Annotated in this window: 49 protein-coding genes (1 of these 49 running past the window's edge); 20 read left to right on the plus strand and 29 right to left on the minus strand. The window is 73.3% G+C overall.

Translation table 11 applies throughout. From position 1 onward, the window contains the following. On the minus strand, positions 1-2,915 hold the 5' portion of the coding sequence (locus ACZ597_RS02060) for a sensor histidine kinase (RefSeq protein ID WP_471323710.1). It extends 202 nt beyond the left edge of the window; only the first 2,915 of its 3,117 coding nucleotides appear in the window; it begins with the start codon at positions 2,913-2,915; its stop codon lies beyond the left edge, outside the window. Positions 2,916-3,294: 379 nt separating this feature from the next. Between ACZ597_RS02060 and ACZ597_RS02065 the strand changes: the two genes are divergently transcribed. Continuing rightward, positions 3,295-4,068: a protein phosphatase 2C domain-containing protein gene (locus ACZ597_RS02065; protein ID WP_471323713.1), complete on the plus strand. Its 774-nt coding sequence runs from the start codon at positions 3,295-3,297 to the stop codon at positions 4,066-4,068. A 27-nt stretch (positions 4,069-4,095) separates the two neighbouring features. Here the strand turns inward: ACZ597_RS02065 and ACZ597_RS02070 are convergent, their stop codons facing one another. Both ACZ597_RS02070 and lon read right to left on the minus strand, forming a co-directional pair. After that, the gene (locus tag ACZ597_RS02070) at positions 4,096-4,563 is read right to left on the minus strand and encodes a MarR family winged helix-turn-helix transcriptional regulator (RefSeq protein WP_471323716.1); all 468 of its coding nucleotides are present in this window, start codon (positions 4,561-4,563) and stop codon (positions 4,096-4,098) included. Between the two features lie 109 nt (positions 4,564-4,672). Then, positions 4,673-7,069, minus strand: a complete 2,397-nt coding sequence (gene lon / locus ACZ597_RS02075; protein ID WP_471323719.1) for an endopeptidase La — start codon at positions 7,067-7,069, stop codon at positions 4,673-4,675. Positions 7,070-7,218: 149 nt separating this feature from the next. Between lon and ACZ597_RS02080 the strand changes: the two genes are divergently transcribed. Beyond that, positions 7,219-7,614, plus strand: coding sequence for a RidA family protein (locus tag ACZ597_RS02080; RefSeq protein ID WP_471323722.1), 396 nt, complete (start codon positions 7,219-7,221; stop codon positions 7,612-7,614). Here the strand turns inward: ACZ597_RS02080 and ACZ597_RS02085 are convergent. The 3 genes from ACZ597_RS02085 to ACZ597_RS02095 all read right to left on the minus strand — a co-directional run bounded on the left by ACZ597_RS02085 (position 7,611) and on the right by ACZ597_RS02095 (position 10,947). After that, on the minus strand, positions 7,611-8,378 hold the full coding sequence (locus ACZ597_RS02085; RefSeq protein ID WP_471323724.1) for a DUF4097 family beta strand repeat-containing protein: 768 nt from the start codon (positions 8,376-8,378) through the stop codon (positions 7,611-7,613). The two genes, ACZ597_RS02080 and ACZ597_RS02085, sit on opposite strands and share 4 nt — an antisense overlap. An 80-nt stretch (positions 8,379-8,458) precedes the next feature. Beyond that, positions 8,459-9,295 carry a sulfurtransferase gene (locus ACZ597_RS02090; RefSeq protein ID WP_471323727.1) on the minus strand — a complete coding sequence of 279 codons (837 nt, stop codon included), beginning with the start codon at positions 9,293-9,295 and terminating at the stop codon, positions 8,459-8,461. A gap of 266 nt (positions 9,296-9,561) precedes the next feature. Then, entirely contained in the window at positions 9,562-10,947 is a 1,386-nt protein-coding gene (locus tag ACZ597_RS02095) for a glycosyltransferase family 39 protein (protein WP_471323730.1), read from the minus strand. A 36-nt stretch (positions 10,948-10,983) separates the two neighbouring features. Between ACZ597_RS02095 and ACZ597_RS02100 the strand changes: the two genes are divergently transcribed. The 4 genes from ACZ597_RS02100 to ACZ597_RS02115 all read left to right on the plus strand — a co-directional run bounded on the left by ACZ597_RS02100 (position 10,984) and on the right by ACZ597_RS02115 (position 17,598). After that, positions 10,984-11,538 carry a hypothetical protein gene (locus tag ACZ597_RS02100; protein ID WP_471323732.1) on the plus strand — a complete coding sequence of 185 codons (555 nt, stop codon included), beginning with the start codon at positions 10,984-10,986 and terminating at the stop codon, positions 11,536-11,538. Positions 11,539-11,644: 106 nt separating this feature from the next. Then, entirely contained in the window at positions 11,645-12,385 is a 741-nt protein-coding gene (locus tag ACZ597_RS02105) for a response regulator transcription factor (protein ID WP_125816401.1), read from the plus strand. Further along, entirely contained in the window at positions 12,382-13,473 is a 1,092-nt protein-coding gene (locus tag ACZ597_RS02110) for a HAMP domain-containing sensor histidine kinase (protein ID WP_471323735.1), read from the plus strand. Before ACZ597_RS02105 ends, ACZ597_RS02110 begins: the two co-directional genes overlap by 4 nt. A 258-nt stretch (positions 13,474-13,731) precedes the next feature. Further along, positions 13,732-17,598: a multifunctional oxoglutarate decarboxylase/oxoglutarate dehydrogenase thiamine pyrophosphate-binding subunit/dihydrolipoyllysine-residue succinyltransferase subunit gene (locus ACZ597_RS02115; protein WP_471323738.1), complete on the plus strand. Its 3,867-nt coding sequence runs from the start codon at positions 13,732-13,734 to the stop codon at positions 17,596-17,598. A gap of 123 nt (positions 17,599-17,721) precedes the next feature. Here the strand turns inward: ACZ597_RS02115 and fxsT are convergent, their stop codons facing one another. The 7 genes from fxsT to ACZ597_RS02150 form a co-directional block, all read right to left on the minus strand. Further along, positions 17,722-20,727: an FxSxx-COOH system tetratricopeptide repeat protein gene (fxsT, locus tag ACZ597_RS02120; RefSeq protein WP_471323741.1), complete on the minus strand. Its 3,006-nt coding sequence runs from the start codon at positions 20,725-20,727 to the stop codon at positions 17,722-17,724. A gap of 79 nt (positions 20,728-20,806) precedes the next feature. Further along, a complete protein-coding gene (locus ACZ597_RS02125) occupies positions 20,807-22,162 on the minus strand; it encodes an HEXXH motif domain-containing protein (RefSeq protein ID WP_471323743.1) in 1,356 nt (451 codons plus the stop codon). Further along, complete coding sequence (locus ACZ597_RS02130; protein WP_471323746.1) at positions 22,159-23,424, minus strand: FxsB family cyclophane-forming radical SAM/SPASM peptide maturase; 1,266 nt, start codon at positions 23,422-23,424, stop codon at positions 22,159-22,161. Before ACZ597_RS02130 ends, ACZ597_RS02125 begins: the two co-directional genes overlap by 4 nt. A gap of 97 nt (positions 23,425-23,521) precedes the next feature. Next, entirely contained in the window at positions 23,522-23,731 is a 210-nt protein-coding gene (fxsA, locus tag ACZ597_RS02135) for an FxSxx-COOH cyclophane-containing RiPP peptide (protein WP_401250206.1), read from the minus strand. Between the two features lie 67 nt (positions 23,732-23,798). Further along, a complete protein-coding gene (locus ACZ597_RS02140) occupies positions 23,799-27,116 on the minus strand; it encodes an SAV_2336 N-terminal domain-related protein (protein WP_471323749.1) in 3,318 nt (1,105 codons plus the stop codon). 6 nt (positions 27,117-27,122) lie between these two features. Beyond that, complete coding sequence (locus ACZ597_RS02145; protein ID WP_471323752.1) at positions 27,123-28,139, minus strand: AAA family ATPase; 1,017 nt, start codon at positions 28,137-28,139, stop codon at positions 27,123-27,125. A 52-nt stretch (positions 28,140-28,191) separates the two neighbouring features. Next, positions 28,192-30,249 carry a VMAP-C domain-containing protein gene (locus ACZ597_RS02150; RefSeq protein WP_471323754.1) on the minus strand — a complete coding sequence of 686 codons (2,058 nt, stop codon included), beginning with the start codon at positions 30,247-30,249 and terminating at the stop codon, positions 28,192-28,194. A gap of 143 nt (positions 30,250-30,392) precedes the next feature. On the opposite strand from ACZ597_RS02150, the gene ACZ597_RS02155 reads away from it, so the two are divergent. After that, positions 30,393-30,578 (plus strand): DUF6104 family protein, encoded by a 186-nt coding sequence (locus tag ACZ597_RS02155; protein WP_007266501.1) that lies wholly within the window; start codon positions 30,393-30,395, stop codon positions 30,576-30,578. A 269-nt stretch (positions 30,579-30,847) separates the two neighbouring features. Here ACZ597_RS02155 and ACZ597_RS02160 read toward each other — a convergent pair whose 3' ends face one another. After that, entirely contained in the window at positions 30,848-31,261 is a 414-nt protein-coding gene (locus ACZ597_RS02160; RefSeq protein ID WP_471323757.1) for a hypothetical protein, read from the minus strand. A gap of 98 nt (positions 31,262-31,359) precedes the next feature. Between ACZ597_RS02160 and ACZ597_RS02165 the strand changes: the two genes are divergently transcribed. Continuing rightward, positions 31,360-31,881: a GNAT family N-acetyltransferase gene (locus tag ACZ597_RS02165; RefSeq protein ID WP_471323760.1), complete on the plus strand. Its 522-nt coding sequence runs from the start codon at positions 31,360-31,362 to the stop codon at positions 31,879-31,881. 339 nt (positions 31,882-32,220) lie between these two features. Here ACZ597_RS02165 and sodN read toward each other — a convergent pair whose 3' ends face one another. Next, the gene (sodN, locus tag ACZ597_RS02170; RefSeq protein ID WP_007266490.1) at positions 32,221-32,616 is read right to left on the minus strand and encodes a superoxide dismutase, Ni; all 396 of its coding nucleotides are present in this window, start codon (positions 32,614-32,616) and stop codon (positions 32,221-32,223) included. A 174-nt stretch (positions 32,617-32,790) separates the two neighbouring features. On the opposite strand from sodN, the gene sodX reads away from it, so the two are divergent. Then, a complete protein-coding gene (gene sodX, locus ACZ597_RS02175) occupies positions 32,791-33,210 on the plus strand; it encodes a nickel-type superoxide dismutase maturation protease (RefSeq protein ID WP_471323762.1) in 420 nt (139 codons plus the stop codon). Here sodX and ACZ597_RS02180 read toward each other — a convergent pair. Then, positions 33,114-33,743 carry a CGNR zinc finger domain-containing protein gene (locus ACZ597_RS02180; protein WP_471323764.1) on the minus strand — a complete coding sequence of 210 codons (630 nt, stop codon included), beginning with the start codon at positions 33,741-33,743 and terminating at the stop codon, positions 33,114-33,116. The genes sodX and ACZ597_RS02180 overlap by 97 nt on opposite strands. Before the next feature lie 90 nt (positions 33,744-33,833). On the opposite strand from ACZ597_RS02180, the gene ACZ597_RS02185 reads away from it, so the two are divergent. Next, positions 33,834-34,604, plus strand: coding sequence for a class I SAM-dependent methyltransferase (locus ACZ597_RS02185; RefSeq protein WP_471323767.1), 771 nt, complete (start codon positions 33,834-33,836; stop codon positions 34,602-34,604). Positions 34,605-34,737: 133 nt separating this feature from the next. On the opposite strand, the gene ACZ597_RS02190 is transcribed toward ACZ597_RS02185, so the two are convergent. The 4 genes from ACZ597_RS02190 to ACZ597_RS02205 form a co-directional block, all read right to left on the minus strand. Further along, a complete protein-coding gene (locus tag ACZ597_RS02190; RefSeq protein WP_471323770.1) occupies positions 34,738-35,691 on the minus strand; it encodes an IS481 family transposase in 954 nt (317 codons plus the stop codon). Positions 35,692-35,815: 124 nt separating this feature from the next. Then, on the minus strand, positions 35,816-36,568 hold the full coding sequence (locus ACZ597_RS02195; RefSeq protein ID WP_362468031.1) for an amino acid ABC transporter ATP-binding protein: 753 nt from the start codon (positions 36,566-36,568) through the stop codon (positions 35,816-35,818). Positions 36,569-36,579: 11 nt separating this feature from the next. Beyond that, the gene (locus ACZ597_RS02200) at positions 36,580-37,527 is read right to left on the minus strand and encodes an amino acid ABC transporter permease (protein ID WP_007266485.1); all 948 of its coding nucleotides are present in this window, start codon (positions 37,525-37,527) and stop codon (positions 36,580-36,582) included. Positions 37,528-37,556: 29 nt separating this feature from the next. Next, positions 37,557-38,507, minus strand: a complete 951-nt coding sequence (locus ACZ597_RS02205; RefSeq protein ID WP_471323773.1) for an ABC transporter substrate-binding protein — start codon at positions 38,505-38,507, stop codon at positions 37,557-37,559. 524 nt (positions 38,508-39,031) lie between these two features. On the opposite strand from ACZ597_RS02205, the gene ACZ597_RS02210 reads away from it, so the two are divergent. From ACZ597_RS02210 to ACZ597_RS02225, 4 genes are all read left to right on the plus strand, one after another. Beyond that, entirely contained in the window at positions 39,032-40,234 is a 1,203-nt protein-coding gene (locus ACZ597_RS02210) for an NAD(P)-dependent malic enzyme (protein WP_385763485.1), read from the plus strand. Positions 40,235-40,626: 392 nt separating this feature from the next. Further along, complete coding sequence (locus ACZ597_RS02215; RefSeq protein WP_471323775.1) at positions 40,627-41,589, plus strand: zinc-binding dehydrogenase; 963 nt, start codon at positions 40,627-40,629, stop codon at positions 41,587-41,589. A 58-nt stretch (positions 41,590-41,647) separates the two neighbouring features. Then, positions 41,648-41,857 carry a helix-turn-helix domain-containing protein gene (locus ACZ597_RS02220; protein ID WP_173315878.1) on the plus strand — a complete coding sequence of 70 codons (210 nt, stop codon included), beginning with the start codon at positions 41,648-41,650 and terminating at the stop codon, positions 41,855-41,857. Then, positions 41,857-42,417 carry a Clp protease N-terminal domain-containing protein gene (locus tag ACZ597_RS02225; RefSeq protein WP_471323778.1) on the plus strand — a complete coding sequence of 187 codons (561 nt, stop codon included), beginning with the start codon at positions 41,857-41,859 and terminating at the stop codon, positions 42,415-42,417. The genes ACZ597_RS02220 and ACZ597_RS02225 overlap by 1 nt, the downstream gene beginning before the upstream one ends. A gap of 10 nt (positions 42,418-42,427) precedes the next feature. Here the strand turns inward: ACZ597_RS02225 and ACZ597_RS02230 are convergent, their stop codons facing one another. The 3 genes from ACZ597_RS02230 to ACZ597_RS02240 all read right to left on the minus strand — a co-directional run bounded on the left by ACZ597_RS02230 (position 42,428) and on the right by ACZ597_RS02240 (position 45,676). Next, positions 42,428-43,312, minus strand: a complete 885-nt coding sequence (locus ACZ597_RS02230; RefSeq protein ID WP_471323781.1) for a PadR family transcriptional regulator — start codon at positions 43,310-43,312, stop codon at positions 42,428-42,430. Between the two features lies 1 nt (position 43,313). After that, positions 43,314-44,228, minus strand: coding sequence for a DUF4097 family beta strand repeat-containing protein (locus ACZ597_RS02235; RefSeq protein ID WP_471323783.1), 915 nt, complete (start codon positions 44,226-44,228; stop codon positions 43,314-43,316). A gap of 515 nt (positions 44,229-44,743) precedes the next feature. Continuing rightward, on the minus strand, positions 44,744-45,676 hold the full coding sequence (locus ACZ597_RS02240; protein ID WP_471323786.1) for a LysR family transcriptional regulator: 933 nt from the start codon (positions 45,674-45,676) through the stop codon (positions 44,744-44,746). A gap of 224 nt (positions 45,677-45,900) precedes the next feature. Between ACZ597_RS02240 and snpA the strand changes: the two genes are divergently transcribed. Next, on the plus strand, positions 45,901-46,566 hold the full coding sequence (snpA, locus tag ACZ597_RS02245) for a snapalysin (protein ID WP_471323789.1): 666 nt from the start codon (positions 45,901-45,903) through the stop codon (positions 46,564-46,566). Between the two features lie 3 nt (positions 46,567-46,569). Here the strand turns inward: snpA and ACZ597_RS02250 are convergent, their stop codons facing one another. From ACZ597_RS02250 to ACZ597_RS02270, 5 genes are all read right to left on the minus strand, one after another. Then, on the minus strand, positions 46,570-46,773 hold the full coding sequence (locus ACZ597_RS02250) for a hypothetical protein (RefSeq protein WP_471323792.1): 204 nt from the start codon (positions 46,771-46,773) through the stop codon (positions 46,570-46,572). 42 nt (positions 46,774-46,815) lie between these two features. Next, positions 46,816-47,400 (minus strand): dihydrofolate reductase family protein, encoded by a 585-nt coding sequence (locus tag ACZ597_RS02255; RefSeq protein ID WP_471323795.1) that lies wholly within the window; start codon positions 47,398-47,400, stop codon positions 46,816-46,818. Between the two features lie 101 nt (positions 47,401-47,501). Continuing rightward, positions 47,502-48,095 carry a GNAT family N-acetyltransferase gene (locus tag ACZ597_RS02260; protein ID WP_471323798.1) on the minus strand — a complete coding sequence of 198 codons (594 nt, stop codon included), beginning with the start codon at positions 48,093-48,095 and terminating at the stop codon, positions 47,502-47,504. A 148-nt stretch (positions 48,096-48,243) separates the two neighbouring features. Further along, positions 48,244-49,299 carry a family 2 encapsulin nanocompartment cargo protein polyprenyl transferase gene (locus ACZ597_RS02265; RefSeq protein WP_471325092.1) on the minus strand — a complete coding sequence of 352 codons (1,056 nt, stop codon included), beginning with the start codon at positions 49,297-49,299 and terminating at the stop codon, positions 48,244-48,246. Further along, positions 49,287-50,696, minus strand: a complete 1,410-nt coding sequence (locus ACZ597_RS02270; protein ID WP_471323801.1) for a family 2B encapsulin nanocompartment shell protein — start codon at positions 50,694-50,696, stop codon at positions 49,287-49,289. Before ACZ597_RS02270 ends, ACZ597_RS02265 begins: the two co-directional genes overlap by 13 nt. Before the next feature lie 225 nt (positions 50,697-50,921). On the opposite strand from ACZ597_RS02270, the gene ACZ597_RS02275 reads away from it, so the two are divergent. From ACZ597_RS02275 to ACZ597_RS02290, 4 genes are all read left to right on the plus strand, one after another. Next, complete coding sequence (locus ACZ597_RS02275) at positions 50,922-51,371, plus strand: RrF2 family transcriptional regulator (protein ID WP_469111143.1); 450 nt, start codon at positions 50,922-50,924, stop codon at positions 51,369-51,371. A gap of 100 nt (positions 51,372-51,471) precedes the next feature. After that, entirely contained in the window at positions 51,472-52,671 is a 1,200-nt protein-coding gene (locus tag ACZ597_RS02280) for a globin domain-containing protein (protein WP_471323804.1), read from the plus strand. A 92-nt stretch (positions 52,672-52,763) separates the two neighbouring features. Then, a complete protein-coding gene (locus ACZ597_RS02285) occupies positions 52,764-53,354 on the plus strand; it encodes an N-acetylmuramoyl-L-alanine amidase (protein WP_471323807.1) in 591 nt (196 codons plus the stop codon). Between the two features lie 127 nt (positions 53,355-53,481). Then, a complete protein-coding gene (locus tag ACZ597_RS02290) occupies positions 53,482-54,405 on the plus strand; it encodes a 1-aminocyclopropane-1-carboxylate deaminase/D-cysteine desulfhydrase (protein WP_471323811.1) in 924 nt (307 codons plus the stop codon). Here the strand turns inward: ACZ597_RS02290 and ACZ597_RS02295 are convergent. Continuing rightward, on the minus strand, positions 54,384-55,967 hold the full coding sequence (locus ACZ597_RS02295) for a Na+/H+ antiporter (RefSeq protein ID WP_471323813.1): 1,584 nt from the start codon (positions 55,965-55,967) through the stop codon (positions 54,384-54,386). The genes ACZ597_RS02290 and ACZ597_RS02295 overlap by 22 nt on opposite strands. A gap of 65 nt (positions 55,968-56,032) precedes the next feature. Here ACZ597_RS02295 and ACZ597_RS02300 point away from each other — a divergent pair, with 65 nt between their 5' ends. Next, positions 56,033-56,293, plus strand: coding sequence for a UBP-type zinc finger domain-containing protein (locus ACZ597_RS02300; protein WP_405978653.1), 261 nt, complete (start codon positions 56,033-56,035; stop codon positions 56,291-56,293). Positions 56,294-56,313 lie beyond the last annotated feature (20 nt).

A 56,313-nucleotide genomic window follows, 5' to 3' on the forward strand; every position in this document is an offset into this window, starting at 1 on the left:
GAGCGCGGGGTCCGCTTGGGCAGGCCCTTGGCGGTGACGGTCTGGGTGGCGGGCTCGGCCATGGGCTCGGGGTGGCTGCCCTGGCGGGGGACGAAGCCGTCCTCCGCGTCGGCGGCCCGCCGGTGGCTGGACTGTTCGGCGTCGGACACCGGGTCGGGGCGTCCTCCGTCGTGTACGGGTGTTCCGGGCGCGGTCTCCGGTCCCCCGGCGGCGTCCGCGGGGGCGGGGTCGGCCGCCGTGAAGGCGTCCGCGTCCGCTTCGGCCACGACCCGCGCGAGGAGCTCCTGCTCGGGGGCGACCCCGCCCGGGGTCCCGGCCGCGGGGGCCTCCTCGGGGGCCGGCGCGGTGAAGACCTGGTCGGCGGGGGGCAGCGGCGCGTCCTCGAAGGCCTCGGCGAGGGTGACGACCTTGGCGGGCTCGGCGTCCGCGGCGGGCGAACCGGCCGGCTCGGCGTGCTCCGGCTCGGCGGGCTCCCGGTCGGCGGGCGCGGCTTCGCCTGCGGGGGTGAAGGCCCCGGCGCCGAAGGCCTCGGCCACCAGGGACCCGGCGTCGAAGGTGTCGGACTCGTAGACCTCGGCCTCGGGGGACTCCTGCTCGGGGAACTCCTGCTCGGCGGGCTCTGCCCCGGCGGCGTCCTGCTCGGCGGCGTCCGCCGCACCCGTCTCCGCGTCGAAGGCCTCGGCGAGCGTGACCACCTTGGCGGGCTCCGCGTCCGCGGCGGACGGCCCGGCCGGCTCGGCGGGCTCCGCCGCGGCCGACGGCTCCGCCGCGGCCGACGGCTCGGCCGCGGGCTGGCGCAGCCGCGGCGGCAGGGTGTTCTCGTTGGCCTCGGCGATCACGCCGGGCAGCTGGAACGCGGGGGCGCCCGGCGTGGCCAGGGTGTGCACCGGGGAGGTCGGCGGGGCGTCCGGCAGCAGCGCCTCGGGGACGACGACCAGGGCCTCCAGGCCGCCGTGCCGGCCGGCGCGGAGCTCGGCGGTGACGCCGTGGCGCGCCGCGAGGCGGCCGGCGACGTACAGGCCGAGTCCCAGACCGTGTTCGGCCTCGGGTTCCTCGTCGTACGCGTCGGGGGTGGACAGGCGGGTGTTGAGGGAGGCCAGGCGGTCCTCGGTGACGCCGATGCCCTCGTCCACGACGGACAGGACCACGTCGCCGGCGTCGTTCAGCCAGCCGGACACCTTCACCTTGGCCTCGGGCGGGGAGAACGTCGTGGCGTTCTCCAGGAGCTCCGCGAGGACGTGGGAGATGTCGTCGGCGGCGTGCCCGGCGACCTGGGTGTAAGAGGGCATGGCGGCGAGGTCGACGCGCTCGTAGCGCTCGATCTCGCTGACGGCGGCCCGCATGACGTCGACCAGGGGCACGGGCAGGCTCTGGCCGTGGCCGTGCTCCTGTCCGGCGAGGACCAGCAGGTTCTCGTTGTGGCGGCGCATGACCGTCGCCAGGTGGTCCAGCTTGAAGAGGGTGGCGAGCCGGTCCGGGTCGCCTTCCTTGGACTCCAGTTCCTCGATGACGGCGAGCTGGCGCTCGACGAGGCCGAGGGTGCGCAGGGAGAGCGAGACGGAGGTCGTCGACATGATGCGGCGGTGCTCTTCGAGTCCCGCGCGCAGCTTGGCGAGCTCCTCCTCCAGGGCCTCGCGGCCGCCGGAGAGGGCTTCGTTGCGGCCGATGAGGCGGCGGCGGTCGGCGTCGAGCCCGGCGACCTTGGTGTGCAGGGCGACGGTCTGGTCGCGGACCGCGTTGAGGTGGCGTACGACCTCGGCGAACTCGTCGTTGCGGCCGGTGAAGCGGACGGGCTCCTGCGAGCCCTCGGGGGTCGCGAGCCGTTCCGCACCGCGCCGCAGCACCGACAGGGGTCTGGTGAGGGAGCGGGCGACGGCGGTGGAGAAGCCGATGACGAAGAGGAAGAGGACGCCGAGTCCGGCGACGAGCAGCTCCATCCGGGTCACGTCGTCGTCGCGCAGCTTGGTGAAGGCGGTGGCCCGGTCGCCGGCGAGGGTGGACTCCACCGAGCGCATCCGGTCGATGCGGGCGGTGAGGGTGGTGGCGAGGGCGGTGGCGTCGGTGGCCTTGCGCTCGGCCGGGGTCAGGGTGGACCGCTCGGTGAGGCGCTTGAGCTGGTCGTCGGCGGCCTTGACCTCGGGGCCGGTGACGGTGGCGGCGAGGGTCTGGCGTACGGCGGGGCGGGCGGCGCGCGTGAAGTCGTCGAGGGCGGCCTGTTCGCGGACGCGGGAGCGCTGGGCGGCGCCGGTGAGCTCGTCGGCGACGGCGGCGTTCGGGGCCTGCTCGGCGCGCGGGACGGCCAGGGCGGCGAGCAGCAGCCCGCGGGTGGCCGACGCCTGGTCCACGGCCTGGCCCAGGGGGGCCATGGGCCGGGTGACGGCGAGGGCGTCCTCGGCGCGGGGCGGGGTGAGTTCCGCGAGCCGGTCGCCGGGTGCGAGGAGTTCGGTGAGGAGGCCGGCGTAGGCCTGGTGCGCGGCGAGGGCGGTGCCCTTGCCGTCGACGGCTTCGGCGCGGACGGCCTTGACCTTGCCGAGGGCGCGGGCGACTTCCGCGTCGGCCTCCGGGCGGAGTTCGGCGATCTGCCGGTCGGTGCGCGCGGTGCGCTCGTCGACGGGCGCCTTGGCGTTGCCGGGCCGGCCCTTGGCCGCGTACTCGACGACGGCGTCGCGCTCGTCGCCGAGGAGGTGGGCGAGGGTGAGGGCGTGCTGCGTCTGTTCCGCCAGGGTGACCAGGCGCTGGGAGTCGTTCAGTTCCCTCGTGGCGGAAACGACGGCGGGGGTGCCTGCCGCGAGGACGGTGAGTCCGGCGACTGCTACTCCGACCACCAGCCTGCTGCGGACGCGTACGCGCCGTCCTGCGTTGGCGGGTCCGTCGGCGCTGGCGGTGCCGTTCTTCCGAGACCGCTTCTTAGACACCGGTGCTCGCAATCCTGTACGTGTGCTCGTGCTCGTCTACTCGTGTGGCCGAGGTAACGGCCGGTCAACAAGTAAACGCCCCCTGCCCCCTCGTACCGCCTCAGACCTTCGCAGTGTGTTGGGAGGAGAGCCGCACATCGCCCACCCGGCCACTCGAAGGAGTGAACATCACGGAGGAGTGGCCGACCAACTCGGGCACCGCGTGCCAGGGGCCCGGCATGGACGGGCGGTTGAAAGAACGCGGCGGGCTTTGGCAATATGCCCGCCCACGTTTCGCGGGGAGCGGGCGGGCGGGCCCTCCGGGCGGCCGGCCCCGCCATTTCCACCATTGGTACGGACCTTCCGGCCTCCAGGGGGCCCCGACGGGCAGAATGTCCGCATGCGCATCGACCTGGCCTCCGAACCCGGCAACCCGGAACACCCCAACCAGGACTGGGTGTCGGCGTCGGCACCTGCGTCGGGAGGCGGCGTCGTGGTCGTCCTGGACGGGGTCACCCCGCCGCGCGGGGACGACGGATGCGCGCACGGAGTGCCCTGGTTCTCCACCCGGCTCGGCGGCCGATTGACCGAACTGTCCGGATCGCGGCGGGACATGCCCCTGGAGGGGATCCTGGCCCGGGCCATCGCCGACACCGCCGACGCACACCGCGACACGTGTGACCTTTCTCACGTGCGGACCCCGCAGGCGACGGTGGTCATGGTCCGCTGGGACGAGTCGTACGTGGAACACCTCGTGCTCTCGGATTCCGTGCTCCTGCTCCGCGGACCCGGCGGCACGGTCACGCCGGTGCTGGACGACCGGCTGGACCGGGTGCCCGACGGGGTGCGCGGCTCGGTGGCGGCGACCGACGCGCTGCGCAATGCCGAGGGGGGCTTCTTCACGGCGGCCGCGGACCCGGCGGTCGCGGCCCGGGCCGTCACGGGCCGCACCCCCCGCGCGGAGGTGCTGGCGGTGGCCGCGCTCACGGACGGGGCGAGCCGCTGGACGGACACGTTCGGGGAGGGCGACTGGGCGGCCTGCCTGGACGTGCTGCGCAAGGAGGGCGCCCGGGGGCTGATCGGGCGGGTCCGGGCCGTGGAGTCGGATCCGCTGCGCCCGCCGGCCCGCCACAAGCGGCACGACGACGCCTCGGCGGTCTACGCGGAGCTCTGAGCGCCGCCCGCGGCGGCTGCTCCGCGGCTACTCCTCGCCGGAGTTCAGCTGGTTGAGCAGTCTGGCCAGCTCCGCCACCTCGCCCCGGTCCCAGTCGGCCAGCTTGCGCATGTACTGCTCGCGCCGGGCCCCGCGTACGCGCAGGAACCGCTCCCGGCCCTCTTCGGTGAGGCCGACCAGGAAGGCGCGCCCGTCGGCGGGGTCCGGCTCGCGGGCCACCAGGCCGAGCACCTCCAGGGCGCGCAGCTGGCGGCTCATGGTGGCCTTGCCGACGCCGAAGTAGGCGGCCAGCTCGGTGGCCCGCTGGCGGCCGGCGGCCTCCAGCCGGACCAACAGCCCGTACGCGGCCGGCTCCAGCTCGGGGTGCAGGGCGCGGGCCATCTCGCCGGAGGAGGCCCGGGCGCGCCGCAGGAAGACGGACAGCTCCCGCTCCAGGGCGAGGAACTCCTGGTCTTCGCTGCCGTGCACGTGCCGCTCCCATCCGTGGCGGGGCACGCCGTGGCACCCCTGTTCGGCACCAGTATTTCGCAGCGCGTGCGCCGAGGGCCCGGGGCCCCGCCGATGGGGGACTCCGGGCCCTCGGTGGACGTGTGCGCCTTCCGGATCAGGCGGCCTCGGTGAAGGACACCACCGCCGGGGCGAGGGCGAGCTCCAGGACCTGGCGCACGTCGGTCACCGGGTGCACCTCCAGTCCCTCCAGCACCTCGCCCGGGACGTCGTCCAGGTCCGCCTCGTTCCGCTTCGGGATGATCACGGTGGTCAGCCCGGCCCGGTGAGCGGCGAGCAGCTTCTGCTTGACCCCGCCGATCGGGAGCACCCTCCCGGTCAGGGACACCTCGCCGGTCATGGCCACGTCCGTGCGCACCTGGCGGCCCGAGAGCAGGGACGCCAGCGCGGTGGTCATCGTGATGCCGGCGCTCGGGCCGTCCTTGGGGACGGCGCCCGCCGGGAAGTGGATGTGCACGCCCCGGTCCTTCAGGTCGGCGACCGGGAGCTCCAGCTCCGCGCCGTGCGAGCGCAGGAAGCTGAGGGCGATCTGCGCCGACTCCTTCATGACGTCGCCCAGCTGGCCCGTCAGGGTGAGCCCGGCGGCGCCGGTCTCCGGGTCGGCGAGGGAGGCCTCGACGAACAGGACGTCGCCACCCGCCCCGGTCACGGCGAGGCCGGTGGCCACGCCGGGAACCGCGGTACGCCGCTCCGCGGGGTCCTGGGCGGACTCCGGGACGTGGTGCGGCCGGCCGATCAGGCCGCGCAGCTCGCCCGCGCCGATGGCGAAGGGGAACTCGCGCTCGCCCAGTTCGTGCTGGGAGGCCACCTTGCGCAGGAGGCGGGCGATGGACCGCTCCAGGGTCCGCACGCCGGCCTCGCGGGTGTACTCGCCGGCGAGCTTGCGCAGCGCGTCCTCCTCCAGGACCACCTCCCCGGCGGTCAGGCCGGCGCGCTCCAGCTGGCGGGGCAGCAGGTGGTCCCGGGCGATGACGACCTTCTCGTCCTCGGTGTAGCCGTCGAGGCGGACCAGCTCCATGCGGTCGGCGAGCGCCTCGGGGATGGCCTCCAGGACGTTGGCCGTGGCGAGGAAGACCACGTCGCTGAGGTCGAGCTCCACCTCCAGGTAGTGGTCCCGGAAGGTGTGGTTCTGCGCCGGGTCCAGGACCTCCAGCAGGGCCGCCGCCGGGTCGCCCCGGAAGTCGGAGCCGACCTTGTCGATCTCGTCGAGGAGCACGACCGGGTTCATCGACCCGGCCTCCTTGATCGCCCGCACGATGCGGCCGGGCAGGGCGCCGACGTAGGTGCGCCGGTGGCCGCGGATCTCGGCCTCGTCCCGTACGCCGCCGAGGGCGACGCGGACGAACTTCCGGCCCATGGCGTGGGCCACGCTCTCGCCGAGCGAGGTCTTCCCGACGCCGGGCGGGCCCACCAGCGCGAGCACGGCACCCCCGCGCCGTCCCCCGATGACGCCCATCCCGCGCTCGCCGCGCCGCTTGCGCACGGCGAGGTACTCGGTGATGCGGTCCTTCACGTCGTTCAGCCCGGCGTGCTCGGCGTCGAGGACCGCGCGGGCGCCCTGGATGTCGTACTCGTCCTCGGTGCGCTCGGTCCAGGGCAGTTCCAGCACGGTGTCCAGCCAGGTGCGGATCCAGGAACCCTCGGGGCTCTGGTCGCTGGACCGCTCCAGCTTGTCGACCTCCTTGAGCGCGGCCTCCCGCACCTTCTCGGGCAGGTCGGCGGCCTCGACGCGGGCGCGGTAGTCGTCGGACTCCTCGCCCTCCTTCTCCCCGCCCAGCTCGCGCAGTTCCTTGCGGACGGCTTCCAGCTGGCGGCGGAGCAGGAACTCGCGCTGCTGCTTCTCGACGCCGTCCTGGACGTCCTTGGCGATGGACTCGGCGACGTCCTGTTCGGCGAGGTGGTCGGAGAGCGCCTTCACGGCGAGGCGGAGGCGGGCGACGGGGTCGATGGTCTCCAGCAGCTCGACCTTCTGGGCCACGCTCAGGAACGGCGAGTACCCGGAGTTGTCGGCCAGCGCCGACACCCCTTCGATCTGCTGCACCCGGTCCACGACCTGCCACGCGCCGCGCTTCTTCAGCCAGCTGGTGGCGAGAGCCTTGTACTCCTTGACGAGCTCGGCGACCGCCCCGGGCAGCGGTTCGGGCACCTTCTCGTCGACGGTCTCCCCCTCGACCCAGAGCGCCGCCCCGGGCCCGGTGGTCCCGGCGCCGATCCGGACGCGGCCGCGCCCGCGGATCAGCGCCCCGGGATCCCCGTCGGAGAGCCGCCCGACCTGCTCGACGGTCCCGAGCACGCCGATCCCGGCGTACTTACCGTCGACCCGCGGCACGAGCAGCACCCGGGGCTTCCCGCCGCCCACCGCCGCCTGCGCCGCCTCCACGGCTCCGCGCACCTCGGCATCGGACAGGTCCAGGGGAACGACCATCCCGGGCAGCACGACCTCGTCGTCGAGCGGCAGTACGGGCAGGGTGAGCGTTACGGACGTCGAAGCCATGATCTTCCCTCCGGCAGTGAAGTTGAGCTATGCCGACTCAATGCTTCTGCGTCCGGCAATGTTCCCCAACGCCCGTTCGCCGGGGGCGAACACCTCCGGCGGGCCCCTCGTAGCACCATGACGCCATGACGCCATGACGCCATGACGCCATGACAGACATACGACGAACCGTCAGCTCGGGCTCCCCGCTGGAACCCCGGATCGGCTTCTCCCGCGCGGTCCGCACGGGGCCCTACGTGGCCGTCGCGGGCACCGCCCCGATCGGGGACGACGGCTCCACCGCCGGCCCGGGCGACGTCCACGCCCAGACGGTGCGCTGCCTGGACATCGCGGAGCGGGCCCTGGAGGAGGCCGGCGCCTCGCTCGCCGACGTCGTGCGGACCCGGATCATGCTCACCGACATGGCCACCTGGGAGGAGGCCGCGCGGGCCCACGGTGAGCGCTTCGCCGCGATCCGCCCGGTGACGACCTTCGTCGAGGTGTCCCGCTTCATCGACCCGGCCTGGCTGGTGGAGGTGGAGGTCGACGCGGTGATCGGCGGCTAGGCCGCTGAAAGCCGGATGTCGCCGGAGGTGGTGCGGACCGCGATGCGGGAAGGGGCGCCGGGTGCGTCCCCGAGGGTGACGTCCCGTTCGCCGGAGGCGGTGTCGGCCGACACCCGGTACGGGGCCTGCGGCGCCCTCAGGGTGACGTCGCCCGAGCCGGTGGTGACGGACACCGAGGCCGGGGCCTTCGCGAAGCCGACCGTCGAGTCGCCCGAACCGGTACGGAACTCGAACTCCGGGCCGGACAGGTCGGCCGCCGTCAGGTCCCCGGACGAGGTACGGATCTTCAGCGGGCCCGTGATCCGCTCGGCCCGGACGTCGCCGGAGGAGGAGTCCAGCTCGGCGGAGGCCACGCCCGTGACCGTGATGTCTCCGCTGCTGCTGCCCACCTTGAGCTTCACCGAGGCCGGCACCTCCAGCCGGTAGTCCACCCAGCAGCTGTCCCCGTCGCCGCTGCAGCCGTGGGTGAAGCCCAGCACCCCGCCCGAGACCCGCTGCCCCGGCACGGGCGCGGTGTCGCCCCGGTAGTGCACGACCCGGCGGACGGTGACGCCGGAACCGCTGCCCGGGGTGACCACCACCGACCCCCGGCGAAGGCCCGTCAGCTCCACCGCCGTGACGGCCTCGGTCACGGTGGCGTCGGCCCCGGCGGTCTTCAGCCTGGCCTCATCCACGAAGGAGCAGCCCGACAGCAGCAGGGCCGAGGCGGCGACGGTGGCGGCGAGAGCGGTGCGGCCGGTGCGGGTGAGGGCCTGGGATTCCATGCCGACGAGTCTGCCGACCAGGGGGCCGGCGCACCCTGGTGCAGGTACCCGAAACCGGGGTGGGGCTAGCCCCACCCCCCTCAGGGCCCCGTCACCACCGGCCGCAGCTCCGAGGGCAGGCCCCACTCGCTCCACGAGCCGTCGTACACCGCGGTCTCCCCGTACCCGGCCAGCGTCGCCCCCAGCGCGAGCACGCAGGCCGTGACGCCCGAACCGCAGCTGAAGTAGAACCGCTCCCGTTCCCCGGCCAACGCCCCGAAGGCCTCGCGGAGTTCCCCGGCGGGCCGCATCAGGCCGTCCGGCCCCCGCAGTTCGCCGAACGGCAGGTTCAGCGCGCCCGGCATGTGCCCGCCGCGCAGCCCGGGCCGCGGCTCGGGAGCGGCGCCGGCGAACCGCTCGCGGGTCCGGGCGTCGAACACGGCGGCGGCCGGGTCGGCGAGCGCGGCGGCAACGGTGCCGGAGTCCACCAGCAGCCCGCGACGGGGCCGGGCGGTGAAACCGCCGCGCGGCCCCTCGTACGCCGCCGCCTCCGCCTCGACGGGCAGCCCGGCGGCGGCCCACGCGGGCAGGCCCCCGTCCAGCACGGCCGCCCGGTCGAAGCCCATGGCGCGCAGCATCCACCAGGCGCGGGCGCTGGAGTAGATCCCGGCGCCGTCGTACACGACCACGGCGTCGGAGTCGTCGACGCCGAGCCCGCGCAGCGCCTCGGCGAAGTCGTCCGCGGAGGGCATGGTGTGCGGGGCCGCCGCCGCGTGGTCGGAGAGGGCGCCGTCGAGGTCGAAGGGGCGCGCGGTGGGGATCCTCACGGGCGCCCGGCGGTGGGCCCCGACGGAGGCGTCGAACACCACGACGTCACCGAGGTGCTCGGCGAGCCAGGTGCTGCCGACGAGGGGGCCGGGTATCTCGGGTACGGGCATACGAGGGCCTCCGGAGGCGGCATCGGACACGGTCTGCGCCCCATCCTGGCCCATGCGTGCGCGGGGCGGGTCGGGGTGGGTCGGGGGGGTCGGGCGGGGCCAGGAACGGGATTCGCCTGGAGGAACGGGCCGGCCGCCCGGGGCCCCACGACGCCGGAGTCCCAGCGGGCCCGGATCAGAGAGGGTTTGGGGGTTTCCCGTCAGGACCCCGCCCACCGGCCCCCGGCCCGCAGGCAAGGGGGCGGGGTGGGCAATGGCCCCCCGCCTCAGCCGCACGTGCCCGGGCGGGCGTACACCGCCACCCGTGCCCCGCGTACCGACGTCACCGAGCAGCGCTCGAACCCCGCCGCCAGCGCCTCGCGCTTCGCCGCCTCCGCCGGGTACGCGTCCAGCGGCTGGTCCGGCGGGTCCAGCAGGGCGATCACCCTCGGGGAGGCCAGGACCGCCGCCCGGACGGCGTCCGGCGGCTGCTCCGTGCCCTGGAGGGTGCCGGAGGCGGCCGGGCTGCGGGACAGGGCCACGTCGTGGACGGAGCCGTACACCCCGGGCGACGACAGCAGCCACTCCCGCCGCCGTGACGGCATGAACAGCACCGCGTCCCCCGGCCGGGCCCGCTCCCGCACCGCCGCCGCGACGGCGAGGGCGTCGTCCTTGCGCGCCTCCGGGGTCCGCAGCCACGCCGACCACACCCCGACCGGCAGCAGCAGCACCCCCACCAGCACCCACGGCAGCGGCAGCCGCCCCCGCACCCCCGCCAGCACCGCGAGGCCCGCCAGTGCGTAGAGGACGTACCGGTCGACGTACAGGGGGTGCGCCAGCGACACGGCCATCAGCACCCCCGGCGGCAGCAGTGCGAGCGGTACGGCGACCCGTACGGCCTCCCGGTCGGCGGTCCCCCGGGCCAGCAGGGCCACCGCCGCCACCAGGGCCGCGTACGCCGCCCAGTCCTGCCACGACGGCCGGCCGAGCCACCCCAGCTGCGCCTGTGCCTGCCGCGCGCTCACGAGGGCCAGCGGCAGCAGTCCGACGGCGACCGCCCCCGCCGCCCACCGCCAGCCCCGCGCCCGCCACGCGGCGAACGCGTGCGCAGGCACGGCCAGTACGGCGAACTCGTGCAGCCAGCAGCCCAGCAGGAGCACCACGGCGTAGGCCGCCCACCGCTCGCGCAGCATCAGGTACGTCGCCCAGGCCACGGCCGCCGCGACCAGCGCGTACGAGCGCCCCTCCTGCGCGTACGCCTGCACCGGCGGCAGCACGGCGTACGCGGTGCCGGCGATCAGCGCGGCCCGCTCCCCCGCCAGCCGGTGCGCCACCGCGGCCACTCCGGCGGCGGCGAGGGCCGTGCCGGCCACGGACGGCAGCCGCAGCGCCCACAGGCCGCCGTCCCACAGGCCGAAGACCCCGTGCATCAGCAGGTAGTAGAGGCCGTGCACGGCGTCGACCTGCCCGAGCAGCTCCCGGAGCCCGCCGAGGGGACGGTGCGCCACCTGCCAGGTTGTGGACTCGTCGCGCCACATGCTCCCGCCGCCCGCACCGCGCGGCAGGCCCCACAGCCCGAGGAGCACGGCGGTCAGCGGGGGCAGCGCGCGCCATGGGGTGATGCGGCGGATGGCGGCCTCCGGGTGCTTTCGGTTGCGGGGCGGGCACCCCATACTCGGTGTTCGGTCGGAGTACCTGCGGAGGTGGGTGTGCGAGCGATCCGAGCGGCCGGGGCCGCGACGGTGGTGCTGCTGGGCGCGGTGCTGGTCCTGTCCGGCTGCGGCGGCGGGTCCGGCGGGCCCCAGGAGGCGACGGCGGCGCCGACGCCCACGGCGACGGCGACCCCGTCCACTCCCACAACCACACCCGTGGCGACCCCGCCCGCCACCCCCGCCCCCGCCCCCACGGCAACCGTGGCCGCCGCGCAGACCCTCGTCCGCGTGACCCGCAGCGGGGGTTTCGCGGGCCAGACCCGGACCGTCATCGTCAAGGGCGACGGCTCCTGGACCCTCCTCGACGGCAAGGCCCGCGACCTGCGCTCCGGGAAGCTGGACGCGGCCGGGCTGGGGGCCCTGCGCACCGCGCTCCGGGAGGCGGACTTCGCGCACCTGCCCCGGGTGGCCACGGCCGATCCACCGGTCTACGACGGGTTCACGTACGCCTTCGTACACGGTGGTTTCGAGGTCGCCGCCGACCAGACCGAGCTGGCTCCGGGGCTCCGGAAGGTGCTGGACGCGCTGCCCGGATTCGACGCGACGGGATGAATCTCTGATTCCGGATGTCCCCGGGTCCTGTCCGAACCCCGCATAGCCGCAGGCCGGTGCCTCCTCTACGCTGCACCCCATCACGCGGGATCTTCAGGGGCGGGACATGGAACAGACACACACCACCCACAGCGTCGCCGCGGCCACTCCAGGTGCCCAGCGGCGCGTGCTCGTGGTCGAGGACGACCGCACCATCGCCGACGCCATCGCGGCCCGGCTGCGGGCCGAGGGCTTCCAGGTGCAGACGGCGTACGACGGGCCTGCCGCCGTCGCGGCCGCCGAGAGCTGGCAGCCCGAGCTGCTGGTGCTGGACGTCATGCTGCCCGGCTTCGACGGGCTGGAGGTGTGCCGCCGGGTCCAGGCGCAGCGGCCCGTCCCGGTGCTGATGCTCACGGCGCGGGACGACGAGACCGACATGCTGGTGGGCCTCGGGGTCGGGGCCGACGACTACATGACGAAGCCGTTCTCGATGCGCGAGCTGGCCGCCCGGGTCCACGTGCTGCTGCGCCGGGTGGAGCGGGCCACGCAGGCCGCGACGGCCCCGCGCGGGGCGACGCTGCGCCTGGGCGACCTGGAGATCGACCACGCGCAGCGCAGGGTGCGGGTGCAGGCGGAGGACGTGCACCTGACGCCGACCGAGTTCGACCTGCTGGTGTGCCTGGCGGGGACGCCGCGCGCGGTGCTCTCGCGGGAGCAGCTGCTGGCGGAGGTGTGGGACTGGGCCGACGCGTCGGGGACCCGTACGGTCGACAGCCACATCAAGGCCCTGCGGCGGAAGATCGGCGCGGACCGGATCCGTACGGTCCACGGCGTCGGGTACGCCCTGGAGACCCCGGCGCAGTCGTGAGCGGGCCGCCGCGCGGGCCGGGGCTGCGGCCCTATTCGCCGTTCTCGATCAAGACGAAGCTGGGCACGCTCGTCGTGGTGTCGGTGTTCATCACGACGGGGCTGCTGATGGTGGCCCTGCGCACGGCGACGGAGCTGCGGTTCATCACGGTCTTCTCGGTGATCGCCTCGATGCTGATCACCCAGTTCGTGGCGCACGGTCTGACGGCGCCGCTGGACGAGATGACGACGGTGGCCCGGGCGATCTCCCACGGGGACTACACGCGCCGGGTGAGCGGTGCCGGGCGCCGGGACGAGCTGGGCGATCTGGCCTCCACGATCAACCGGATGGCCGATGATCTGGAGGCCGAGGACAGGCACCGTCGAGAGCTGGTCGCGAACGTCTCGCACGAGCTCCGGACTCCGATCGCGGCGTTGCGGGCGGTGCTGGAGAACGTGGTGGACGGGGTCTCGGAGGCCGATCCGGAGACCATGCGGACGATGCTGAAGCAGGCCGAGCGGCTGGGCCGGCTGGTGGACACCCTGCTGGACCTGTCGCGGGTGGACAACGGGGTGGTGCCGCTGAAGGCGCGCCGGTTCGAGGTGTGGCCGTATCTGTCGGGGGTGCTGAAGGAGTCGGGGCTGGCGGCCTCCGGGCGACCGGGACTGGCTTCCGGTTCTGGTGGTCACACCCGCAATGACGTGCACCTTCACCTGGATGTTCACCCTCCGGAACTGGCCGCGTACGCGGACGCGGAGCGGCTGCACCAGGTGGTGGCGAACCTGATCGACAACGCGGTGAAGCACAGCCCCGCGCACGGCCGGGTCACGGTCCGGGCCCGGGCCGGCGCGGCGCCGGGGAGCCTGGAGCTGGAGGTCGTCGACGAGGGCCCGGGAATCCCGGAGGCGGAGCGGCACCGGGTTTTCGAGCGGTTCAACCGGGGTTCCGCCGGTGGCGGGGACGCGGGCGGCGACGGGGGCACCGGTCTGGGGCTGGCCATCGCCCGGTGGGCGGTCGGCCTGCACGGGGGCGACATCGGCGTGGCCGAATCGTCACGGGGTTGCCGAATCCTTGTCACCCTTCCGGGCAGCTCACAGGTGTCGTCTTGACGTAGGGTTCGAGTGGGAAGGACATGATCTCGGCCACACGTGCCCGGGGTCGTCAGGGGTGCGAGGCCTAGGGGGTCGCAACCTGGCTGCCCCCTACCCGAACCACGCTTGTTTCCCGCCATTCCGATGGGCGAAACCCGCCGTTCGGTGTGACCTGCACGACGGAAGTCCCGCCCGGCCTGCATCACACGCCCTGGGAGGCGTAGCCTTTATCCCCGCTGTCCATACCTTGTGAAGCGGAAGAGGGCGGTTGCCGCCGTGTCGCCACAGTCCCCCAGTAACCCGAGCACCACGACCGACGCAGCAGAGGGCGGGAAGAACCCCGCCTCAGGCTTCGGCGCGAATGAGTGGCTCGTCGACGAGATCTATCAGCAGTACCTCCAGGACCCGAGTTCGGTCGACCGGGCCTGGTGGGACTTCTTCGCCGACTACAAGCCGGGGGGCGCTGCCGCCCCGGTGAAGGCGGCCGAACCCATCAAGACCCCGACGACGGACGGCGCCTCCGCACAGGCCGCCACCGCCACTGCCGGGGTCCCTCAGGCCGTCGACGCCGCCACGGGGGCGGCGCCGGCCGCGCCCGCCGCCGCGCCCACACCTGTGTCAGCTCCTGCCCCTGCTCCTGCCACCCCCTCTGGTGCCCCTGCTGTGACTGTCACCTCCCAGGCCCCGGCCGCCGCACCGGCCGCGCCCGCCCCTCAGGCTCCGGCCGCCACCACCCCGGCTCAGAAGGCCGCGCCCGCCACCGAGGCCCCCGCCGGCCCCGAGCTGGTGACGCTCCGCGGACCCGCCGCCGCCGTGGCGAAGAACATGAACGCCTCGCTGGAAGTGCCGACGGCCACGTCCGTCCGCGCCGTCCCGGTGAAGCTGCTGTTCGACAACCGCATCGTCATCAACAACCACCTCAAGCGCGCCCGGGGCGGGAAGATCTCCTTCACGCACCTGATCGGCTACGCGATGGTGCAGGCCATCAAGGCCATGCCGTCCATGAACCACTCCTTCGCGGAGAAGGACGGCAAGCCGACCCTGGTCAAGCCGGAGCACGTGAACTTCGGCCTCGCGATCGACCTCGTGAAGCCCAACGGCGACCGCCAGCTCGTCGTCGCCGGCATCAAGAAGGCCGAGACCCTCAACTTCTTCGAGTTCTGGCAGGCCTACGAGGACATCGTCCGCCGCGCCCGCGTCGGCAAGCTGACGATGGACGACTTCACCGGCGTGACGTGCTCCCTCACCAACCCCGGCGGCCTGGGCACCGTCCACTCCGTGCCCCGCCTGATGCCCGGACAGTCGGTCATCATGGGCGTCGGCTCGATGGACTACCCCGCCGAGTTCCAGGGCACCTCGCAGGACACCCTGAACAAGCTGGGCATCTCCAAGGTCATGACCCTGACCTCGACCTACGACCACCGGGTCATCCAGGGCGCGGCCTCCGGCGAGTTCCTGCGCATCGTCGCGAACCTGCTCCTCGGCGAGGACAAGTTCTACGACGACGTCTTCGAGTCGCTGCGCATCCCGTACGAGCCGGTCCGCTGGAACCGCGACATCGACGCCTCGCACGACGACGACGTCACGAAGGCCGCCCGTGTCTTCGAGCTGATCCACTCCTACCGGGTCCGCGGCCACGTCATGGCCGACACCGACCCGCTGGAGTACAAGCAGCGCAAGCACCCCGACCTCGACATCACCGAGCACGGCCTCACCCTGTGGGACCTGGAGCGCGAGTTCGCGGTCGGCGGCTTCTCCGGCAAGTCGATGATGAAGCTCCGCGACATCCTCGGCGTGCTGCGCGACTCGTACTGCCGCACCACCGGCGTCGAGTTCATGCACATCCAGGACCCGAAGCAGCGCCGCTGGATCCAGGACCGCATCGAGCGCCCGCACACCAAGCCGGAGCGTGAGGAGCAGCTGCGCATCCTGCGCCGCCTGAACGCGGCGGAGGCCTTCGAGACCTTCCTGCAGACGAAGTACGTCGGCCAGAAGCGCTTCTCGCTGGAGGGCGGCGAGTCCGTCATCCCGCTGCTCGACGCCGTGATCGACTCGGCCGCCGAGGCCCGCCTCGAAGAGGTCGTCATCGGCATGGCCCACCGCGGCCGCCTGAACGTCCTGGCGAACATCGTCGGCAAGTCGTACGCGCAGATCTTCCGCGAGTTCGAGGGCAACCTCGACCCGAAGTCCATGCACGGCTCCGGCGACGTCAAGTACCACCTGGGCGCCGAGGGCACCTTCACCGGCCTGGACGGGGAGCAGATCAAGGTCTCGCTCGTCGCGAACCCCTCGCACCTGGAGGCGGTCGACCCGGTCCTGGAGGGTGTGGCCCGCGCCAAGCAGGACGTCATCAACAAGGGCGGCACGGACTTCACCGTCCTCCCGCTGGCCCTGCACGGCGACGCGGCCTTCGCCGGCCAGGGTGTGGTCGCCGAGACGCTGAACATGTCGCAGCTGCGCGGCTACCGCACCGGCGGCACCGTCCACGTCGTGATCAACAACCAGGTCGGCTTCACCGCCGCCCCGGAGTCCTCGCGTTCCTCGATGTACGCGACCGACGTGGCCCGCATGATCGAGGCGCCGATCTTCCACGTGAACGGTGACGACCCGGAGGCCGTGGTCCGCGTCGCGCGGCTCGCCTTCGAGTTCCGCCAGGCGTTCAACAAGGACGTGGTCATCGACCTCATCTGCTACCGCCGCCGCGGCCACAACGAGTCCGACAACCCGGCGTTCACGCAGCCGCTGATGTACGACCTGATCGACAAGAAGCGCTCGGTGCGCAAGCTGTACACCGAGTCCCTCATCGGTCGCGGTGACATCACCCTGGAAGAGGCCGAGCAGGCGCTCCAGGACTTCCAGGGCCAGCTGGAGAAGGTCTTCGCGGAGGTCCGCGAGGCCGCCACGCAGCCCGCGGTCGCCGCGCCGGCCCCGGCCCCGCAGGCCGACTTCCCGGTCGCCGTGAACACGGCGATCTCCCAGGACGTCGTGAAGCGGATCGCCGAGTCGCAGGTCAACATCCCCGAGGGCGTCACCGTCCACCCGCGTCTGCTGCCGCAGCTGCAGCGCCGCGCGGCGATGATCGACGACGGCACCATCGACTGGGGCATGGGCGAGACCCTGGCCTTCGGTTCGCTGCTGATGGAGGGCACCCCGGTCCGGCTGTCCGGCCAGGACTCCCGCCGCGGCACGTTCGGCCAGCGCCACGCGGTCCTCATCGACCGGGAGACCGGCGAGGACTACACCCCGCTGCTGTACCTGTCGGACGACCAGGCCCGCTACAACGTCTACGACTCGCTGCTCTCCGAGTACGCGGCCATGGGCTTCGAGTACGGCTACTCGCTGGCCCGTCCGGACGCGCTGGTCCTCTGGGAGGCCCAGTTCGGTGACTTCGTCAACGGCGCGCAGACCGTCGTCGACGAGTTCATCTCCTCGGCCGAGCAGAAGTGGGGCCAGACCTCCGGCGTCACGCTGCTGCTGCCGCACGGCTACGAGGGCCAGGGCCCGGACCACTCGTCCGCCCGCCCGGAGCGCTTCCTGCAGATGTGCGCGCAGGACAACATGACGGTCGCGATGCCGACCCTGCCGTCGAACTACTTCCACCTGCTGCGCTGGCAGGTCCACAACCCGCACCACAAGCCGCTCATCGTCTTCACCCCGAAGTCGATGCTGCGTCTGAAGGCCGCGGCGTCGAAGGCGGAGGAGTTCACGAGCGGTTCGTTCCGTCCGGTCATCGGCGACACCACGGTGGACCCGAACGCGGTCCGCAAGGTCGTCTTCTGCGCGGGCAAGGTCTACTACGACCTGGAGGCCGAGCGGGAGAAGCGCGGCATCACGGACACCGCGATCATCCGCATCGAGCGTCTGTACCCGCTGCCGGGTGCGGAGCTGCAGGCGGAGATCGCCAAGTTCCCGAACGCGGCGAAGTACATCTGGGCGCAGGAGGAGCCGGCGAACCAGGGTGCGTGGCCGTTCATCGCGCTGAACCTGATCGACCACCTCGACCTGGCGGTCGGCGCGGACATCCCGGCGGGCGAGCGCCTGCGGCGCGTCTCGCGTCCGCACGGTTCTTCGCCGGCGGTGGGTTCCGCCAAGCGCCACCAGGCGGAGCAGCAGCTGCTGATGAACGAGGTCTTCGAGGCCTAGTCGCTGACGCGACCCGCACATGGCGGAAGGCCCGGCCCCCCACCTGGGGGCCGGGCCTTCCGGCTTTCCCGGCGCTGCCGGGGCCCGGCCCCGGACCCCGCGCCTCAAACGCCGGCGGGGCCGTTACGGCTGGGGTTCGAAGTCCCAGTAGGGGCGGGTCTGCTGGCGGGCCGAGACCGTGTGGACGTGTTGGGGGCCGAGGGTGCGGGTGAGGGCCTTGAGGCCGGCGTCCTCGTGTTTCGAGGCCTCCGCGTCCTCGCGTACCGACCGGAGGTCCGCCGCCAGGGCGATCTGGGCGCTGAGCGCCATGGGGTGGTCGGGGCCCAGGACCCGTTCGGTGGCCCGGAGGGTGTCCCGGCTGAGGTCCAGGGCGGCTTCCAGGCGGCCGGTGATGTTGCGGTGGCCGGTGGCGTTGAGGGCGCAGCCCAGGGTCCAGGGGTGGTGGTCGCCGAGGGCGCCGCGCATGCCGACCAGCGCCTGTTCCGCGAGGTTCAGGGCTTCCGTGCGTTCGCCCTGGGCGCGCAGCACCAGGGCCAGGTTGCCGACGGTGCCGATGCTGTACGGGTGGGCGAGGCCGAGCTGCGACTGGTAGCCGCGTACGACCTCCTCGGAGATCCGGCGGGCCTCCTCGATGTCCCCGTACTCGCGCAGGTAGGTGGCGTAGTCGGAGGCGACCATCAGGGTCCAGGGGAACTCCGCGCCGAACACCCGGGTGGAGCGTTCCAGGACGCTGCGCAGCCGGGATCCGGCGCCGGGGATGTCGCCGGTGCGGCGCAGGCACTGGCCGAGGTTGTGTTCGGCGCGCAGGGTCTGCGGGTGGTTGGCGCCGAGGACCTGGACGTGGAGTTTGAGGCCCTGTTCCTGGCGGGCGAGGGCCTCGCGGTAGCGGCCCATCAGGCGCAGGCCCATGGCGCAGCCGATGCCGGAGGAGAGGGTGGCGATGTGCCGGACCCGCAGTACGCGTTCCCGGCGGCGCAGGGTGTCGAGGTCGGTGTCGTAGGCCTCCTGGTAGCGGCCGAGGAGGCGCAGGGCGACGGCGACGTTGTTCTGGGCGCCGAGGGTGGTGGAGTCGTCCTCGCCGAGGAGTTCGCGGTAGGTGGCGAAGGCGTGCTCCAGCAGTTCGCGGGCCTCGTCGAACTTGGCGGTGCTGAGGAGGACGCCGGCGTAGGTGCTGGTGGCGCGGAGTGTTTCCAGGTCGCGGTCGCCTCGTTCGGCGAGGAGCCGGTCGGCGACGGAGCGGGCGAGGGTCTCGGCCTGCCGGAAGTGGCCGAGCATGCGCAGAGCGCCGCCGTAGTGGTAGCTGAGCTCGCGGACCTGGTCGTGGTCGTCTCCGAGCATGGCCCGCCAGACGCCGTCGGTCTGTTCGGACAGGCGCAGGCAGGTGCGGTACTCGCCGGCGAGGATCAGGTAGCGCAGGCAGTGCAGCAGGAAGTTCTGGATGCGGGGGTTGCCGCTGGTGAGGACCCCGGCGTGGTCCAGGTGCGGGATGAGTTCGGCGTAGCGGGGCCAGAGCCGGGAGTCGGTGGGGCGGCCGGGGTCGGCAGCGGCGAGAACCTGGCGGACGGCGCGGGAGAGCTGGTCGGACTCCTCCTCGGCGAGGTTCTCGCGAACGATGTTGTGGACCATGCGGTGGAGCTGGACGGTCTCCAGGCCGCCGCCCTCCTCGACGGAGAGGTCGGAGTATTCCAGGCGGACCACGGAGAACTGGACGAGCTTGTTGAGGGCCGCGTTCCAGCGGATCTGGTCGTTGAGGATCCCGGCGAGGTGTTCGGGGACGCCGTCGGCGGGGAATTCGCGCAGCAGCCGCAGGGGGACGCGGCCGGGGGCGAAGAAGACGAACAGCCGCAGCAGGGCGAGGGCGTCGGGGAAGTTCTCGCGGACGTTGTTGAGGAGTATCGCCAGCGCGGTCGGGAAGGGCAGCGGGTAGTCGTCGGAGAGGGTGACGGCCTCGTGGGAGTCGAGGCGGTGCTGGAGGAGGGTGAGGTACTCGCCGACGCCGAGAGGGGAGTCGGCGAGCCAGCCGGCGGTCTGGTCGAGGGCGAGCGGGTAGTCCTCCAGGGCTTCGGCGAGCTGGTCGGCCTCGTCGCCGGTGAGCCGGCGGGCGCGGCGGCGGATGAAGGTGACGGACTCGGGGCGGGCGTAGAGGGGGACTTCGACGAGGCTGGTGTGCCGGGCGGCCCATTCGCGGTTGCGGGAGGTGATGATGACGTCGCCGGCGCCGGAGGGCAGCAGGTCGGTGAGGTCGTCGGGGTTGTCGCAGCCGTCGAAGACCATCAGCCAGCGGTGGTACGGGGACCCGCGCCGCAGCGCCTCCAGGACGGAGCGGATCTGCTCGCCGTAGCTGCCGGCGCCGCGCGGCAGGCCGAGGGCGGGGGCGAGGTCGGCGAGGCGTTCGCGGAGGGTGGGCCGGTCCTCGGCGGGCACCCACCACACGACGTCGTACTCGGAGGCGAAGCGGTACGCGTACTCGGTGGCGACCTGTGTCTTGCCGACGCCGGAGAGGCCGAGCAGGGTGACGGTGGAGGCGCCGGGCGGGGCTTCGGTGAGGGCGGCGCGGAGCCTGCCGATGACGTCGTTGCGGCCGGTGAAGCGGGGGTTGCGGCGCGGGACGCGGCCCCAGATCTCGGGCGGGTCGTTGGGGAAGCGGGGTCCTCGGCGGCCGCTCTCGGTGCCGATCCGGTCGGTGGGCAGCTCCAGGCGGCGCAGTACGCGGTATTCGGCCTCGTAGGCGTCCAGGCCCCACAGGTCGGTCTTCTCCAGGGCGGCGACGGCGCTGGGCAGCGGGGCGTCGGTGAGGCAGACGGCGGCGAACCGGCCGGGGTGGGAGGCGGTGACGGTGCGCAGGGCGGTGTTCCACTCCTCGTCGGTGTGGGTGCCGGCGGAGAAGTAGCGCTCGCTGAGGACGACGAGGATCCTGCCGCCCGCGCGGGCCAGGTCGTCGAGGGCCTCGGTGAGCCCGCCGTGGCTGCTCTGCGGGTCCCAGCGCTGGAGGACGACGCGGTGTCCGTGTTCCTCCAGCCTGTGGGCGATCCACACCGCCCAGGGGCGGTTGAATCCCGCGAAGCTGATGACGAAGCGCTGCGCGGGGGCGGCTCCGTCTCGGTCGTGACGCATGGCGGTACCGGTCATGCGGCCGTCTCCCTGGGGTCCGTGCGATGGACGGGGTGCGGGGCGGTTCGGCTTGAAAGGTACCGCAGCGGACGGGGCGTCATACCCGTACGAACGGGGCGAGTTCGGGGTGCGCCTCGCACCAGGCGCGGCGTTCGCGTTCCAGGGTGCGGCGGGCTCCGGCGTGCTGGTCGCCGGGCGGCGGGGTGGCGTCCATGGCGCGTTCCGCGGCGGCCATGCCGTCGACGAACTCCCGTCCGGTGACGGTGAGCGCGGGGTGTGCGCGCAGGGCGGGGAGGACGGCGGCGACCTGGGCGCGGATCCGGGCGTGCTGGGCCCAGGCGCCGCGGGCTCCGTAGAGGGCGGCGTGCTGCCAGTAGCCGGCGAGGGCGAGGTGCGCGTAGGTGCCGTGGAGGAGCCCCTCCAGGGGGCGCGGGTCGGCGCGCCAGGGGGCCCAGTGGCGGGGGGTGCGGTCGGCGGTGTGCAGGGTGAGGACGTCGGCGAGCGCGGCGAGTTTGCCGTGCTGCACCTCGTGGACCAGGGTCGCGGCCAGGGCGGGCGGGGCCTGGGCGCGGGCCAGGACGGAGCCGGCGGCGGCGGGCAGGGTGGCGCCGCTGGAGCGGGAGCCGCCGGCGAGGGGGACCACGGAGCGCAGCAGCAGGCCGATCTCCTCGGCGCGGGCGGAGTCGTAGCGGCCCAGCAGGGTGTGCGCGCCGGACCACTGGATGTCCCAGCGCTTGTGCCCCTTGGGGGTGAGCCGGCGGGCCGGGCGGACGGCGGCCGGGCCCGTGGCGGGGCCGGGGGGCGGGGCGGCCCGGTAGGGGTCGAGGTCGTCGAGGGAGGTGCGGGCGCGGCCGGGCAGGGTGTGCAGCGGGAGGGCGTCGGCGGTGTCCCAGGAGCGTTCGGTCAGGGCGAGCCGGCCGGGGCCGTGGGGGCGGAGCAGGCCGAGGGTGGGCAGGACGAGGCGGCCGTTGACGGGGCGCAGCGTGGTCTTGAAGCCGATTCCGGCGCGCAGCGCGGCGGCGGCGGCGAGCGCTCCGAGGTGGCCGAGGTCGGGCGGGGGGCCCTGCGGGGCGTGCAGGCGGCGCAGGGTCTCCTCGGCCCAGACGCCGGTGGCGGGGTAGTGCAGTACGTCGTGGACGGCCGCGGGGTCCTGGCGTTCGGCTTCCTCCAGGAGCGCCCAGTGCTCGGCGGTCTCCCCGCCGGGTGCGGCGTCGAGCACGGCGCGCAGCAGGAGCAGCCGCTTGGAGCGGCGTACGTCGTGCACGAGGCGGGTGCCCTCGTCGGAGGGTTCGGTGGAGGCGAGGGCCCGCAGGGTGTGGGAGCTGACGGCGAACCGGGCGAGGTCCTGCCCCGGTGTGCCGTGGCTCCCGGGTGTCCCGGGGGCCTCGTGGCCGGTCCGCTGGGCGGGGAGGCCGGTGCCGGTGCCGGTGCCGGTGTCGGTGCCGTGGGTCATGAGGCGGCCCGCCCGGCGGTGGCGGCGGCGTGCAGGGCGCGGGCGATGTGCCGGATGACGGCCTGGAGGTCGGCGCAGTACACGGAGGGCTGGAGGAAGCCCTCCCGGGCCCGGTAGCGGTGCGGGTAGTGGCCGCCGCCGCACACTTCGACGAGCTCGCAGGCGCGGCAGTCGGCGGCGAGGGCGTCCCGGCCGAGTTGGCGGGCGGCGAAGCCGGGGTGGTCGAGGAGGTCGTCGAAGCTGTGGTGGTCCAGGGTCATGCCGGTCGAGGCGGCCCCCTCGTAGGCGGACTTCAGCGAATCGGCCTGTTCGATGCTGCCGTCGGTCTCGACGACGGCGGTGGTGACGGGCGCCAGGCCCAGGGTCTCGGTGGCGGCGGGCAGGCCGAGGAGCAGTGCGATGACCTCCTCGAAGATGCGGATCCTGGTGCGCCGCGCGCCGTCGTGCCACCAGCGTTCGAAGACGGCGAGGAGCCAGTCGCCGTACGGGGTGCCGTGCCCGGTCCGGCCGGGCGGCGGGGTGCTCCAGTTGGCCAGGGGCAGCAGCAGGCCGATGCTGGGCGGGGCGAAGGCGAGGAGGGACTCGTACGTCTCGACGGGGTCGTGGGCGAGGTCCACCACGCACAGCACCCCGGCATAGCTGTCGGGGTGGCGGGCGAGCAGCCGCAGTCCGCGCGCGGCGGCGTCGAAGCCGGGCCGGCCGGTGTGGTCGACGCGGCGCCGGTTGTGGGCGGGCAGGCCGCCGTCGAGGCTGACGCCGACCCGGATCCCGGCGGCGGCCAGGGCTGCGATCCGGCCGGCGGTGAGCAGGGTGCCGTTGGTCTGTACGGCGGCGGTGACGCGGGTGCGGGGCGCGTGCCGGGCCACGGCGGCCCGTACCGCCTCCACGGGGGCTGCCAGTGCGGCGGGTGCGGCGAGGAGGGGTTCGCCGCCGTGCAGGACGAGGTCCACGCGGGGAAGTTCGTGGGCGGCGGCGTGCTCGCCGATCCGCTCGGCGGCGCGCAGGGCGGTGGCGGGGGTCATGGCGGCGGGGCGGGTGCGCCAGCTGCGGTCGGCCATCTCGTACACGTAGCAGTAGGTGCAGGCGAGGTTGCAGCGGCTGTGCGTCTTGAGGACGAACTGCCGGATCGGCTGCGGGCGGTGGCCGGCGGCGCGCAGGCCGGGGACGTCGAGCCGGGCGTACGGCCAGTGGGCGTGGCGGGCGTGACCTGCGAGGGTCCGGTGCGCGGGCAGCACGGGACCGCTCGTGATCGCTTGGCTCATCGCCTGTACCTCTCCCCTGCGGACGGTCCATCCCTGCCCTCCGCGGGGGCCCGGCTAACGGCGGAAAGTGGTCAACTCCGGCGCGGGGCGGCGGCGGTCAGGCGACGCCGGAGTCGAACGCGTTGAGGATTTCGGCCGGGTGCGTGACCCGGTCGACCAGGCCGTCGATGACCTCGGCGAGCACGGGGTGGTCGATCCCGCGCAGCGCGGCCAGGTCGATCCCGGTGAGGTCCGGGAGGCCGGGCCGCGGCCCCGGGCACGGGCGGGCCGGTGGTGGTGCTGCCGCTTCCTGACGTCCGGTCACCATGGGCTGCCCGTCCCCTTGTCGTGTGTGGTCCACTGCCCTTTCCCTGCGCCCGGCGGGGGGAAACGGCTCAGCTGCCCGCCTCCAGGGCCCGTACGCGGGTCCGGACGGCCCGGGCCCGTTCGCCGTCGGGGTCGCCCAGGCGCCGCCAGAGCTCCAGGGCGGCCCGGTAGGCGTCCAGGGCGGCGCGGGGGCGGGCGAGGCGTTCGAGGACCTCCCCGCGCAGCTCCTGGACCCGGGCGGCGAGCGGCAGCGCCGTGCCGGCCCGTTCGTCCGGGCCGGCCTCCAGTGCGGCGCGCCAGGCCCGCCGGTAGGAGTCCGCCGCGCGGTCGAGGCGGTCGGCGGTGCGGGTGTGGGCGTGGATCTCCTGCTGCACGTCCCCGTGTTCCCGCCAGGCGCGGGCCCGTTCCAGCGGGCCGTGGCTCTGCCGCACGGCCAGCTCCAGCAGGTACTCGGCCTCCCGCAGGTCGACGAGGTCCCCTTCGTAGGCGTGCCGCAGCCGCAGCCCGGCGGCCAGCCGCAGCAGCCGGTACGCCGCCCCGGGGTCGGACTGGGGCACGGCGGCGCGGCTCTCGCGGAGCACGCGTACGGCGGTGGAGGCGAGGCGCCGCCCGTCCGCGGCCCGGGCCCGGTCCAGGAGTACGTCGCCCCATTCGGGCAGCAGCTCCCCGAAGGCCTCGCCGTCCCGGGGGATCAGCCGCCGGGCCCGGGCGTACGCCTCGGCCGCCTCGTCCAGGGCGGCCGGGTCCGCGTCGCGGGCGTACCGGGCGCGGTGTACGCGGGCCAGGCACAGCAGGGCGGCCAGCCGCAGCCCGGAGTCCCCGGCCGCCTCCTCCAGGGCCGTCGCCAGCTGCGCGGCGGCCTCCTCCAGCCGTGCGGGCAGGTACCGCAGGGCCGCGCCCAGCTCGACGCGTACCCGTGCGGCGAGTCCGGGGTCCGGGGCGGGGGCGGGGGCGGGCTGCGGGGCGTCCGGGCCGGGGTCCGGGGCGGCGGCGTCCGGGGCGGGGGGCGCGGCGAGGAGGGCCGTCAGGGCTGCGGCCAGGGTGTCGGCCGCCCGCTCCGCCAGGGCGGTGCGGGCGGCCGGGTCCGGGGTGCGCGGGAGGAGGGCCACCAGGACGCGGCCCAGGGTCAGGAGGAGTTCCGGGTCCGCCGCCCCCGCGCCGGAGGCGATCGGCTCCAGGGCGGCCCGCGCCTCGTGCAGCGGCCCCGCGTCGTCGCGCAGCGCGCCCAGCCGGAGCAGGGTGCGGGCCCGCAGTACGGCGCAGTCCCGGTGCAGGGCGGGGTCGGCGGCCGCGGCGGCGAACTCCCGGTCGGCGGCGGCCAGCAGCTCCGGCGCCGCGCCCGACGCCACCGCCCGCTCGTACAGCACCCGGCCCAGCGCGGCCCGGCCGGCCGGGGTGCCGAGCCCGGTGACGGCCCGTTCGGCCTCGTCGAGGAGTTCGGGGTCCCGCTGGACGGCCCACAGCCGCAGCAGTACCCCGGCGAGTTCGGTCTCGGCCTCCTCCGGGGGGTCGTCGGGGCCGGGCGGGGCGGCCACGGCCCGGCGCAGCAGTGCGGCGGACTCGTACAGGGGCCGTGCGTCGGGGTCGGGCGTTCCCGCCGCGAGCCGCTCCCGGGCGGCGCGGACCGCCCAGCCGCGGCCGGGCGGCGGGTCGGCGACGGGGACCGGGACGGGCGGCGCGGGGGGTGCCGGGGCCTCCTCGGGCGGGCCGGGCAGGTAGCGGCGCACGACCTTGGCGGAGACCCGCGCGAAGGCCTGCGGGAGCTGCCCGGGCGGCACCCGGCCGCCGTCCCACCCGGCGTCCGGTCCGGGCGCGGGCGCGGTGTCCGGCTCCGCCGCGGGTTCTCCGGTGAGCTGGGCGACGGCCAGCGCGGGGAAGTTGCGCACGCCCCGGCCGAAGTGGGCCCGTACGTATTCGGAGCAGTGCTTGAGCACCAGCGCGGCCTCGTCCCGCCCCAGCGGCCCGAGCAGCACCTCCTGCACGCCGGGCACGAACTCGTACCACTGTCCGGGCGGTTCCCCGCTGCGCCGCAGCAGTCCGCTGAGCAGGACCTCCGCCAGGTCGGAGGGTTCCGAGTCGGGCAGCATCGTGCGCTGCACCAGCCGCATCACGGGCAGGGTCAGCGGGGCCGCCGCGAGGTACACGGCGAGCTGGACGGCGCCGGGCGCGGCGGAGGAGCGGAACCGGCGCACCAGTTCCCGCGGCGGCCGGGCGGTGGGCGGCAGCGGTACGGGGGCGGCGGGGTGGCGGGCGAGGACGCGGCCCACCTCGGCGGGGACGGGCCCGGTGCCGAGTCCGGCGACGAGCCGGGCCCACGCCCCGAGGGCGATGGCGTTCGGCGGCAGTACGGGCACGGTGAGGCCGCCGGTGGGCCGCCCGGGCCGGGGCGGCCGCTCGGGCCGGAACCTCAGCCTCGTCCCGCCGCCGCCCGTTCCCCCGCCCCCGCCGGCGCGTTCCAGCACCCCCCGCTCGGTCGGCAGCCAGCTGCGGCTCCACAGCCGCTGCGGCAGGGGCTGTACGACGGCGCAGGGCGCGCACTCGGCCCAGCGGTGCAGGAGCCGCTGGGCCTCGCCCTCCCGCCACAGCGGCCCGGCGCAGTCGGAGACCACGATGGTCAGGGCCCGCCCGGTGGGGTCGCGCAGCTGGTCGCCGGAGCGCAGTCCGGGGCCGGGTGCGGGGCCGCGGCCGACGGCGGCTGTGCCGTCCGGGAGCCGGTGCAGGTGGTGGGCCTGGACGTCCCGGAAGGCGCCGAGGCGTTCGCACACGGAGCGGAGTTCCTCGAACATCTCCCGCCAGACCGCCATGGAGGGCGAGGCGTCCATGACCAGGCGTACGGTCGCCTCGCGCCGGCTCTCCGGCCGGAACACCGGGATGACCAGGCCGAGGGCGCGGGCGCTGGCCTCGGCGGTGGCGGCCTCGTCGAGGACGGTTCGGGTGGGGCGGCCGGGGGGCCGGTGGCGCTGGAGGGCGCGCAGGGCCCGCTGGATCTCCAGGATCCGGGGCAGGGCGGCCGCGCCGGGCACGCGTACGGGCACCCCGCCGGCGACGGGGATCTCGGCGGCCGCCCCGGTGTCGGGGGCCTGGGGTTCCCCTGCGGGGTAGAGGCTGACGGGGTCCTCGGGGTCCGGTTCCTCCTGCGGCGGCTCCGGCGGCTCGGCGGTGCCGGCGGGCCCGGTCGGGCCGGGCGGCTCTCCGGGCGCGGCGGTGCCGGGGCCGGGGACGGCCGGGGCGCGCCCGGCCGCGGCGCTGCCTGCCCTGGCGGCCAGCCAGAGCGCGTCGGCCAGCTCCTCGGCGGTCGGGTCGAGTCCGGCGGCGCGCAGCAGGCCGGCGAGGGCGCGGATGTCCGCGGCCGCGGCCCCGTCGGGGTGGGCGGGTTCCTGGGGCACCGCGGCTCACCTCGGGCGGTCGAGGCGCTGGATGAGCAGGTCGGCGAGGTCGTCCCGGCTCGGCGGGGCGGCGTAGTGGGTGAGGTAGATGGCGTTGAGCAGCTGGTCGGCGGCGACCAGTTCGGAGCGGGAGCGGGTGAGGAACTCGCGGATCAGGTCGGCGCCGAGCTGGGCGGCCTCCTCGCCCAGGTGGGCGCGGACCATGGTGGCGAGCCGTTTCTCGCCGGGCTGGCCGAGCTTGAGCTGGATGCAGCGGCGCAGCAGGGCGGCGGGGAAGTCCCGTTCGCCGTTGCTGGTGAGGAGGATGAAGGGGAAGGCGCGGCAGCGGACGCGGCCGTCGCGGACGGTGACCTTGGCCCCGTCGTCGGTGAGGACCTGGACCTCGGGTTCGGAGTCGGCGACGCGTTCGAGTTCGGGGAGGGTGAACTCGCCTTCCTCCAGGACGTTCAGCAGGTCGTTGGGCAGGTCTATGTCGCTCTTGTCGAGTTCGTCGACGAGCAGGACCCGGGGGCGTTCGGTGGGCAGCAGCGCGGTGCCGAGGGGGCCGAGCCGGATGTACCTGCCGATGCCGGGCGCGCCGGTGGTGCCCGCGGCGCCGGCTCCGGCGGCGATCTGCACGTCCTGGAGCCGGGCGAGGGCGTCGTAGCGGTAGAGGCCCTCTTGGAGCACGGTCCGCGACACCACCGGCCAGCGCAGCACCCGGCCGAGTTTCAGCTCGTGGGCTACGGCGTGCGCGAGGGTGGATTTGCCGGTGCCGGGGTAGCCGGTGACCAGGAGGGGCCGGCGCAGGTAGAGGGCGGCGTTGACGGCCTCCAGTTCCTCCGGCTCGGGCCGGTGCAGTTCGGCGGCCTGCCGGTGGGCGCCGAGGCGGCGGGCGACGTTCCCGTCGGCGGCCGCGGCGGGCCCGCCCGGCTCCACGGCGGGGCCGCCGTCGAAGTCGCGCCAGGGCGGCGGTTCGGGCAGGGCCTCGATCCCGTCGTGGGGTTCGCCCACGCCCCGGTAGATGAGCCATTCGTCGTTCACGCCCGCTCCCTCCCGCACAGCCCGTACACCCCGTACCCCGCTCCGGCCCGGTTCACAGGTCCCCCCGCAGCGGTTCTTCCTCGGGCAGCGCCCGTGCCGGGTCGTCCCAGACGAGGGCCAGTCCGGCTGCCCAGTAGGCGTCGGGGTCCGCCCCGTACGCCCGTTGCCGCAGGGCCTGGAGGCGCTGCGGCAGCACCGCGCCCCGGGCCGCTTCGGCCAGTTCCTCCCGCAGTCCCCGGTGGAAGGGGGCGCAGGAGGCCCCCGGGTCGGCCGGGGGCCTGCGGCAGACCACGACTCCGTAGCCGGCGTCGCGTACGGAGTGCAGCGCGCCCAGGGTCGGTTCGGCGGCCGGTGTACGGCAGAGCACCGGGACGGTGTTGTCGAGCAGCCCGGCCAGCCAGCCCGGCGAGGGGCTGCGGGGTCGGCCGCGCAGGCAGTCGGCCCGCTGGTCCAGCAGCGGGCCGGCCTGGACGCGCGCCCACCGCCCGGCGGAGACGGCTCCGCCGGAGCGGAACACCACCGGCCGCTGCACTCCGACCGGTGTTCCGCCCGACACGTTCCATTCGTCGACTGCGAGGCCGAACAGTTCGGGTGCGACGGCCACTTCGAGGAGTGCGGCCGCCTCGTGCGTGTCGCACCGCCGGAACCCTTCGGCGAGCGGGGCGCGCAGTGCCTCGGGCAGGGCCGCGAGGGTGGCGCGTACGCCGGCGGCGACGGGGGTGATCCGGTCGGGGCGGGCGGGGCCGGCCAGGACGGACACCCGCCAGTCGTAGACGTCCTCCCAGCCGTGCGCCCAGGCCTCCAGCAGTACCGAGGGGCCCGGCGGCAGTCCGGCGGGGCGCCGGGCGGGGCCGTGCGCCTCCCGGCCGGCGGCGGCGCGCCTGCGGCGTTCCCGGTCGGCGAGGCCGCGCTCGTGCCGCTCGCCGAGTTCCCGCCGGAGGGGGCGCCACAGCCGCTCGGCGGTGGCCCGTACCCAGTCCCACAGTTCCTCGTCGGCGCCCGGGGCGGGCGGCTCTCGGTAGTCGGCCACGCTGACGCCGGTCGCGTAGCGGAGCATGGCGGCGGCCTCGCCGCCCGCGCCCGGCGGGTCGTGCAGCAGGCCGAGGCCGTCGCGCCAGCTGAGCGGGGCGGGCAGGGCGGGGTCGGGTTCCTCGCCCCTGGCCTGCTCGGCGAGCTCCCGTACGGCCTCCGACGAACCGGGCGGCGGCAGTTCCGCGAGGAGTCCGCACAGGGTGGTGCGCTCGCCGGGGGTGAGGCGGCCGCGGCCGCCGTGGGGGTCGCCGTCGCCGGCGGGCAGTTCGTCGTGCACGTCGGTCCAGGTCCTGCGGCTGTCGAGGTCGCTCAGGTGCCGGTCGTAGTGGTACAGGTCGTGGGCCTGCATGACCCTGCGGTAGAGGCCGGTCTGGCCGGTGGCGGCCATGGGCAGGGTCCGCAGCTGGGCCACGGACACGGCGAGGCCGCCTCCGGCGCCGTTGCGGCGGGCCTTGACGACGCCGACGACCTCTCCGCGGGCGAGGTCGACGACGGGCCCGCCGGACATGCCGGCTTCGATCTCGTCGTCGTCGCCGAGGCGGATCGCGGCTCCGCCCGCGGCGATGCCGCGCAGCCGGGTGGTGCGCCCCGTGATCTCGCGGTAGCCGAGTTCCTCGGTGCAGCCGAAGTAGGCGGCCTCGTCGAGGCGGGGTCTGGCCCGGTCGGTGAGCCAGACGCAGGCGTGGGTGACGGGTGCGAGGACGCGGACGAGGGCCAGGTCGGGTAAGTCCCACAGGGCGCGCCGGCCGGGTCGCCGCTCGTCGAGCCGTTCGGGCAGTACGCATTCCACCCGGCCGGTGACCGTCCCGGTGGCGCCGTCGCCCCCGGAGCCCCCGGAGAAGAAGGTGATGCCGACCTCACGCCCGGCCAACCGCACGGCAGCACCCCCTTCGCCGACCACGTGCGCGCACGTCAGGACCCAGCCCGGGGCGATGAAGAACCCGCTCCCCCAGGTCGGCCCCGTCCCAGGGCTCTCATACCCGTCCGGGGGCGCGTGGACGCGTACGGTGGCGGCCCGGACGAGGGGTTCCAGGAGCTCGAAGGCGCGCGCGGATCCGGCCGTGCGCCCGTCCGGCATCTCTGGTCCCCCCTCCCCCGCTCGCCCCGTGAAGGGCGTCCAAGGTAGCGCCGGGTGACCGGCGGGCGGGAGGGCCTCGGGGGTAAGCGGATTATCCTGGCGGGAAACACCCCCACTCACCACCACACGGCACGGAGCCCGACTTGTACTTCACCGATCGCGGCATCGAGGAGCTGGAGAAGCGGCGCGGCGAGGAGGAGGTCACCTTCGAGTGGCTCGCCGAGCAGCTCCGCACCTTCGTCGACCTGAACCCGGACTTCGAGGTCCCGGTGGAACGCCTGGCGACCTGGCTGGCCCGGCTGGACGACGAGGACGAGGACGACGAGTAGTCCGAGCAGCGCGTACGCACGACCGAGGGGCCCGACCGCGTGCGGTCGGGCCCCTCGGTCGTGTGCCGCTGGGGAGGGCCCGGATCAGGCGGCGCTTCCCACTCAGGGGGGAATCACCGCCTCCGGAGGGCCTCCCCTGGCCAGCTGCAACGCGGAACGGCGTGGTCCCCGCCTGGCGGAAAAGCGCCTGCGCCCTACCCGGCGTCGAGGCGCCTCAGCCAGGCTTCAAGCGAGCGGCCGGCCGGGGCGGACCCGGCCGGGGCTACTGCTCAGGAACCGACGAGCTGACGTGGGTCGTCCAGCCATGCGTACTGACCGGACCCGTCGACCGTGCAACCGAAGCGGGTGATGTGCGGTCGGCCCCGCAACTCGTACCAGGTGTACGCAGCGGTAACCTCCGCCCAGAGATCGCGTGGTCCCCACGAGCGGACGGCGTCCTCCTCCCACCAGTCGCCGTAGCGGACGATCGTGGCCGACGTGCCGGTCTCATCCACGAACTGGACCTGCCGGTCGTCGCCCTCCCCGCGGTGTGAGTAGGAGACGTCCGGGACCTGGAGGCCGATGGCGAAGTCCTGGAGGCCTCCCGCCCCCAGAACCTGCGCGGGATCGATAGGCGACTTCCGGCTGGTCGACTCCTCCGGGACCTGGAGGTCGACGGTCGGCCGCTCCGAGCGGATCCACATGTACGAGGACTCGCCGATGAAGGCTCCTTGCGCCTTCGTTCCCGAGGTGTCGACGCGGAGCCGCAGGAGCCCCGAGTTGCTGTAGGCCGTCCCGAACGGTGTTCCTTCCGGCCTACGAGGAGGTGTACGCCGAGCCGCCCTACAGCGAAGGGCCCAGCGACGTCGCCGCGTTCATCGACAGCTACCTGGTCCACGTCCAGCGGGCCAGGATGCGGCTGGTCATCGCCCGGGAGGGCGAGGAGGTCATCGGCTTCACGTACGGGTACCTCCTCTCGGCTGACACCGGATGGTGGGGCAACCTGGACAGGGAGCTGCCCGAGGACTTCACTCGCGAGGACGGCGCCCGTACGTGGGTGATCCTGGAGCTGGCGGTCCGCAAGCCCTGGCGCCGCCGACGTGTCGCCGCGGCGCTTCACGCCGCCCTCCTCGACGGCCTCGCCGTGGAGCGGGTCACGCTCACCGTCCGGCCGGAGCCGGAGGCCGCTCCTGCCCGGACGGCGTACGCCGCGTGGGGGTACCGGCCGGTCGGGACGTCCCATCCGTGGGAGGACGCCCCGTTCTACAAGGCGATGGTGCTCGAAATCGCCGCGGATCGAAGCTCCGCCACGACAGCCCCCTGACTCGATCCGCTCGGGAAAGCAGGGCCACGCGCGCGTCGCGGTCGAGGAGCGGCTGGGGCGCCGCCTCCAGGGCCTGGAGGGGACCTGCTCGCACACGTCCCCGGCCATGGAGCGCGGGATCGCCAGGGGGCTCCAGTGGACGTGGGAGACGGCCCTCAGGGGCGAGACGAGCGGGACGTCACGGAAGGAGTGGTCGCAGGCCCCGTGATCCACTCTCATCTCCCAAGCGTCTCCCGAATGATCTTCTGAGAGCCCAACGGCCCGGCCGCGCGAAGCGGTCGGGCCGTTGTCATGTGCGCTCTGACCAGCAGCGCAGGGAAATCCCTCGGGCGCCCAAGATCAGGCGGCCTTGGTCTCCCAGAAGATGCGGTCGATCTCGGCGATGAGCTCCAGGGCCTTGGCACCGGTTGCCGGGTCGTTCGACGCCTTGGCGGCCGAGAGGGCCTTCAGGGTGTCGTTGACCAGGGTGTGCAGCTGCGGGTACTTCTCGAAGTGCGGGGGCTTGAAGTAGTCGCTCCACAGCACCGAGACGTGGTGCTTCGCGAGCTCGGCGCGCTGCTCCTTGATGGTGATGGCGCGCGCGCGGAAGTCCGCGTCCTCGTTGGCCTGGTACTTCTCCTGGACGGCCTTGACGGACTCGGCCTCGATGCGGGCCTGGGCCGGGTCGTACACGCCGCAGGGCAGGTCGCAGTGGGCGGAGACCTTCACCTTGGGGGCGAAGAAGCGGGAAAGCATTGGAGTGGGTCCTCCTCGTGATCGTCTTCTCAAGGGTGGAGATTACTCGCTGAGAATCCGGAAATCGCGGGCGCCCCCATGGGCTTAGGACAAAAGTCCAGCCCCGGCCGACCGGGGGTGCGCGAACGTACGGGGCCGTACGGCAGCATGCGGGGAGCGATGAGGAGGCCGGAGATGGTGCGGAGCAGGCGGGCGCGGGTGCGCGTCGGGATCACCGAGGTGACGGGGCCGTCGATGGCGCCGACGCTGGTGCACGGGGACCAGCTGTTGGTCCGGTACGGGGCGCTGGTCCGGCCGGGTGACGTGGTGGTGTTCCGGCATCCGCTCCAGCAGGACCTGCTGGTGGTGAAGCGGGCGGCGGAGCGCCGGCCGGGCGGCTGGTGGGTGCTCGGGGACAACCCGTTCAACGAGACCGGGGACAGCACCGACTACGGCGCGGTCCCCGAGGAGCTGGTGCTGGCGGTGGCCTTCCTGCGGCTGCGGCCGTGGCCGGAGGGTCAGCGTTCGCTGAGGGCGCGGCTGGCCTGGGCGCTGTCGGCGGTGCGGCCGCTGCGGGCGGACGTCTCGGCCTCCAGCCGTTTGCGGGCGCGGTAGGCGGCGACGTTGGCGCGGGTGGCGCAGCGGTCGGAGCAGTAGCGCCGGGAGCGGTTGGTGGAGGTGTCGAGGTAGGCGTTGCGGCAGGGCGGTGCCTGGCACAGGCCGAGGCGGTCGGGGCCGTGCTCGGTGAGGGCGAAGGCGAGTCCCATGGCGGCCATGGCGGCGTAGCCGGCGGAGGCGTTGGAGGGGTGTTCGGCGAGGTGGATGTGCCAGTCGGGGCTGCCGTCCTCGCGGACGGTGTCGTGCCCGGTGACCTGGGGGCTGACGGGGAACTCCATGAGGAGGGAGTTGAGGAGGTCGACGGCGAGGGCGTGGTCGCCGCCGTCGGCGGCCTCGAAGACGGCGCGGAGCCGGCCGCGGACGTTGCGGAAGCGGGTGACGTCGGTGTCGGTGACCCGGCGGGCCATCTGGACGCTGGCGCCGAAGAGGGCGCGGACGTCGTCCACGGAGGTGAGGGCGTCCTTGTTGCGGGCCGGCTCCTCGGTGTTGACCAGGCGCACGGCGAAGTCCGAGTAATGGGCCAGTTCCACTTGTAGTCCTTACGGCTGCGGATTAGTGTCTGCATCAGCCGGGTAACGGCTGTTTTGCCTTCGAGGGTATTACGTGTGGAGGGGTTCGGGATGGCGGACGCTGTGACTGGCTCGTTCGGTACGGACTGGCGGGCCTGGCAGGAGAGCTGGGACCGCCAGCAGGAGTGGTACATGCCCGACCGCGAGGAGCGGTTCCGGGTGATGCTCGACATGGTGGAGGCCTTCGTGGGCCCCTCCCCCCGGGTCCTGGACCTCGCCTGCGGTACGGGAAGTATCACGGACCGGCTGCTGCGGCGGTTCCCGGAGGCGACCGTTACGGGGCTGGATCTCGACCCCGCGCTGCTGACGATCGCCCGGGGCCACTTCGCCGGCGACGACCGGGTCTCCTTCGTCACCGCCGACCTCAAGGACCCGGACTGGCGCACGGCCCTCCCGTACGACTCGTACGACGCCGTGCTGACCGCGACCGCCCTGCACTGGCTGCACAGCGAGGAGCTCGCGGTCCTGTATGGCCAGATCGCACCCCTGGTCCGCCCGGGCGGTGTGTTCATGAACGCCGACCACATGCCCGACGCCTCCACCCCGCTGATCAACGCCGCCGACCGGGCGCAGCGGCACGCCGGGATGGACCGGGCGAAGGCCGCCGGGGTCCTGGACTGGCGGGACTGGTGGGCGCTGGCCGCCGCCGACCCGGTGCTGGCCGAGCCGGTGCAGGCCCGTTTCGTGATCTACGGGGAGCACGCCGACGGGGACACCCCCGACGAGTTCTGGCACGCCCGCACCCTGCGGGAGGCGGGCTTCGCGGAGGCCCGTACGGTCTGGCGCTCCCCCTCGGACGCGCTGGTCCTAGGCCTCAAGTAGGAATTCCCGGTGGCAGCGCGAAGGGGCGGTACGGATGCCCGTACCGCCCCTTCCGCACCCCATCGGGGGCGCGGGGAACCGCGCGACCGGCCAGGGACGGCCCCGCAGCTCTCCCACAGGTTCCCGCGGAGCGCTAGATGTATTGTCCAGTGAGGTTGGGGACGCGGCTGGCGGGTGGTTTGCCTGCGAGCGCGGTGTGTCCGCGGTGGTGATTGTAGGAGTGCAGCCAGGCGGGGAACGCGGCGCGTCGTTCCTGCTCTGACCGGTATGGGCGGGCGTAGGCCCACTCGTCCAGCAGGGTGCGGTTCAGCCGTTCGACCTTGCCGTTGGTCTGCGGCCGGTAGGGCCGGGTTCGCTTGTGGGTGATCCCGGCCGCCGCGAGGGCGTCGCGCCAGGTGTGGGACTTGTAGCAGGCGCCGTTGTCGGTGAGGACGCGTTCGACGGTGATCCCGACGCTGGTGAAGTAGGCCTGGGCCCGCTGCCAGAAGGCGGTGGCGGTCTCCTTCTTCTCGTCCTCGAGGATCTCGCTGTAGGCGAGGCGGGAGTGGTCGTCGACGGCGGTGTGGATGTAGCTGTAGCCGGCGCTGGAGCGGTTCCTGCGGCCGGCCTGGCGGCCAAGGGTCTTGTGTCCGCCGCCGTCGGGGATGTTCCCGAGTTTCTTGATGTCGACGTGGACGAGTTCGCCGGGCCGGTCGCGTTCGTAGCGGCGTATGACGTGGCCGGTGGCCCGGTCCAGGTGGCTGAGACGGGCCAGGCCGAAGCGTGTCAGGACCCGGTGCACGGTCGAGGGGACCAGGTCCAGGAAGCTTGCGATGCGGGCCGGTCCCCAGCGGCGGGTGACGCGGACCTTGATGATCCGGCGTTCGGTGCGGGTCGGGGTGCGGCGCGGGCTGTGACGGGGACGCGATGAGCGGTCTTCCATGCCCGCCTCGCCCATGGCGCGATAGCGGGTGGCCCACCGCTGGGCGGTGGTGGGCGAGACCTGGAAGCGCTCGGCGGCTCGCCGCAGGGGCCAGCCGTCCACGACCACGCAGCGGGCCAGCCGCAGTCGTCCGGTCTCGCTCAGGGGTGCATTACGGTGGGGCATGAGGGCCTTTCTGGTCGCCGGTGCAGATGTCGCAATCCACACCGAGCCAGAAGGCCCTCACCCATTTCAAGATCCCTTAACCGAGACCTGCATCACCCGTCCACAACCTCCCGCGACAGAACAGCTAGAGCACCTTGGACAGGAACGCCTTCGTCCGGTCGTGCTGCGGGTTGCCCAGCACGTCGCGCGGGTTGCCGGACTCGACCACGACGCCGCCGTCCATGAAGACGAGGTTGTCGCCGACCTCGCGGGCGAAGCCCATCTCGTGGGTCACCACGATCATGGTCATGCCTGACTCGGCCAGGTCCCGCATGACGTCGAGGACGTCGCCGACCAGCTCCGGGTCGAGGGCCGAGGTGGGCTCGTCGAAGAGCATCAGCTTCGGCTCCATGGCCAGCGCGCGGGCGATCGCCACGCGCTGCTGCTGGCCGCCGGAGAGCTGGGACGGGTAGTTCCCGCCCTTGGTGCCGAGGCCGACGCGGTCGAGGAGCTTGACCGCGCGCTCGCGGGCGACGGCCTTGCTCTCGCCCTTGACCATGACCGGGGCTTCCATGACGTTCTCTATGGCCGTCATGTGCGGGAAGAGGTTGAAGCGCTGGAAGACCATGCCGATGTCCCGGCGCTGGGCCGCGACCTCGCTGTCCTTCAGCTCGTAGAGCTTGTCGCCCTTCTGCTTGTAGCCCACCAGCTGGCCGTCGACCGAGAGCCGGCCGGCGTTGATGCGCTCCAGGTGGTTGATGCAGCGCAGGAAGGTGGACTTGCCGGAGCCGGACGGGCCGACCAGGCAGAAGACCTCGCGGGGGGCGACCTCAAGGTCGATGCCGCGCAGGATGTGGGCGGCGCCGTAGGACTTGTGGACGCCTTCGGCCTTGACCATCGGCTGGGCGGTCACTTCGCCACCTCCGTACGGCGGAACATGTTCAGGTTGGCCTTGAGCCGCTCGAAGGGGGTGGGCGGCAGGCTGCGCAGCGAGCCGCGGGCGTAGCGGCGCTCCAGGTAGTACTGGCCGACGCTGAAGACGCTGGTCAGCGCGAGGTACCAGATGGAGGCCACGAAGTACATCTCGATGACCGCGCCGGCGGTGCTGCCGATGTTGGAGCTGGCGCGCAGGAGTTCGGTGTACTGCACCGCCGAGACCAGGGAGGAGGTCTTCAGCATGTTGATGAACTCGTTGCCGGTCGGCGGGATGATCACGCGCATCGCCTGCGGCAGCACGACGCGGCGCATGGTCTGCGTCTGGGTCATGCCGAGCGCGTGCGAGGCCTCGGTCTGGCCCTCGTCGACGGACTGGATGCCGGCACGGACGATCTCCGCCATGTAGGCGCCCTCGTTCAGGCCGAGGCCCAGGAGGGCGACCATGAACGGCGTCATGACGTCGACGGTCTCGTTCTTGTAGATCGGGCCCAGGTTGATGTACTGGAAGATCAGCGGGAGGCTGAACCAGACCAGCAGCTGCACGTAGACCGGGGTGCCGCGGAAGAACCAGATGTAGAGCCAGGAGACGAAGCTCGTGACCGGGTTCTTCGACAGCCGCATCACGGCGAAGAGGATGCCGAGCGCCAGGCCGAGCGCCATGGCCGAGATGCTGATGATGATGGTGTTGCCGAGGCCGCTGAGGACCGCGGGGTCGAACAGCTTGTCGCCGACCGTGCCCCAGATGATCTTGCCCTGGGAGAAGGCGTAGACGAGCCACGCCAGGATGACGGCGACGACGACGGCGCTGATCCAGCGGCCGTAGTGCCGTACGGGGATGGCCTTGATCGCCTCGTAGGGGTTGCCCGAGGCGCCGGGCCCGGCCGGAGTGGCGGCCGGACCCTTGTCGATCTTGTCAGTCACAATGACTGCCCTTCAGTGGAGCTCTCGGATCACTTGCCGGCGTTGATCGTGGCGGACTGCACGGCGCTGTCCTTCACGTTCCACTTCTCCAGGACCTTGGCGTAGGAGCCGTCCTTGATGATGGCGTCGAGCGCTTCCTTGAGGGCGTCGCGCAGCTGGGTGTTCTCCTTGGAGACGGCGATGCCGAAGAGGCCGACGCCGGACTGCTGGCCGCCGACCTCGAAGTCGTTGCCGCCGCCCGAGGTCTTCGCGGTGTACGCGGTGACCGGGTAGTCGTTCAGGTCGGCCACGGCGCCGCCGGCCTTGACGCGGGTCTGCGCCTCGGCGTCGGTGTCGAAGGCCTCGATGGTGAGCTTCTTGTCACCGCACTTCTCGGCCTGCTCCTTGAAGGTCTTCTCGTACGTGGTGCCGCGCTGGACGGCGACCGTCTTGCCGCACAGGTCGTCGAGGGACTTGATGTTGTCCGGGTTGCCCTTCTTGACCAGGAGCGAGACGCCGGAGGAGAAGTAGTCGACGAAGTCGACGCCCTTGCCGATCTTCTGGCCCTTGTCGTCGAGGCCTTCCTGGCGCTCCTTGTTGTCCGTGATCGAGGACATCGCGATGTCCTGGCGGCCGGTCTCCAGGGAGGTGATCAGGCCGTCGAAGGTGCCGGAGGTGAACTGGAACTTCACGCCGAGCTGCTTGCCGAGCGCCTCGGCGATGTCGGGGTCGACACCGACGGTCTTGCCGCCGTCGATGAACTCCATCGGCGCGTAGGCCGTGTCGGAGCCGACCTTGACGACACCCGCGTCCTGGATCTTCTTCGGGAGCTTCGAGAACAGCGGGGCGCTGCTGTCGGTCTTGCCCGAGTTCGAGGAGCCGTTGCCCTCGGTCTGGTCGCCACATCCGGTGAGGATCAGGGCGCCGGCGACCGCGATCGCGCCGACCGCGGCGATCCGGGACCGGGCGGCGGTCGTACGACGGGTGGTGCTTGCGGTCATGAGCGGTTCCTCCGACAGGGGTGGAAAAGCATCCGAGAGAAGGTCGGCACGCACCATCGAGTGTCGCGACCTTGTGTGATTACGGCATCTTGCCATTCGGACTGACGCATTCAGGGTGCCCGTCAGGTCAAAATCAGATAACGGGCGCCCCCGACTACCCAACAGGACTGCGGGCAAGGGCCATCGGAGCCGCACAAACCCCCGTGACCTGGCGTTTTCACCTCACTATTTACGGTGCGTCTCGCCTGCTGGACAGAGAGATTTGGACTTTTAGCCAAAACCGGGGCAAGGACCCTACGATCAGTCCGGAATCGACTCGTCTGGGCGAGTGTTCTTCGGGTAGAACAGATCCTTACACCCCTCATCCGGGGCTCAGGGCGCGCGTGCGGCGCGCCCGCGCGTACGAACCTCCCCTCCGCGGAGACGGTCCAACCGTCGATGCGGAGTACGAACGCGGTGCCCGCCCACCCCTTAACCAGGAGTGGCCACCCTCAACGATTCAAGGACTTAAGGGGTCACACGAAGTGGCAGCGGAGATCGTCAACCCTCGCAGCGACAGTGCGACGGACAACAACCCCGATGCGGTGTTCGCGCTGCACCGGGGCGGCAAGATGGCCATCCAGGCCACGGTGCCGGTGAACGACAAGGACGACCTGTCCCTGGCGTACACCCCCGGCGTGGCGAAGGTGTGCACCGCCATCGCCGAGCAGCCGGAGCTCGTGAACGAGTACACCTGGAAGTCGAACGTGGTCGCCGTCGTCACCGACGGTACGGCCGTGCTCGGACTCGGTGACATCGGTCCCGAGGCCTCCCTCCCCGTGATGGAGGGCAAGGCGATTCTTTTCAAGCAGTTCGGCGGTGTGGACGCGGTTCCGATCGCGCTCGCGACCAAGGACACGGACGAGATCGTCGAGACGGTCATCCGTCTGGCGCCGTCCTTCGGCGGGGTGAACCTGGAGGACATCTCCGCCCCCCGCTGCTTCGAGATCGAGCGGCGCCTCCAGGAGGCGCTGGACATCCCGATCTTCCACGACGACCAGCACGGCACGGCCATCGTGACGCTGGCCGCCCTGCGCAACGCCGCGAAGCTCACCGGTCGCACCCTCGGCGACCTGCGGGCCGTGATCGCGGGCGCCGGCGCGGCGGGCATCGCCATCGCCAAGATCCTGGTCGACGCGGGCATCGGCGACGTCTGCGTCACCGACCGCAAGGGCGTGGTCTCCTCGGACCGCTCCGACCTGACGGACGTCAAGGCGGAGATCGCGGGGCTGACCAACAAGACCGGCCTGAACGGCACGCTGGAGGAGGCCCTCGCGGGCGCGGACGTCTTCATCGGCGTCTCCGGCGGCACCGTCGGCGAGGAGGCCGTGGCCACGATGGCGAAGAACTCCTTCGTCTTCGCCATGGCCAACCCGAACCCGGAGGTCCACCCCGACGTCGCGCACAAGTACGCGGCCGTCGTGGCGACCGGCCGTTCGGACTTCCCGAACCAGATCAACAACGTGCTGGCGTTCCCGGGCATCTTCGCGGGTGCCCTGAAGGTCCGCGCGACCCGGATCACCGAGGGCATGAAGATCGCCGCCGCCGACGCCATCGCCGGTGTCGTGGGTGACGAGCTCGCCGCCGACTACGTGATCCCCTCGCCGTTCGACGAGCGCGTCGCCGAGGCCGTCACGGCCGCGGTCGCCGCGGCGGCGAAGGCCGACGGGGTGGCCCGGCTGGCCTGAGCGCCACGCTGAGTAACGGTTCCATGTGAAGAGGCCCGACCGGATCCGTCCGGCCGGGCCTCTTCGCGTGCGCGTCGTCCCCCCGCAGGAACGCACCCTCCCCGCCCCCGAACCGGGAGGGGTCGTTCCGCCCTCCTTGCCGGGCGCGCGAGAGAACGCGGGAACGCAAAGCGAGAATGCGACGGGAATGACAGGCTCATGACGAGCGCGCCGCATGGCCTGAATCCTACCCCCCTGCGGGACCGATCTCGACGTTCCGGTTAGTCCTATGTCAGGCACAAACCACCTGGTACGGCGGGTAGTTGAGCGTCGAATCAGTACTTCCGCTCCGACCGGCCCGCAATCACCCGCCCCTGGCCAGGACGGCCTACCGACCGGTAGCGTCTGGCGCCATGTTCGCTGCCTATGCCGCCCGAATCGACCGAGACCAGCCGCTGAGCGGCCTTGAGCTGGGCGAGCGCCCGGCCCCAGGGGCCCGCCCCGGCTGGGTGACCGTCAACGTCAAGGCCGCCTCGCTCAACCACCACGACCTGTGGTCGCTGCGCGGAGTCGGCCTCGGCGAGGACAAACTGCCCATGATCCTCGGCTGCGACGCCGCCGGGACCGACCAGGACGGCAACGAGGTCGTCCTGCACTCCGTGATCGGTCAGAGCGGCCACGGGGTCGGTCCGGACGAGCCCCGCTCGATCCTGACCGAGCGCTACCAGGGCACCTTCGCCGAGCAGGTGACCGTCCCCGCCTGGAACGTGCTGCGCAAGCCCGCCGAGCTGTCCTTCGAGGAGGCCGCCTGCCTCCCGACGGCCTGGCTGACGGCGTACCGGATGCTCTTCACCAACGCCGGGGTCCGCCCCGGCGACTCCGTGCTCGTCCAGGGCGCGGGCGGCGGGGTCGCCACCGCCGCGATCGTCCTGGGCAAGGCCGCCGGCCTGCGCGTCTTCGCCACCAGCCGGGACGAGGCCAAGCGCAAGCGGGCCGTGGAGCTGGGCGCGGTGGAGGCGTACGAGCCGGGTGCGCGGCTCCCGCACCGGGTGGACGCGGTCATCGAGACGGTGGGCGCCGCCACCTGGTCGCACTCGGTCAAGAGCCTGCGCCCCGGCGGCACCCTGGTGATCTCGGGCGCGACCAGCGGCGGCACCCCGCCGTCGGGCGAGCTGCACCGGATCTTCTTCCTGGAGCTGAAGGTGGTCGGCTCGACGATGGGGACCAAGGACGAGCTGGAGGACCTGCTGTCCTTCTGCGCGGCCACCGGCATCCGCCCCGTCATCGACCAGGTCCTCCCGCTGGACCGCGCCCGCGAGGGCTTCGAGAAGCTCGAATCGGGAGACCTCTTCGGCAAGATCGTCCTCACGACCTGAACCGAGCCCTCGTCAATCAGGGTTGACGCCCCTCCCGCGTCAACCTAAATTGACAGGCATGACCGAAGCAACCGACCTCGCCGCGCGGGCCGGGGACCGGGACCCTCGCGTGGGCCTGCGTGCCGTGGCCGCCCTCCGCAGGCTGCTGGAGCAGCTGGAGGCCGTACAGGTGCGCAGCGCCCGCGCGCAGGGCTGGTCCTGGCAGGAGATCGCGGCCGAACTGGGCGTCAGCCGCCAGGCCGTCCACAAGAAGCACGGGAGGCTGTGATGTTCGAACGCTTCACCCGGGACGCCCGCGACGCGGTGACGGGCGCGGTGGCCGAGGCCCGCGCGGCCGGCGCCGGCACCGTGACCGAGGAGCACCTGCTGCTGTCCCTGCTGGGCCTGGGCGCCCTGGACCGCCTGAACGTGGACGTCCCCGCCCTCTCCGCCGCCCTCGAGGCCGCCCGCCGCCGGGGCGGGATGTCCCGGGCGGACGAGGAGGCGCTCGCGGGCCTCGGCATCGACCTCTCCGAGATCGTCTCCCGCATCGAGGAGACCCACGGCGCGGGCGCCCTCGCGGCCCCCGCGCCCCGCAAGCGGGGGCTGGGCACCTCGCTCCGCAAGGCCCTCGGGCGCCCCGACCCCGACCGACGCTACTTCCCCTTCACCGAGGGCGCGAAGAAGACCCTGGAACAGGCCTTGCGCATCGCGCTGGGCCGCAAGGACCGCCACATCGGCACCCTTCACCTGCTCCTGGCCCTGGTCTCCCGCCCCGGCCCGGTCTCCGAGGTCCTCGCGGACCACGGAGTCACCTATGCCACGGCGGAGACCGGCCTCGCGGCCTAGCGGGACACCCCTATCCCTTCAGGCCCGCCGCGATGCGGGCGGCGGCGGCCGCCAGGTGGGCGCGGGCCTCGGCGAGCTGCGCCGGGGTCACGCCGTGGTCGCGGGCCGCGTCGCGGACGTCGTCGCGGAAGCGGTCCAGCAGCCGGTCCAGGTCCCGCGCCGGGTCGGCGGTGGGCGTCAGGTCCTCGGCCCAGCCCGAGCCCGCGGGCCCGGGGGCCGCGGACGCCTCGGGGGCGGGGGCGGTGTGGCCGTTCCCCAGCCAGGCACCCGCCAGGCTGCCGAGGACCCCGCCGGACTTGGCGAACTGCTCCTGGAGCTGCGCGGCGATCCGCTGCACCTCCTCGCGGGCCCGCTCCTGGGCCTCCTTGGCCTGGTGCCTGGCCTGCTGGGCCTCCTCGCGGGCCCGGCGGCTCTCGTCCTTGGCCCGGCGGGCCTGCTCCTTCCACTCCTGCCTGGCCTTGCGGAACTCCTCCTTGGCGACCTTCCAGGACTCGTCCTCCAAGTGGGTCGTCGTCGCGGAGGCCGCGGCCCGCATCTCGCGGCGCAGGTCGCCGGCGGCGCCGCGGACGTCGTCACGGATCTCGGCGGCCAGCTCGGAGACGGAGTCCCGGATCTCCAGTTCCAGGTCGGCCAGCTCCCCGACCCGGTCGGCCAGCTCGGCGCGGCCCGCCTCGGTGATGGAGTACACCTTGCGCCCGCCCTCGGTGGCGTACGTGACCAGCCCCTCGGCCTCCAGCTTGGCCAGCCGCGGGTACACGGTGCCCGCGGAGGGCGCGTACAGCCCCTGGAAACGCTCTTCCAGCAGGCGGATCACCTCGTACCCGTGGCGGGGCGCCTCGTCCAGCAGCTTGAGGAGGTAGAGGCGGAGGCGGCCGTGGGCGAAGACGGGCGGCATGTCAGAGCACCTTCTTGTCGAGCTGGAGGGGAGCGGCCGCGGCCTGCGGGCGGCTCAGCAGGGCGATCGCCCCGGAGACGGTGGTGGCGCGCAGGGTGCCGGTTCCGGTGCCGAGGGTTCCGGTGATCCGCTTGGCACCGAACTGGCCGGTGACCCGCAGGTCCGCGAAGCCGTTGGAGACGCTGCCGGTGGCGGTGTTGGCCTCGACCTTGGCGTCGGCGGGGTGCGGGAGGCGGATGGCGACCTGGCCGGACACGGAGTTCAGGAAGATGTCCACCGGCTTGGCGGCGTCCGGGTCGGGGACGAGGTCGATGAGCATGTCGCCGCTGACCGAGTCGGCCCGTACGCTGCCGGCCGCGCCGTCGACCACCGTCAGACCGCCGGAGACGGAGTGGAAGCCGAACTCACCGGTGACGGACTGCGCCTCGACACCGCCGGACACGGTCCGCGCCTCCACCCGCCCGGAGAGCCCGACCAGCGTGGCGTCACCCGAGACCCCGTTGACCTCGGTCCCGCCGGAGATCCCGGAGACGAAGGCGGCGGCGCTGACGGTGGCCAGCTGGACGCGGGTGCCGGCGGGGACGGTCAGCGTCACGGTGACGCTGCGCTCCCACGCCTTGCGGCCGTCCGCGGAGGAGCCGGCCCAGGCCTTCCACGGCTTGCCCTCGATCCACTTCCGGAAGCCCTGGGAGCCGTTCCAGGGCAGGTCCTCGTAGGACAGCGTGAGGGTGCCGCCGTCCTGGACCACGTGCAGCGGGGGCCCGTCGACCTCGGCGACCTCCAGCCCGGCCGGGCCCTCCTCGGCGGCGACCACGTTGACCGTGCCGCCGACGACGCGTACGCGGAGGTCGTGGACCGGCTGCTCGAAGGTGAGCTTCTGCGGTGCGGCGACGGACCACGTCATCTGCTCTGTCATGTGCTGCTCCTCCTCAGGCTGACGCACGCAACATATCGCGTCTTCTGTAGACACGATATATCGCGGTGAATCGAAGTCAAGCAACTCCTTCCGGACGCGCCGCCTCCGACCGTCGGACGCGGGGCGGAGGCGGGGGCGGTGCGGGTGGCGGGGGCCGGTGGCCCGGGTGCGGGTGGTCGGCCGCTGCGCGGGGCGAGGTCCCCGACCCTCCCTTCCACCGTTCCCCGGGCTCCGCCCGCATCCGCGCCTCAAACGCCGGCGGGGCCGGAAAGGCGGGCACCCTCCAGCCCCGCCGGCGGCAGAGGCGCTGGGGCACCTCCCAGCGGCAGCTGGGGGAGGGAATGGGGGTGGAGGCCCCCAGGGGGTCCGGGGCCCAGCCCCGGGGAACGGTGGAAGGGCGGGGAGGGGCAGGCCCCGCGCGGCGGCACGCCACCACCCCGGCCAGGGCAAGGGCACACCACCGGCCCCGCCGGGGAGGCGGCACGGCAAGGGCCCGGCCAGGGCAGCGGCAGGGGCTACGCCACCAGCAGCGGGCTTCCGCTGCGGCGGAGCCAGGCGCGGTACGGCGGGGTGCGGAGGGCGGCTTCGCGGTAGGCGTCGCGGAGGTCCTCGAAGACCTCCGCGTGCTCCCCCGGCCGGGTCGCGAGGAGCAGCCGCACCGCCAGCGGGTCCCCCGACAGCGGCCGGATGGCCATGTCGTCCCGCGGCCCGGACGTCGGCTGGCACGGCGCCACCGCCTCGCCGGAGACGATCAGCGAGGCCGCCGTGTGGTAGTCGGCGTGCAGCACGGGCGGGTCGACCCCCACCCCGGCGAAGACCCTTCTGAGGCCGTCCCATTCACCGTCGACCGAGGGGTCCACCGCCCAGCGGTCCCCGGCCAGGTCCTCTAACGCCACCACCGGCGACCGCGCGGCGGGATGGTCCCGGGACATGGACACGAACTGCGGCTCGCGTTCCATCAGCACCCGCACTTCCAGCCCGGCCGGCACGCGCAGCGGGCTGCCCTCCACCTCGTGCACGAACGCCACGTCCAGCTGCCCGCCGGCAGCCATCCGCAGCAGCGCGTTCGCCGAGACGTCGACCACCAGCGAGGTCTCCGTCTCCGGTGCGCGCCGGTGCAGCCGCCTCAGCCAGCCCGGCAGGGCCCGGCTCGCCGTCGAACCGATGCGCAGCCGCGGCCCGTTCGCCGCCGCCCGCGCCTCGGCGACCAGCGCGGCCATGTCCGCGAGCAGCGGCCGGGCGCGCCCCAGCACGGTGCGTCCGAAGGGGGTGGGCCGGCAGCCGGTCCGCTCGCGCAGGAACAGTTCGCCGTCCAGGGCGCGTTCGATGCGCCGTAGTTGCGTCGTCAGGGAGGGCTGGCTCACGCCGAGTTGCCGGGCTGCCTTGTGCAGACTTCCGGCGTCCTCGATGGCGCACAGTGCGCGCAGGTGCCTCACCTCGAGCTCCATGACCCGAGGGTAGGCGGGCCCCGCGTACCGCACCAGCCGCCGATAGCCCCCCGAATCCCGCCATTCTCACGCCAGTTGACCGAGGTGAATCTTGCCGAAACCTGCCCGATAGCTCCGCGCTATCGGGCCCTGACATCATCCCCGGGCCCGTTCGGCTCCCGCAGACTCCGGTACCGGATGACCCATCCACCCCCCACCGCACCGGCTGAGTAGGAGCCCCCCACATGCGCCACTCCCGCAGGAACATGCTGTCCGCCGCCGCCGTCGGCCTCGGTGTCGCCGCCGCCATCGGAGGTGTCGTGCCCTCCGCCGGGGCCGCGACCAGCGCCCCCGCCGGCAGCCCGGCGAGCTACGCCGCGTACGAGCGCTCGCAGGAGAACGAGGCCGCCAACCGGGCCTTCTTCGACGCCGTGAAGCGTTCGATCGCCGAGCAGCGGGCCGCCAACCCGGGCGCGCTCGCCGTCACCGTCACCTACAACACGCGCAACGCGCCGAGCTTCCGTACCCAGATAGCCAACTCCACCCGCATCTGGAACAGCTCGGTCTCCAACGTGAAGCTCCAGGAGGTGTCCTCGGGCGGGAACTTCTCGTACCGCGAGGGCAATGACTCGCGCGGCTCGTACGCGAGCACGGACGGCCACGGCCGGGGTTACATCTTCCTGGACTACCGGCAGAACCAGCAGTACGACTCCACCCGTGTGACGGCGCACGAGACGGGCCACGTGCTGGGCCTGCCGGACCACTACTCGGGTCCGTGCAGCGAGCTGATGTCGGGCGGAGGCCCGGGCACCTCGTGCACGAACGCCACCCCGAACAGCGCCGAGCGGTCGCGCGTCAACCAGCTGTGGGCCAACGGCCTGGTCGCCTCGGGTCTGGACGCCAAGGGCTAGGGGCTACCCCACGGGGTTGTAGAGGGTGCAGTCCGGGTTCCGGCAGGGACCCGGGCTCCACTCGGGGACGAAGATCCCCAGGGACTTGCGCCGTCGGAGCACCGTCTCCACGGCACGCCCGCAGGCCGGACACGTCTGCTGCTCGTGTCCGGCCCGCGGGGCGACCGTCCCGCGCTCACGCTCGTGCTGCTGCTTTTCACCGGCCATACCTCCACGGTAGGCCGGTTTCGCGCGTCGTGACGTGGTCGGTCAGCGCTTGACGTCGTACGAGGTGACGATCTGGCCGCCGCCGAGGGCGGTGCAGCCGGTCAGCTCCAGGGGGCGCACTCCGAACCCGGCGCGGGACATCGGCATGCCGGTCCCGACGACGACGGGGTAGGTCTTGACGATGTACTCGTCGATCTCGTCCGCCAGCTGGGCCGCCAGGTCGGCGCCGCCGCAGAGCCAGATGCCGAGCCCGTCCTGCGCCTTCATCTCCCGCACCTTGGCGACGAGGTCGCCGCTGATGAGCCGCACCTGCGGGTCGGGCGGGACGGTGAGGCTGCGCGAGACGACGTACTGCTCGCGCATGTGGCCGTAGGGGCTGGGCATGCCGGCCTTGAGGCCGGGCTCGTAGGTGTTGCGGCCCATGATCACCGCGTCGAAGCGCTTGGGCGCGGCGTCCTCGATGCCGAGCTGCTCGCGTCCTCCGCGGGAGATCGTCTCCGGGTACTCGGCCGTCAGGTGGCCGACGAACTCGGGGTCGACGTAGCCGTAGATGAAATCGGCATCGCCGTCCGGGGCTCCGATGAAGCCGTCGACGGTGGTGGCGATGAAGTACGTGAGCTTGCGCAAGCGATTCTCTTCCGTTCGGGGGTGCCGCCGCTCCGGGGCACGTCAGTGAAAGTACTTCACCTGAAGTGCTTTGCCAACCCCCAATTCGCGGGGGCGCGGATTCACCCCCGCGGCTTGCGCCACATGGGCCACATCAGCGGCCCCCCCGGCAGCCGTACCGCCTCACCAGTGAACTCCCACCCCAGCCGCTCGTACAGGACCTTGCTGCGCTCGCTGCTCGCCTCCAGGTAGGCCGGGACCCCCTCCCGGTCACAGCGCTCCAGCACCGGCCGCATCAGCTCGGTGCCCAGCCCCTCCCCCTGCCGGCCGGGCGCCACCGCGATCATCAGCAGGTACTCGTGCTCCTCGGCGGTGGGGTGCACCTCCCCCGTAAGGCGGCCGACCAGCTCGCACCGCTCGTTGTCCGGGTCGGCGACCGCCCGCATCTTCGCCGGGACCTCGTCCTCCCCCTCCGGCTCGCCCGCCGGGACGCGCAGCCACAGCGCCGCGGCCGAGCCGTCCACCGCGTAGTCGATCCGGCCTTCGGCCAGCGCGACGTCCACGAAGACCCCGAGGAACCTGCCGTGCACGGCGGCCCGGTGCTCCGGGTCCGGGAAGACCCAGCTGCTCACGGGGTCGCTGCGGAAGGCCTCGTCCAGCAGGCGCGCGACGGCGTCCCGGTCCGACTGATCCGCCTGACGTATCTCCAGCACCACGGGTCACACCCTTCACTCACATGTCAACTACCGCGAGTGATCCTAGAGTTGCCCCGCGCGCTTCCCGCCTCCCGCCCGCGAAAAGGCCTGTTCCGGCGCCCCGCAGCGCCGGAACAGACCGCTCCGCGGCCCCGGAGGGAGCCGGCCGCTACTTGGTGCGCCGCGTCACGAACTCCGCGAGCGCCAGCAGCCCGCCCGCCGCCGCGAGGTCGGGCACCGCCCGGGACAGTTCCTGCACCGCCCGGCCCATCCGGTCGGCGGCGTGGGCCTGCGCCCAGTCGCGGCCGCCCGCCCGCTCCACCGCCCGGGCCGCCCGCGGCACGTCGTCCTCCTTCAGCGGGCCCGCGTACAGGAGCGCCATCTCCTCCCCGGCCCCGGTGCCCGAGGTGAGGGCGGCCACGACCGGGAGGGACTTCTTGCGGGCGAGCAGATCGGCCCCGGCGGGCTTGCCGGTGTGCCCGGGGTCGCCCCAGATGCCGATCAGGTCGTCGATCAGCTGGAATGCCAGCCCCGCCTCCCGCCCGAAGGCGTCCATCGCCTCGACCTCCTCCGGCCCGGCCCCCGCGTACAGCGCTCCCAGCGCGCACGCGCAGCCCAGGAGCGCCCCGGTCTTGGCCGCCGCCATGGTCAGGCACTCGTCGAGCGAGACGTGGGTGCGCTCCTCGAAGGCGCAGTCCGCCTGCTGCCCCTCGCACAGCTCGACGACGCAGGCCGCGAGCCGGGCCGAGGCCCGCGCCGAGGCCGGGTGCGGGTCCTCGGCGAGCAGCCGCAGGGCGAGCGCCATCATGGCGTCGCCCGCGAGGATCGCGTGCGGGGTCCCGAAGACGGTCCAGGCGGTGGGCCGCCCGCGGCGGCGGACGTCCCGGTCGATGATGTCGTCGTGGAGCAGCGTGAAGTTGTGCGCGAGCTCGACGGCCGCCGCCGCCCGTACGGCACCCCGGACGGCCTCCCCGGTCGCCCCCAGGGCCTGTGCCGAGGCGAGCACGAGGGCGGGCCGGATGGCCTTGCCCGCGCCGCCCGCGGCCGGACTGCCGTCCTCGTGCTCCCAGCCGAAGTGGTACATCGCCACCCGGCGCATCGCGCCGGGCAGGCCCTCGACGGCCCGGCGCAGTTCCGGGTTGACCGTTTCTCTCGTCGCTTCCAGCAGGGCCGCCGCTTCCTGGCCCTCGCCCGCGACGACGGTGTCGGCGGTCACCGGTCCCAGCGGCCGATCTCGACGTTCTCCAGGACGCCGAGCGCGTCCGGCACCAGGACGGCGGCGGAGAAGTAGGCGGTGACCAGGTAGGAGATGATCGCCCGGTCGTCGATCCCCATGAAGCGCACGGACGTGCTCGGCTCGATCTCGTCGGGGATGCCGGGCTGGTGGAGGCCGATGACGCCCTGCTCCTCCTCGCCCGTGCGCATGCACAGGATGGAGGTCGTACGGGAGGCGCTGATCGGGATCTTGGTGGACGGGAAGATCGGCACGCCCCGCCAGGCCGTCACCCGGGTGCCGGCGACGTCGACGGTCTCCGGGTAGAGGCCGCGCCTGTTGCACTCGCGGCCGAAGGCGGCAATGGCCTCGGGGTGCGCCAGGAACAGCTTGGAGTCGCGTCGCATGCTCAGCAGGGCGTCGAAGTCGTCCGGGGTGGGCGCGCCGTCGTGGGGCTGGATGCGCTGGTCGTAGTCGGCGTTGTGGAGCAGGCCGAACTCCGGGTTGTTGAGCATCTCGTGCTCCTGGCGCTCGCGCAGCGCCTCGACCGTGAGCCGCAGCTGCTGCTCGGTCTGGTTCATCGGGTGGTTGTAGAGGTCGGCGACGCGGGTGTGGACGCGCAGGACCGTTTGTGCAATGGAGAGTTCGTACTCGCGCGGGCGGGGTTCGTAGTCGGCGAAGGCGCCGGGGAGCACGGCCTCGCCCACGTGGCCGGCGGAGAGCTCGATCGCGGCCTCGCCGTACGGGTTGGTGTGCCGCTCCGGCCGGGTGCGTACGCGGTCCACGTGCGCCCGCAGCGAGTCGGCCCGGTCCGCGAGGAGCAGGAAGTCCTGGCGGGACAGTACGAGGGCCGTTCCGGGGGTGGCGGCGCGGGCGGTGTACTCCCAGATGGCCGCCCCGTCGGTGAGGGAGGCCTCGCCGAAGTAGGCGCCGTCCGCGACGGTACGCAGGACGGCGTCCTCTCCGTAGGGGCCGGGACCGATCTGTTCGACGCGGCCGTGGGCGAGCAGGAAGACCTCGTCGGAGGGGCTGCCGAAGGAGGTGAGCTCCTCTCCGGCCTGGAAGTCGACCTGGCGGCAGCGCGCGGCGAGTTCGCCGAGGACCTCGGCGTCCTCGTAGTCGCGCAGCAGCGGCAGCTCGCCGAGTTCGGCCGGGATGACCTGGACCCGGGAGCCGGTCTTGACGAACTCCACGACGCCGTTGCCGACGGTGTGGCTGAGGCGGCGGTTGACCCGGTAGGCACCGCCCTGCACCGAGACCCACGGGAGCGTCTTCAGCAGCCACCGCGAGGTGATCTCCTGCATCTGCGGCGCGGACTTGGTCGTGGTTGCCAAGTTCCGCGCGGCCGCGGTCCCGAGACTGCTCTGCGGTGTCCGGGTTTCGGCTTCGGAACCTGCCTGGACCGACATGTCTTTCCTTCCGATCACTCCATGGTCTGCGGGAGGGAAGCCTTCCAGTGCGCCGAGTGACCGGACCACTACACGAACGGGTGGGACTGCTCCCCGGGGGCCTGGGCATGCTCAAAGGTTCAACTGCTTCACATTTCCTCCCGCGGACCTCACCTGTTTCGGCCATCCCGCACGCCCCGCCGCTCTTAATTTGTATCTGAGATGCCAGTTTTCTACGCTGGGGTCATGCGGCTGACGCGATTCACCGACCTGGCGCTGCGCGTGCTCATGCGCCTGGCCGTCGAGGACACGGACCTCCCCACCACCCGAGAGGTGGCGGCGACCATGGAGGTCCCGTACACCCACACCGCCAAGGTGGTCGCCAGGCTGCAGCATCTCGGACTGGTCGAGGCCCGGCGGGGCCGCGGCGGCGGGCTCGCGCTCACCGCCGCCGGGCGCGCCGCCTCGGTGGGCGGGGTGGTGCGCGAGCTGGAGGGCGCGGGCGACGTCGTGGACTGCGAGGGCGCCACACCGTGCCCGCTGCGCGGGGCGTGCGTACTGCGCGGCGCGCTGCGCCGGGCCCAGGAGGCGTTCTTCGCCGCACTTGACCCGCTCACGGTGAACGAGCTGGTGGCGGCCCCCACGGGGCCCCTGCTCCTGGGCATTTCGAGCGGCGGCGGCCGAGTGGCCGATTGACGCACCCCCCGACCCGCCTTCGAACGGATCTCCGCATGGCGGCGGGCCGCCGCGAACTCTTTAATACGAATCTGCAATACCAATTAAGCAAGGAGCCGCCATGCTGTCGGAGAAGTCGACCGCGACCGTACGCGCCACCCTGCCCGCCGTCGGGGCCGCCATCACGGACATCACGGAGCTGTTCTACTCGAAGCTCTTCGCGGCCCACCCGGCCCTGCTCCAGGACCTGTTCAACCGCGGCAACCAGAACGCCGGACTCCAGAAGCAGGCCCTCGCCGGCTCGATCGCCGCCTTCGCCACCCACCTCGTGGAGCACCCGGACACCCGCCCCGACGTGATGCTGAACCGCATCGCCCACAAGCACGCCTCCCTCGGCGTCACCCGCGAGCAGTACCCGGTCGTCCACCGGCACCTCTTCGAGGCCATGGCCGAGGTCCTCGGCGAGGCCGTCACGCCCGAGGTCGCCCAGGCCTGGGACGAGGTGTACTGGCTGATGGCGAACGCCCTGACCGCCATCGAGGAGCGGCTCTACGCCGAACAGCAGGTGCTCGCCGGGGACGTCTGGCGGGAGTGGACGGTGGCCGCGCGGATCGAGGAGACGGCCGACTGCACCACCTTCCACCTGGCCCCCGCCGACGGCGCCCCCGCCCCCGGTTCCAAGCCCGGCCAGTACGTCTCGGTCCAGGTCGAACTGCCCGACGGCGCCCGCCAGATCCGCCAGTACAGCCTCTCCGCCTCCCCCGGCTCCCCCGTCCGCGCGATCACCGTCAAGCGGGTCCACGGCGCGGCGGCCGGCGGCGGCCCCGACGGCGAGGTCTCCCACCACCTCCACGCCCGCGTCCACACCGGCGACACCCTGCGCGTCTCGGCCCCGTACGGGGACCTCGCCCTCCGGGAGCCGGACTCGCCCGTGCTGCTCGCCTCGGCGGGCATCGGCTGCACCCCGATGCTGTCGATGCTGGAGCACCTGGCCGAGACCGGGCACACCGGCCCGGTCACCGTGCTGCACGCCGACCGCAGCCCCGCCGACCACGCCCTGCGCCCGGACCACCGCGCGCTGACCCACAAGCTCGCCGACGCCACGGCCCGCTTCTGGTACGAGGCCGGGGCCGAGGCCGGCGACTCCACCGGCCTCGTCGACCTCGGCGCCGTCCCGGTCGCGCCCGGCACCCGGGCGTACCTGTGCGGGCCGCTCCCCTTCATGCGGTCGGTGCGCGCCCAGCTGATCGCCAAGGGCGTCCCGGCCTCCGACATCCACTACGAGGTCTTCGGCCCCGACCTGTGGCTGGCCTCGGCGTGACGGCTGGCCGAAAGACGCCCTAGCCCCGGAAGGGCCGCCTCCACTACACCGTTAAGTGACCGTACGAACACACACGGTGAAAGGAGGCGGTCGTGTCCGCACCCATGTCCGCTGACCGCTTCATCCAGGCGCTGCGCGCCGAAGGCCTGACCGTCGTGGAAGTGGGCGCCTGGCGCACCCACAACCGGAACCACAAGGGCCCCTGGGGGCCGGTGCACGGGGTGATGGTCCACCACACCGTCACGCACGGCACCGCGTACACCGTGGAGCTCTGCCGCGACGGCGACTCCGCCCTGCCCGGCCCCCTCTGCCACGGCGTCATCACCAAGGACGGCCGGGTCCACCTCGTCGGCCACGGCCGCACCAACCACGCCGGCGCCGGCGACTCCGACGTCCTGGCGGCCGTGATCGCCGAAAAGCGGCTGCCGCCGGACCACCACGCCGACACCGACGGCAACCGGTACTTCTACGGCTTCGAGTGCGAGAACCTCGGCGACGGCGAGGACCCCTGGCCGCCCGCCCAGCTCGACGCCATCGCCCGCGCGGCGGCCGCCGTCTGCCGGGTCCACGGCTGGAGCGCCCGCTCGGTCATCGGCCACCGCGAATGGCAGCCCGGCAAGATCGACCCCAGGGGCTTCACCATGGACTGGCTGCGCGAACGCGTCGCCGACCGCCTCAAGTGACGAACCGGTCGACCGCCCCCGCCCCGGCGCTTCGCCCTCGACCGGGGCTTCACCGACCCCGGGCGGCACCTCCCGCCCGGGGTCACCGTCCCCCACATCACCCCGCGCCCGCCCTGACAATGGGCGGGTGACCCACCCCGAACTGCGCCCCCGCCCGCCGTCCCCCCTCGTCGAGGCGGCCGACGATCGCTTCGCCGCGCACGGGGTGCGGCTCCTGCTCAAGCGGGACGACCTGGTCCATCCGGAGCTGCCCGGCAACAAATGGCGCAAGCTCGCGCCGAACCTCCGGGCGGCGCTGGAGGGGGGCCACGGCCGGCTCGCCACCTTCGGCGGGGCCTACTCCAACCACCTCCGGGCCACCGCGGCCGCCGGCCGGCTGCTCGGCCTGGAGACGGTCGGCATCGTCCGGGGCGACGAGCTGGCAGACCGCCCCCTCAACGACTCCCTCGCCCGCTGCGCCGCCGACGGCATGCGGCTGCACTTCGCCACCCGCTCCGAGTACCGCCGCAAGGCCGACCCGGACACCCGGGACCGCCTCCTGGACGCCGCCGGGGCCACGGGGGCGTACGTGGTCCCCGAGGGCGGCAGCAACGCCCTCGCCCTCACCGGCTGCGCGGAACTGGGCCGCGAGCTGCGCGGGGCCTCCGACGTGGTGGCGGTGGCCTGCGGTACGGGCGGCACCCTGGCCGGCCTCGCGGCGGGGCTGGCGCCGGGGCAGCGGGCGCTGGGCGTACCGGTGCTGGCCGGGGGCTTCCTGGGCGCGGAGATACGTTCCCTCCAGGCGCTGGCCTTCGGCGGCCCGGCCGGCGACTGGACCCTGGCGGAGGGCTACGACCACGGCGGCTACGCCCGCGTCCCGGCGGCCCTGGACGCCTTCGCCGCCGACTTCGGTTCCCGGCACGGGCTCCCGGTGGAGCGGATCTACGTGGCGAAACTCCTCTGGGCCCTGCACGCCCTCACCGCCGCCGGCGCCTTCCCCCGGGGCACCACCCTGACGGCCGTCGTCACCGGCCGCCCGGCCGGGGAAGGTCAGCCCGACTCCTCCCGGTAGGCCGCGGCCTCCTCCAGGTCCAGGCGGCGCAGCAGCGCGCGGAGCATCTCGTCGTCGATGCGGCGGCGGTCGCGGAGGGAGACGAACACCTCGCGCTCGGCCTCGATCATCTCCCGGGCCAGCCGCCGGTAGACGTCGTCCGCCGACTCCCCCGTCACCGGGTTGACCTCGCCCAGCCGCTCCCAGACCGCGTTGCGCCGCCGTTCCAGGACCGTCCGCAGCCGGTCCGCCAGCGGCGGCGGCAGGGTGCTGTTCTCCGGGTCCTCCAGCAGCTCCGCCAGCCGCTCCTCCGCCGCCCGCGAGGCCTCGCTCTGCGCCTGCGCCTCCGCGAGGGTCTCCGCCTGCGCGTCCCGCGGCGGCAGCTTCAGCAACCTGATCAGGGGCGGGAGGGTGAGGCCCTGCACCACCAGGGTGCCGATGACGGTGGTGAAGGTGAGGAACAGGATCAGGTTCCGGTGCGGCACGTCCATCGGCACGGAGAACGCGATCGCCAGCGAGACGACGCCGCGCATGCCGGCCCATCCCACGATCGTCGGGGACTTCCAGTCCGTCTCGGGCTCCCGGTGCCGGATCCGCTCCGACACCCACCTCGGCACGAAGGTCGCCGGGAACACCCACACGAACCGCGCCGCCACCACCGCGAGGAACACCGCGAGGGCGTACCAGGCCGCGGCCGCCCCCTCGTACTCCCCGAGCCCCTTCAGCACCACCGGCAGCTGGAGCCCGATCAGCGCGAAGACCACCGACTCCAGCACGAAGGCGACCACCTTCCACACGGCCTCCTCCTGGAGCCGCGTCGCGAAGTCGACCTGCCAGTTGCGGTGGCCGAGGTACAGCCCGACGACCACCACGGCCAGCACCCCCGAAGCGTGCACCCGCTCCGCCGCCGCGTACGCCACGAACGGGATGAGCAGGGACAGGGTGTTCTGCAGCAGCGGCTCCTTCAGCCGCTTGCGCAGCCAGTGGATGGGGACCATCAGCAGCAGGCCCACCCCGACCCCGCCCACCGACGCCAGCAGGAACTCCGCGACCCCGCCCGCCCAGCCGGCGCCCACGCCGACCGCCGCGGCCAGCGCCACCTTGTAGGCGGTGATGGCGGTGGCGTCGTTCACCAGGGACTCGCCCTGCAGGATCGTCGTCATCCGGTTCGGCAGCCCCAGCCGCCGCGCGATCGCCGTCGCCGCGACCGCGTCCGGCGGCGCGATCACCGCGCCCAGCACCAGCGCCACCGGCAGCGACAGTCCCGGCACCACCAGGTACGCGACGTAGCCGACGGCGAGCGTCGCGAAGAGCACGTAGCCCACCGACAGCAGCGCGATCGGGCGCACGTTGGCCCGCAGGTCCAGGTACGAGCTGTCCACCGCCGCCGTGTGCAGCAGCGGCGGGAGCAGCAGCGGCAGCACGATGTGCGGGTCGAGGGCGTACGAGGGCACCCCCGGCACGTACGCCGCGACCAGCCCCGCGGCGACCAGCAGCAGCGGCGCCGGCACGGGTGTGCGCCGGGCGGCACCCGCCACGGCGGCGCTCCCGGCGATCAGCGCCACCAGCGGCAATACCTCCATCGAAGATCCATCCCCATCCGTCGTCACCGTCGTCGCGCCCGCACCCCGGCCGTAACCTGGCCATCATGAGCGAGTGCACCCACGTTGCCGAACTGCCGCGCCCCGAGCCGGTCCCGCATGCGTTGACCTGCCCGGAATGCGAGGTGCTCGGGAGCCATCCGGTACAGCTGCGGATGTGCCTCGGCTGCGGGTACGTGGGGTGCTGCGACTCCTCCCCCCACCGGCACGCCACCGCCCACCACCACGAGAGCGGGCACCCGGTGATGCGGAGCTTCGAACCGGGCGAAACCTGGCGCTGGTGTTTCGTCGACGGTTCCCTCGTCTGAAGACCCGGATTGGATCTTCC

Source organism: Streptomyces sp. NPDC040718, from assembly GCF_055593565.1.

Excerpts from the sequence above, each read along its gene's own strand:
- ACZ597_RS02235 (WP_471323783.1), bottom strand. The coding sequence starts at position 44,228 with ATGACAGAGCAGATGACGTGGTCCGTCGCCGCACCGCAGAAGCTCACC.
- ACZ597_RS02225 (WP_471323778.1), top strand. The coding sequence starts at position 41,857 with ATGTTCGAACGCTTCACCCGGGACGCCCGCGACGCGGTGACGGGCGCG.
- ACZ597_RS02160 (WP_471323757.1), bottom strand. The coding sequence starts at position 31,261 with ATGTGGATCCGCTCGGAGCGGCCGACCGTCGACCTCCAGGTCCCGGAG.
- ACZ597_RS02215 (WP_471323775.1), top strand. The coding sequence starts at position 40,627 with ATGTTCGCTGCCTATGCCGCCCGAATCGACCGAGACCAGCCGCTGAGC.
- ACZ597_RS02190 (WP_471323770.1), bottom strand. The coding sequence starts at position 35,691 with ATGCCCCACCGTAATGCACCCCTGAGCGAGACCGGACGACTGCGGCTG.
- ACZ597_RS02090 (WP_471323727.1), bottom strand. The coding sequence starts at position 9,295 with ATGCCCGTACCCGAGATACCCGGCCCCCTCGTCGGCAGCACCTGGCTC.
- fxsT (WP_471323741.1), bottom strand. The coding sequence starts at position 20,727 with ATGACCGGTACCGCCATGCGTCACGACCGAGACGGAGCCGCCCCCGCG.
- ACZ597_RS02185 (WP_471323767.1), top strand. The coding sequence starts at position 33,834 with ATGGCGGACGCTGTGACTGGCTCGTTCGGTACGGACTGGCGGGCCTGG.
- ACZ597_RS02205 (WP_471323773.1), bottom strand. The coding sequence starts at position 38,507 with ATGACCGCAAGCACCACCCGTCGTACGACCGCCGCCCGGTCCCGGATC.
- ACZ597_RS02085 (WP_471323724.1), bottom strand. The coding sequence starts at position 8,378 with ATGGAATCCCAGGCCCTCACCCGCACCGGCCGCACCGCTCTCGCCGCC.
- ACZ597_RS02130 (WP_471323746.1), bottom strand. The coding sequence starts at position 23,424 with ATGAGCCAAGCGATCACGAGCGGTCCCGTGCTGCCCGCGCACCGGACC.
- ACZ597_RS02150 (WP_471323754.1), bottom strand. The coding sequence starts at position 30,249 with ATGCCGGACGGGCGCACGGCCGGATCCGCGCGCGCCTTCGAGCTCCTG.
- ACZ597_RS02295 (WP_471323813.1), bottom strand. The coding sequence starts at position 55,967 with ATGGAGGTATTGCCGCTGGTGGCGCTGATCGCCGGGAGCGCCGCCGTG.
- ACZ597_RS02230 (WP_471323781.1), bottom strand. The coding sequence starts at position 43,312 with ATGCCGCCCGTCTTCGCCCACGGCCGCCTCCGCCTCTACCTCCTCAAG.
- ACZ597_RS02275 (WP_469111143.1), top strand. The coding sequence starts at position 50,922 with ATGCGGCTGACGCGATTCACCGACCTGGCGCTGCGCGTGCTCATGCGC.
- ACZ597_RS02105 (WP_125816401.1), top strand. The coding sequence starts at position 11,645 with ATGGAACAGACACACACCACCCACAGCGTCGCCGCGGCCACTCCAGGT.
- ACZ597_RS02240 (WP_471323786.1), bottom strand. The coding sequence starts at position 45,676 with ATGGAGCTCGAGGTGAGGCACCTGCGCGCACTGTGCGCCATCGAGGAC.
- ACZ597_RS02280 (WP_471323804.1), top strand. The coding sequence starts at position 51,472 with ATGCTGTCGGAGAAGTCGACCGCGACCGTACGCGCCACCCTGCCCGCC.
- ACZ597_RS02220 (WP_173315878.1), top strand. The coding sequence starts at position 41,648 with ATGACCGAAGCAACCGACCTCGCCGCGCGGGCCGGGGACCGGGACCCT.
- ACZ597_RS02080 (WP_471323722.1), top strand. The coding sequence starts at position 7,219 with ATGACAGACATACGACGAACCGTCAGCTCGGGCTCCCCGCTGGAACCC.
- ACZ597_RS02095 (WP_471323730.1), bottom strand. The coding sequence starts at position 10,947 with ATGGGGTGCCCGCCCCGCAACCGAAAGCACCCGGAGGCCGCCATCCGC.
- lon (WP_471323719.1), bottom strand. The coding sequence starts at position 7,069 with ATGGCTTCGACGTCCGTAACGCTCACCCTGCCCGTACTGCCGCTCGAC.
- snpA (WP_471323789.1), top strand. The coding sequence starts at position 45,901 with ATGCGCCACTCCCGCAGGAACATGCTGTCCGCCGCCGCCGTCGGCCTC.
- ACZ597_RS02250 (WP_471323792.1), bottom strand. The coding sequence starts at position 46,773 with ATGGCCGGTGAAAAGCAGCAGCACGAGCGTGAGCGCGGGACGGTCGCC.
- sodN (WP_007266490.1), bottom strand. The coding sequence starts at position 32,616 with ATGCTTTCCCGCTTCTTCGCCCCCAAGGTGAAGGTCTCCGCCCACTGC.
- fxsA (WP_401250206.1), bottom strand. The coding sequence starts at position 23,731 with ATGGTGACCGGACGTCAGGAAGCGGCAGCACCACCACCGGCCCGCCCG.
- ACZ597_RS02065 (WP_471323713.1), top strand. The coding sequence starts at position 3,295 with ATGCGCATCGACCTGGCCTCCGAACCCGGCAACCCGGAACACCCCAAC.
- sodX (WP_471323762.1), top strand. The coding sequence starts at position 32,791 with ATGGTGCGGAGCAGGCGGGCGCGGGTGCGCGTCGGGATCACCGAGGTG.
- ACZ597_RS02270 (WP_471323801.1), bottom strand. The coding sequence starts at position 50,696 with ATGTCGGTCCAGGCAGGTTCCGAAGCCGAAACCCGGACACCGCAGAGC.
- ACZ597_RS02300 (WP_405978653.1), top strand. The coding sequence starts at position 56,033 with ATGAGCGAGTGCACCCACGTTGCCGAACTGCCGCGCCCCGAGCCGGTC.
- ACZ597_RS02125 (WP_471323743.1), bottom strand. The coding sequence starts at position 22,162 with ATGACCCACGGCACCGACACCGGCACCGGCACCGGCACCGGCCTCCCC.
- ACZ597_RS02195 (WP_362468031.1), bottom strand. The coding sequence starts at position 36,568 with ATGGTCAAGGCCGAAGGCGTCCACAAGTCCTACGGCGCCGCCCACATC.